Consider the following 57,671-nt stretch of genomic DNA (forward strand, 5'->3'; position numbering starts at 1 on the left):
CCGCTCTAGGTAGTCTCGACGACCACGATATGGACCGGAAGAGACTCGCCTATTAATCCTTCTCGACTTGAGCCGCCATCTCAGTCTGTAAAACAACCGCCATTCATCGCTGAAGCTCACACATCGGGGTGCACGTAGATCGAGTGTTCGACGACGCCTCTATAGACCTCGCGAGACGATACCGGCCCAGCGCCCACCCATCCTAGAATTTTCCCATCGGCATCCACGGCGACTCGACACAGATCCAGCCGCCTGGTTGCACCAAAGTCCTCCCAGGCGGCTGGTGGAGCAGACTCGAAGGTGGCGTGGCCGGTCTCGATTCCAGTGCGGTACACGTCCTTGACCTCGGACCAGTCAGAGCCGACCATCCCTCGAACATGAAGGTCACTCATGACATCAGGCGCGAATGAAGCTTCTCGACACGCCTGCGGATGTCGTCGCGCACGAGGCGCATGCGTTCGATGCCCTCGATTCCTCGCTCAGACGGCTCGTCGGTATCCCAGTTCTCCAATTCTGTGCCCGCAGGCACCTCCACGGTCGCTTCACGTCCCAAAGTGATGACGATATCGGCCGCTTCGAGCTCAGCGTCGTTGACAGGCTTTGGAGTGCCGTGACTGATATCGATGCCCAGCTCGTCCAACGACTGCACCGAGAGTTGGTTCAGTGATGTGCCGGGCTGTGTGCCAGCAGAGACCACATCGATCGTGTCACCGGCGAGATCGCTCATGAGCCCCGCGGCCATTTGGGACTTTCCGCCGTTTTTCACACAGACGAAGAGGACGCGTGGTGGAGTTGTCATCGTGTCTCCTGGTATGCACTGCGTCCGTGCTCCAAGCCGGTGGGGATGCCAATCGAGACCGGCTCAGCGGGCGCACCGCAGCACGAATCAGCCTCGACAGTATCGGCAACAGGTGCGTCACAGGAGGACCCGATGTCGGCTGAACATACGCCGGTTTCGGGTAGAACCAGCTCGACTCTGTCTGCGCTGGCCTGGTCGCCTGCCAGGGCTGCGACGATGGAGCGGATCTGCTCGTATCCGGTGAACATGAGGAATGTGGGCGCGCGACCGTAGGACTTCATGCCCGCGATATAGAAGTCCTTCTCCGGATGCGCCAGCAGGTTGGCTCCGTGGGGCGGGACGGTTCCACAGCTGTGATATTCGGGATCAATGAGCGGCCCCAGCTTTGTCGGTGCTTCAACGACCGGATCGAGTTCGAGGCGGATCTCGCGCAAGAAGTCGAGGTTTGGCCGGAATCCGGTGGTCGGGACGACGCGGTCGACGTTGAGTGAGACTGGCCCGTCGGGTGTGGTCCCTGAGACGGTGAGTCCATCCGTGGTGTTGAGCTCCGTAATGGTCACTGACGTGTGGACGTCAATGCGTCCGGTCTCGACGAGGTGGCGCAGACGGGTGCCCAGTGCCCCACGAGCCGGGAGCCCGTCCTGGTCGCCGCCACCGTAGACGCTGGCGGGGTCGGCTCCGCGAATTGCCCAGCTGATACGTGTGGTCGGTTCTGCTTCGTTGAGTTCGCCCAGGGCCAGCAGCGTATTTGCGGCCGAGTGCCCGGCACCGACGACGAGGACGTGGCGGCCAGCGAACTCGTCCCGGTCTCGTCCAAGGACGTCGGGCAGTGGCGAGGTGACCAGTCCGGCTTCCCTTGCCGCGGTCTCACCGATGGCGGGAAGGCCTGCTTGGCCGAGAGGGTTCGGGGTTGCCCATGTGCCGGAAGCATCGATGACGGCGCGGGCGTGATGATCTTCGATCACTCCGTCGGCGCTCTGGGTGCGGACGAGGAAAGCCGTGGCATCGCGATCTGGTGTGCGTGTCCGGTCCATACCAAGACGGCTCACCGCGATGACGCGGGTCTGTGTGCGGATTGCCTCGCGCAGCTGTGGAGTCGCGGCCAAGGGGGCGAGGTAGTCGTTGACGAGTTCAGTTCCGGTCGGCAGATAGTCACTGTCGGGTTCTTGCCAGTCAGTGCCTTCGAGGAGAGTGCGAGCGGCGTGATCAATGTTGTACTTCCATGGGGAGAACAGCCCGATATGGCCCCATTCGCTGACGGCTGCTGCCGGTGTAGCGCCGGCTTCGAAGACCAGTGGTTTCATCCCACGCGTGACCAGATGGGCGGCAGCAGCTAAGCCAACGGGGCCAGTGCCGATGACGACGACCGGAAGATCAGCGAGGGTCGAGTTCTCAGGCATAATGAATCTCCTTCTTAGCAGTGGCAAATTGATCGATGAAAACCGGGCGAGTAACCACTCTTCCGCGGAGACCGTATCCACGAAGTCTCAAACTCCCACCGTCAAACATCGATGTGTGTCGATATGTATTCAAGCACCACGTATTGACAAATGTCAATGTCTTGGCATAATGGAGATGTGATGATTGAACAGACTCTCCCGGCCGCAGTGTCGCGCTCGTGCTGCCCGTCGCTGACGATGAGACCTTTGGGCCAGGACGACGCGGTGGAATTTGCTCGGCTCCTCAAGGCTGTGGCAGATCCGACCCGACTACGGCTGGTGTCGCTGGTGGCGGCGAACGTGAGCAATGAGGCGTGCGTATGTGACCTCACCGAACCCGTCGGGTTGGGCCAGCCAACCGTGTCCCATCACTTGAAGATCCTTGTCGATGCCGGAGTACTCGACCGCGAAAAGCGCGGCGTTTGGTCGTACTATTCGATCAAGGCGAGTACTTTGGAAAAGCTGGCTGCTTTCCTCTCTCCCGCGTGACCAATCCGGTGACTGGGCGACCGCGAGGTGGTCTTGCCGCGCTGTCTGCCGCGCAGATCACCAGCTGGGGGTTACTGTACTATTCGCTTCCAGTCGCGGTAACGCCGATCTCCCAGGACACAGGGTGGAGCCCCACAGCGATCACTGCTGCTCTCTCGGCTGGTCTCATCGTCTCAGCTGTGGCAGGTATTCGAGTCGGGCGCATCCTCGATGCCAACGGCCCGCGAACAGTCATGACAGCGGGTTCAGTCATCGGTGTCGTGGCGTTGCTGCTAGTGGCGTGGTCGCCGTCGCTTCCCGTGTTTTTCACCGCGTGGATCATTGCCGGATTTGCCCAGTCCGCGGTTCTCTATCCTCCAGCATTTGCTGTCATCACCCGGTGGTATGGGACCGATCGAGTCGGACCGTTGACGACGCTGACGCTGGTTGGAGGACTAGCATCGACGGTGTTCGCGCCCTTGGTGGTCGCCCTCATCGATGGTCTCGGTTGGCGCGGCGGCTACGTGGTGATGGCCGGTATCCTGGCTGCAATCACAGTGCCATTGCATGCGCTTTTTCTTAATGGGCGCTGGTCTGATGATGCTGGATCGCAGTCTGCAGCGGTATCCAAGGCCGAGGTGAGGCAGGTGACTCGCACACCGAAGTTCATCATCTTGCAAATCGCCATGGCCATGGCCACGTTCACGTTGTTCGCGGTCACGATCAACATCATTCCGCTGTTTCTTCAACGCGGCATGGACTATTCACTCGCCGCTGTGGCCCTCGGACTCATTGGGGCCGGGCAGGTTGTCGGTCGAATCGGATACCCCCAGTTCGCACGAGCGACCTCGGCACGCACACGCACGGTCACCATCTTTGCTATTGGTGCAGTGAGCCTGTTGACGCTGGCTCTCGTGCCGGGGCCAGCGTGGTTGCTGATCGTGGTTGCGGTCCTTGCCGGTGCTGTGCGGGGCTGTCACACGCTGCTTCAGGCCACAGCGGTCTCGGACAGATGGGGGACGAAGAACTTCGGGACGATCAACGCAGTCTTCACCGCACCAATGACGTTCGTCGGTGCCTTTGCCCCTGTGGCCGGACCCGCTTTAGCAGGTCTGCTGGGCGGATATCCTGCTATGGCAATGGTGATGGCGGTATTGCTCATTGGTGCTGTCGGGCTGACGACTCGATCCTGATGCCAGGTTCCAGGGTTCTCTCGTCCACGGTGTTGCCAGCCGCGGTAGTACTCGATCCGTATTGGTATCGCGGTAGCTACTGTGCTTGAGTGCTTCGCACGTATTCGTTCACGTCCGCGACAGCAGACTTCGCTGTGCGGGCGGCACCGATGATGGTCGCGGAGGCAAACCCTGTCCAGTCGCCATACCCCAACAGGTGCAATCCAGAAGCATCGATGCTTCGAGTGCCCACTGTGACTGGATGCCCGTTCTTCCAGGTCAATTCGAGCCCATTGAGATGGTTGAGGTGTGGTTTGAAGCCGGTGCACCAGATGATGGCATCACAGCTGTACTCACTACCGTCGGCCCACGAGACCCCAGCCGAGGTCAATCGCTCGAACATCGGCGAAGCGTTCAGGTCACCACGATCGCGTGCAGCCCGCACGGGCGGGACCATGACGATATCGCCGAGGCCCGACACACCATCGTGGTCGCGACCGGCCCGCTGTGCCGCCTCGCGGGCGGTGGCAGCATCGAAGAGGACTCGTCCATCGACGTCATCAGGCATGAACCGTGGTCGGCGCTGCGTCACCCACAGTGTCTGCGCCACGGTCGAGACTTCCGCGACGATCTGCGCGGCGGAGTTCCCACCGCCGACGATGACGACCCGCTGATCGGTGAAGTCCTCGGGCGAATCGTAATCAACAGTGTGCAGCTGTCGTCCCGTGAAATCCTCACAGCCCGGATAGTGAGGGACATAGGGGCGTTGCCATGTTCCGGTGGCGCTGATGACCGCCGTGGTCTTCAAGGGGCCGGTATCAGTATCGACGAACAGTTGTCCCCCGTCTTGGTAGACATTGCTGACGTGGACCGGTCGGTGAACGGGCAGGTCATAGCGGTGTTCGTATCGAGTCAGATAGTCCAGCACATGGCCCGCTGTCGGAAACGACTCGCCCCTCTGCGCAGGCATCGGCCAGCCCGGCAACGGACTGTAACCGGCCGGTGAAAACAGACGCAACGACTGCCACCCGTGCTGCCAGGCTCCTCCGGGGTGGGTGTGGTCGTCGAGGATGACGAACTCGAGACCCGTCCTGCGAAGAAAGTATCCAGCGGCGAGACCTGCCTGCCCACCACCGATGACCACGACATCAGTCACGCGGTGCACTCACTCTTGACCGAGTAAGTCGGTCACAAGCGCCTGAATGCGGGTCTTGATCTCGTCGCGGATCGGGCGAACGGCTTCGATGCCCTGGCCTGCCGGGTCATCGAGTTCCCAGTCCTCGTAGCGCTTTCCCGGGAAGAAGGGGCATGCGTCGCCACAGCCCATGGTGATAACCACGTCTGAGTCCTGCACAGCCTCGTTCGTCAGCACCTTCGGCTGCTCGCCGGTGATATCGATGCCGTCTTCGCCCATCGCCTCGACAGCGATCGGATTGATGTGCTCTGCCGGGACCGATCCAGCCGAGCGGACTTCGATGCGGTCGCCCGCAAAATGGCGCAGATAGCCGGCAGCCATCTGCGAACGGCCAGCATTGTGGACGCACACGAACAAGACAGAGGGTTTCTGGTCAGCCATAGGGGTGGTCTCTCTTTCAATCAGTTGGTGAGGGAATCAAGAAGGGCCTGGACGCGGTCAGCAAGGTCGTCGCGGATGAGTGCCACGCCCTCGGGGGAAGCCAATGCCGGATCAGCGACTGACCAATCCTCGTACCGGAGGCCGGGCACGATGGGGCAGACATCGCCACAACCCATCGTGATCACGACATCGGCCGCACGGATCGCGTCATCGGTCAGTGGCTTCGGGAACAACTCCTCGACACTCTCCCCGTCAATATCGCGGATGAGTTCGGCGACATTCGAGTTGAGACCAGCCGCCGGAGTCGAACCAGCGGATCGGGCGATTACGCGGCCTCCTGAGAGTTGGCGTGTTAGGGCCGCGGCGAGTTGGGATCGGCCGGCGTTGGCGACACAGATGAAGAGCACCTGCGGAGGCGCGCTGGCTGTGTCCCGGGTGATGTCAGCCAAGCGTTGCTTTGCGAAGCGCTCGGTCAAGGGGACGAGGTACCGAGTGATTTTCGCCGATCGAGCCAGCGCCGTGTACGAATCGCGGACGATGCCGGTGACAATTTCTGGCGACACACCAGCTGACGTTGCCGACAGGTCTGTGATCAAACGGTTGATGTGGGCCTCCACGTCGAAGGCACTGACAGCCACTGGCGCCTCAGGCTGCGGGTTTGGTGCGATGACGGCAGGGGCGAAACCTTCCAGTAGAGCGCTCACAGCGGCCTGGCGACCGGCAGCGATGGAATACCAGACCCAGGTGCCGCGACGTTGAGACTCGAGCAACCCCACTGCCTTCAGCACTTTCAAGTGATGAGAGACAGTGGGCTGGGAAACGTCGGCAAGCTCTGCAAGATCGCAGACACATGATTCCCCACGAGGGTCGGTGCTGATCGCTGAGAGCATCCGTAACCGCAGAGGGTCAGCGAGTGCTTTGAGTGTTCCGGCAAGCGTCGTCGCGACGTCGACAGCAATGGCGTGGGACGGATCTGGGGCACACGTTTCATCGTCAGTGGGGATCATAGTGGCTTCAGTCATGACGATCTCGCCTCCACAGCGTAGGGGTCAGTGCGGAACCATGCCTTCGCGGCCCAGAGCGAGACATAGACGAGGCCGACCAGGACAGGCACCTCGATGAGAGGGCCAACGACCCCAGCCAGTGCCTGCCCGCTGGTGGCACCGAAGGTACCGATGGCGACGGCAATCGCGAGTTCGAAGTTATTGCCAGCCGCGGTGAAAGCCAATGTTGTGGAGCGGGCGTAGCCAAGACCGAGGCTCTTGCCGAGCAGGAGCCCGGCAAACCACATCAGCGAGAAGTAGACCAGCAATGGCAACGCGATTCGAACGACGTCCAACGGTTGACTGGTGATCTGCTCGCCCTGGAGTGCAAAGAGTAAAACGATCGTGAACAGCAGACCGTAGAGCGCCCACGGGCCCACACGGGGAATGAACTTCTCCTCGTACCACTGACGGCCGCGACGTTTCTCGCCGATCCACCGGGAGGCGAATCCGGCGATTAGCGGGACGCCGAGGAAGACGAGCACGTTGAGAGCGATCTGGCCCATGGACACTTCCAGGCCCTGAGTATCAAGACCCAACCAAGTGGGCAGGACAGTGAGGTAGAACCAGCCGAGGACTGAGAACATGACGACCTGGAAGACTGAGTTGATCGCGACCAGCACGGCGGTTGCTTCTCGGTCACCGCAGGCGAGGTCGTTCCAGATCACGACCATGGCAATACAGCGGGCCAGACCAACGATGATCAACCCCGTGCGATATTCGGGTAAGTCTGGCAGGAACACCCAGGCCAGAGCGAACATCACTGCGGGCCCGGCAAGCCAATTGAGCACCAAAGATGAGATCAGCAGCTTCTTATCGCCGGTGACGGCGGCGACCTTGTCATAACGGACTTTGGCGAGGACGGGGTACATCATGACCAGCAAGCCGAGGGCGATGGGTACTGAGATGCCGCCGATTTCCAAATGCGAAAGCAGCTCAGAGACCCCCGGAATCAACCGACCAAGAAGGAGACCTGCGATCATGGCCAAACCGATCCAGGCCGGCAGCCACTTATCCAGCGTCGACAGGCGCGCAGGGGCCGCCTGCTGTGTGGTGGTGTCTCTCGTCATACCAGCAGCTCCTCGATCTTGGTCACGATATCTGGGCGCGGGTGCGCGCCGATGAGAACGTCTTGTCGTTGGCCGTCACGGTAGAAGCCGAGCGTGGGAATAGATGTCACTCCGGCTGCTGTGACCGCTTCGGGATTGGTATCGGCATCGATCTTGACGACCTTGACTCGTCCTTCGTATTCGTCGGAGAGCTGGTCGAGTATCGGTGCGATCTGTTTGCACGGTCCACACCAAGTCGCCCAGATGTCGACGACCACGGGTATATCGGAATCGATGACCTCGGTGGTGAATGTGGCGTCTGTGACTGTCGTCGTACTCATGCGGGGACCTCCATCAGTATTTCGGTGTGAGATGCGGTGGGTGTTGTGGGCGCGGTGGAGAGGAAGTGTTGGGCATCTATGGCTGCCGAGCACCCTGTGCCAGCCGCAGTGATCGCTTGCCGGTACCGGCTATCGACGAGATCACCGGCGGCAAACACTCCGTCTTGGTTCGTGGCTGTCGACGGGTGGGTGACCTGGACGTATCCATCGGGGTTGAGGGCGACCTGTCCGGTCAGGAGCTCTGAGCGCGGATCATGGCCAATCGCTACAAATACCCCCGACACCGGCAGGGTCCGCTCGGCCCCGGATACGGTATCGCGCAGTCGCAGCCCCTCGACGTGGGATTGACCGATAATCTCGGAGACCTCGCTGTTCCAAGCGACCTCGATCTTCTCGTCGGCCAGGACTCGGTCGGCCATGACCTTCGAAGCGCGAAACTCTTCGCGCCGATGCACGATTGTCACTTTGGAGGCGAAACGAGTCAGAAACAACGCCTCTGCCATGGCAGAGTCACCACCGCCGATGACAGCGATCTCTTGCTCTCGGAAGAAGAAGCCGTCGCAAGTTGCGCACCAGGACAGGCCGTGGCCGGTCAATCGATCCTCTTCGGGCAGACTGAGCTTGCGGTAGGCCGATCCTGTAGCAAGGATGACCGCGCGGGCGTGGAATGTTTCACCCAGGCCGGTTTCAACGGGCTTGACCTCCCCAGTCAGATCGAGACGGATGGCGTCATCAAAGATGATGCGTGCACCGAACCGTTCGGCCTGCGCACGCATTGCCTCCATCAGTTCTGGGCCCTGGACTCCATCGATGAAGCCAGGGAAGTTCTCTACTTCGGTCGTGGTCATCAGTGATCCGCCAGCGGTGACGGAACCAGCGAGAACCACCGGCGACAAACCGGCCCGGGCTGCGTAAACAGCAGCGGTGTAGCCGGCAGGGCCAGACCCGACAATCACTAACTCTTGAATCGACATGCTTCTATATTGACCTATATCAATATAGAGCGCAACCGCTAGGTCGTCCACTAACTCTCATACCCTTTGCCAATGCATGGCACCGGGCAGCGCTCACTCCCCGCGATCACCTGGCTCATCTTCAGCGCCAATGCTTACCGAGGGAGCGCCTCATGTGCGGGGACTGCTTCAGAAAATGCCGCGTGACAGGTTGAGCAACAGATCTCCCGCCCGTCCGGCAGCAGCCTCGAGGGGGCGCCGGTACCATTTCGATGAATTCGCACTTCTTCGCAGATCGTTGCGTGTTCTAGACACAGGCCGACACCGCAATGGACACACACCGCGACTGCCCTCGCCATGATTTGCTCGCTGGCCGCATGCTCCCAGCAATTCATAGTCATCCTCCCTGATTTGAGAACTATCGATATAGAGCCTAATTAGCGTATCGATAACCGTCAATGTAGAGCGCTGATGCGATTGAGCCACCCGGCTCGCTAGTGCCGCGGAGGCAGCCGCTCGCACAATTGCATTCTCGTCGGTGGCACTGTGGGAAGTTTGAGATCTCAGCCCAATCGGCTCGGGTTTGAGACCCCGCATCCGGCAAGGTTACTGCCAGAATGTGAGCGGAACGCGGTAGCTGCCTGAAGCTGGCCCTAGGGAAGTGCATGCAGTCGACATCTGAAAAGCGTGCAGCCGCCTTTTGAATCTGACAACGGGACGGGCGGATCGCGCCGCCCGTCCCTGTGCCGAAATGTGTGTCCCGATTGATCTGTGCCGAATTCCCGTCTGCGGTCCCATTTTCGGGACATGAGGCGTAGAGTGGTCACGACCAGCCGCCGTCGACGGTTGTGAGTCGCAGCGGTAAGTGGCGTGGTTCTCGCGTCGGTAATTGTCGGCTACGTCGTTTGCGCTTTAGTGGCGAACCAGTTACATCCGTGTGAGCGGGTGACGGGGCCCTCAGAGTCCGAATGCTCCGCCGCTGATCAGGATGAAGATACCGAGGCCGATGAGGACAATGGGGAACAGGATGTGTTCCCAGCGTTCAAGGACTTCGGCGATCGGTGGGCGGGTGGCGACGAACTTGGCCAGCATTACCAGCACCGCGACCAGCGCGAGGAACACGATGCAGTAGGCCACCACCCCGGCCGGGCCCACGTTGAGGAAGACCGGGACGTAGACGCCGATGTTGTCTCCGCCGTTGGCGAACGTGACCCCGGCCACAGTCCAGACTGCGACGTTCTTGCCTTCGATCTCGGCGTCATCGTCATCGCCTCCGCACCAGGCCTGCCAGGCAGCCCACAGCCCCAGCCCCAGGGGGATGAGGCCGAAGTACGGGATGACCGCTGGAGGCAGGAATACTCCGGCCCCCAAGGAGACGAGCACGGCCGCACCCAGGATGCCCACGAACCCCAGGTACTGGCCGGCAAGAATTCGTGCGGTGGTTCCGCGCTGCCCGGCGCCGCGGGCGAAGAACAGGGAGAGCACGATGATGTCGTCAATATTCGTGGCGATGAACAGGCCGATCGCCTGTAGGGCCGAGGTCAGGATCACGTGCCCACCTTTGCTATACCGCATCCGGGAACCGAGCAGGCGGGATCAATGCACGGGGCGTTCTCGTCCACCGCGAGAGTGACGTCGACCAGTGCGGTGAGCGCCCGCGCCAGGTGCGGATCGGCGATCTTATAGCGCGTCTTGCGCCCCTCGGGCTCGGCGACCACGATGCCGCAGTCGCGCAAGCATGCCAAATGGTTGGATACGTTCGAGCGGGTCAGCTCCAGATCGCTGGCTAATTCTGCCGGGTAGGCCGGTCGATCTAGCAGCGTCAGGATAAGTCGTGACCTGGTTGGGTCGGCCATCGCCCGGCCCAACCGGTTCATCACGTCTAAGCGAGAAGTAATAGTCAGCACTTAGTGAACTATACAGTGGTGGCTGAACCACCGTCAATCCTTGCCCACTTTCCGGTCGTCCCAGTTCCTTGGTAGTGGGACACCGAAGACGAGCAACCTCATCGATCGGGCCAGAACCTGATTTTCCATCCCATAAGTAAGGCCCAGAACAACGTCCCATACATTCCGTACAGACACGAAGATTGGTACGCTGGGCGCATGGAATTGGGGTACGCGCGGGTTTCGACGGTCAAACAAGACTTGGATCGACAGATCGATGCTCTGACCCAGACCGGAATCGCGGCCGAACGGATCTATGTGGACAAAAAGTCCGGGTCCACGGTCGACCGCCCCGGGCTGCGTGCAGTCATGGAATATGCCCGCGACGGTGACGTCATCGTCGTCCACACTCTCGATCGGCTTGGGCGAACGGTGCGCGATACTCTGAACCTGATTCATGACCTCTCCGAACGCAACATCGGTGTGCGCAACCTCGCCGACCCGATCAGAGTGGACTCGTCGAACCCGGATGATCCGATGGCGCAGCTATCGGTCGTGCTACTGGCGTTGTTCGGACAGATGGAACGCACATACACCCTGGAGCGTGCCGCCCACGCTCGAGCGGTAGCGACCGCGAAGGGCCGACGCATCGGACGGCCATCAGTGGTGGATCCGGACAAACTGGCCTACGCCGAGCACCTGCGCACGACCGGACACACTATCGCCGAGATCGTGGCCAAAACCGGGATTACCCGTACCAGCCTGTATCGGCACCTGCCACCGCGTCCTCCCGAAGCGGTGACAGTCGCGCCGGAGACTGCCGCCGATCCCGGTCCCGAGACCTAATCCTGGACCGGTGATCGTCATGGCGCAGAGGACCCCAGAGGAGAGGCTGGCTCTGCTGCGCCAGCACGATGACGGTGTCCCTTGGACACGGATCGCGGCCGAATCAGGAGTACCGGTGCGAACGTTGTCACGCTGGGCCGCGAAGTATGGTGCTTTCCCGACGTCCAATGGCCTGCAGCGCCTCCGGCGAGCTGACAACGGCACGAGGCGAATACTGCCCGAGATTGTGGAGATGATCGAAGCTCTGGCGCTTCGTTGCCCCGAGCCCTCAGTCGCGTTTGTTCATCGCCGAGTCAGCGGCATAGCTGCCGATCGGGGACTGCCCGCGCCAAGCTACTCCAGCGTCCGGGGGATCATTGGTGCCATCGACCCGGGCCTGCGCACACTCGCCCAGCACGGCGATGCCGCCTACCGGGACCAGTTCGAATTGGTTTTCCGCCGCACCACATTGAACCCGAACGAACAGTGGCAAGCCGACCACACGCTCTTAGACGTTGCAGTACTCGACCAAGCTGGCGTGCCGGTTCGGCCGTGGTTGACGGTGCTGCTGGATGACTACTCCCGCGCAGTCGCCGGCTACACCCTCTTCCTGGGTGCCCCATCAGCCGAACAGACAGCGCTGGCACTACACCAAGCGGTCAATCAGAAGACGAATCCTGCCTGGCCGGTCTGCGGCCTGCCAGATGTGCTCTATTCCGATCACGGCTCGGACTTCACCTCCGTCCGCCTCGAACGGGTTTGCCTGGACACGCAGATACAGCTCATCCACTCACGCATCGGCGTTCCGCAGGGGCGAGGGAAGATCGAGCGGTTCTATGGCTCCATCACCACCGAGCTCTTGCCGCACCTACCCGGGTATATCCCGCACGGAACGAACGGAGAACCTCTCACGGACCCGGCGCTCAGTCTTGAGCAACTCGACGCGATCCTGGAAAGATTCATTGTCACCGAATACAACCAGCGCCCACACTCCGAAACCCACCAAGCCCCCGTCCACCGCTGGGCAGCTTCCGGCTTCATACCGCGAGCCCCAGTACGGCCGGAGGATTTGGACCTACTTCTGCTGACTGCGGCGACTACAAGGAAGGTCCAACGCGACGGGATTCAGTTCTCCTCCACCCGGTATGTGTCCCCGGTGCTGGCCGCCTACGTCGGTGAACAGGTAACTATCCGGTTCGACCCGCGCGATGTCGGCGAGATCCGCGTCTATTTCAATGATGATTACCTCTGCCGCGCGATCGCTCCCGAGCTCGCCGCCGAGTCCGTCTCGCTACGAGAGCTGCAGGTTGCCCGGTCACAACGTCGCCGTGACCTCAAGCGACAGCTGCGCCACCGCCGCAGCCTCGCCGACGCGCTGCCGATTGACAACCGTTATGTCCCGCCTGAACCAACCGAAGCGGAACCGGTCGGCGTCGACGAAGTCCCACCACGACACGGATTGCGTCTCTATGCCACCGACTGACCCGAAACACAGTCTCCTCAGCAAGGACGATGATGGAAGCCGATTTCTTTTCGGCGATTTCGGGGAGATCAATTCCAGCGCCCCGCCACGGCCCGATTTGCCACCGTTCCAGACGACTCATGAGCATCGCCGCTTCGCAGAGTTCGCTGACGCGGTGCGCACTCATCGCTATATTGGCCTGTGCTGGGGGCCACCGGGGGTCGGCAAGACACTCTCCGCCCGGCACTATTCCGGAGTCGATGACTGGGAACAATGGGAATCCTTTTTCTCCGACACCCTCGGCCCTGTGCCGGAACGTGTTCTCGAGGCCCGCACTGTGTTTTTCACTCCCACGGTCGTGGCCACCCCGAAACAAATAGACCAGGGCCTGCCCCGAGCATGTCAACGCATCTCCTACGCCGTCGATTTCGCCGAGCACGGCATCGTCGACCCCTACGTCCATACCGAGTCCCGTTCCAGCGGACGCACCGAGCTGCTCATCATTGACGAAGCCGACCGTCTTAAGGCCACCGGCTTTGAGCAAGTCCGTGACTACTTCGACCATCACCATATGGGCGTCATCCTCATTGGTATGCCGGGCATCGAGAAACGCCTCGCCCGCTACCCGCAGCTCTACAGCCGTATCGGCTTCGCTCACGAGTACCGCCAGTTGAGCGCGGACGAACTCACCGCAGTCCTGGCCAGACGACTTCCAGCTGAGGGCGAGGCAACCGATGGTGGCGTCGCCCACGCAACCGCGATCGCGACTATCGTCCGGATCACCGCAGGCAACTTCCGCCTCGTCGACCGTTTACTCACCCAGATCGAGCGCGTGCAGACCGTGAACGACCTCAACGAGTTGACGCCCGAGGTTGTCGAGGCAGCTCGGCAGGCTCTCCTCATCGGTCACTAAACGCTGTGAAAACCATGCCATTTACCGCTGCGACTCACAGCGATGAGCAGAGCGGCGCCGATGACCGGAATGACGCCGTGGTTGAACCAGTTGGGAGTCTCGCTGCCCTGCTTCTTCACGAGGAAGTATCCGACCACCGAAGCCTGAAGGAAGATGAACGCCGTCAGCGCCCCGACGTTGACGATCGAGGTCAGCTGGTCGAGACCGTCGGCACGGGTCGCCGCCCACCCGGCCACGATGACATTGCCGCCGGCGGCCACGAGGATTCCCTTCCACGGCACACCGGTCTTCGGGGCCACCTCGGCGAGGAATTTCGGCACCTGACGGGACCGTCCCATGTCCATGAGGATGCGGGAGCCGGCGGCCTGACCGATCATCGCGGAGAACGCCGCGCCCACGGCCTTGGCCAAGGCGAGCAGCCAGTGCAGCCACGGGCCGAGAGTCGAATCGACGGCGTCGTAGTAGGCGGCACCCTCAAGTGAGGGGTCGGCCTGCAGGTCCGCCGGAGTCAGCGGTGAGAGCAGACTGCCCACCCAGGTCTGCGCGACGAAGAAGACACCTGCGAGCACGAGACAGATGAGCGTGGCACGGCCGACGATCCGCGGCCCGCCCTTGGCCTCCTCGGAGAATGTCGCGAGCGAGTCGAAGCCGAGATACGACAGGACGGCCACGGACACGGCAGCGAGCACCGCGGTCACGGAGAACGCATCCACTCCGGTCAGCGGGGTCAGCCATCCCCGCGTCGGGCCGTGCTGGACGAGGTAGGCGATGCCGAGGACGAGGACCAGAGCAAGGACGGCCACCTCGGCGAGGACGACCCCGGTGATCACGCGGGAGGCGACCTTGACCCCGGCGAGATTGAGCCCGGTGGTGAGGATGACGGCGACCGCCACGAACACCCAGACGGGCAGTGCGGGGAAGATCGAGTTCAGGGCGATCCCGGTGAACAGATAGGCGACCGACGGGATGAAGAGATAGTCGAGGAGGATCATCCAGCCGGCGACGAAGCCGGCCGGTTTTCCGATTCCCGCCGAGGCGTAGGCGAACACCGTGCCTGCGCGGGGGACCTCCCGTGACATGCGCATATAGCTGACTGCGGTGAAGGCCATGACGATCGTCGCGACGATGTAGACGAGTGCCACGGCCCCGCCCGAGCGGGCATCGAGGGTGCCGAACACGCCGACTGCGGCCGCGGGACCGATGAAGACGAGTCCGAAGAAGACGAGCTCGCTCAGACCGATCGTGCGTTTGAGCGTCCCACCTCGCGCCGAGGCGGCCGTGCCCTCGGGTGCGGAAGTCTGAGATTCGCTGTCGGACCGGTTGGACCGATCGTCGGAGGTCATATCGTCCATCGTGGTGCCCGTCTTTCGAAGTATGTGCTTCAACTCTACGCGCAGGTCATGGCGTGGTTTCGAGTCCCCGATAGGATCGGGGGAGAGGAAGGAGGCCCGGATGACGCGTCACCCGCAGATGATCCAGCCCGGAGGGGTCCCGCCGCAAGGCGTGCCTGCGAAGAAACCGTCGGTGGTGTGGGGAATCCTCCTCATCATCGCCGGAGTTCTCGGCCTCGGGGTGGGGTTGTGCATCCTCGTCATCCCGATGTTCCTGTTCCTCCTCGGCGGCGGTGGCAACGTCGACGCCTTCGACGATGTCGCCTCCGGCTTCTTCATCACCGGTTTCGTTGTGGCCGTGGTTTCCGTTCTGGTGCTCATCGCCGGGATCGTCCTCACCACCGTCGTCGCGCGGAAGCGGCGTCGAATGCGACCGCAGGTCCGGATGGTCAGGCCTCCTGGTGGGCCGCCGTTTCAGCAGACGCCCGGAGGACCTCCAACGCCGAGGCGATGATCGGCTGAGCGCCCGAACCGCGGCGGATGCCCGAGAGGATCTTCCGTGACGGCACCGGATCACCGCGCAGCGGCACGCGCACCACATCGAAGCCGTCCGGCAGGCGCGCCAGGCGAGGAATGAGGGCGACCCCGAGTCCCGCCGAGACCAACGCCGCACCCGTCTCCCACTCCCGAGACTGATGGGCCTGTTCCGGTTGGAAGCCGGCAGCCGCACACGCGGTGCGCACCAGACGGTGATACGGCGAGCCCGCCCGGTCGAGGATCCAGGACTCCTCGGCGGCCTCGCTCAACGCCACAGCTGACTTCGCTGCCAGGCGGTGTCCGACGGGAACCAGCAGATCGAGGCGATCGCTGAACAGGGCCGACTGCTCGAAGCGGGGATCGCTGCGCGGCGGCAGCGGGTCGGTGGCCACGACCACGGCGACGTCGGCATGGTCGGAGATGAGTAGGTCGAAGCACTCCTCGGGGTCGGCTTCGATGATCGTGACCTCGGCACCCGGGAATCGCTCCATCACCGTCAGAGCTGTCGGTGGAAGCAGGGCGGCCGCGGCAGTGGAGAAGCCGCACAGTCGCAGCCGTCTGGTGCGCGTATCTCGGCTGGTGCCGAGGCCGTCGAGCTCGCCTCGGATCTCCTCCCACCTGGTGAAGAGCTCCTGAGAGCGTTCGAGGAGAAGCTGACCGGCGCGAGTGAGGACGAGTCCGCGACCGCGCGGTTCGACGATGCGCACGCCGAGATCCTTCGACAGGCCTCTGAGCTGGTGCGATACGGCTGAAGGGGTGTATCCGAGGCGGTGTGCCGCCTCGGTGAGAGTGCCGACTTCGGCAAGGACCCGAAGGACGTGGAGACGCGGATCGATCATGCAATAGTATTGCACGTTTCGGATGAAGAAGATTCGCTTTTCTTCAGCAAACCTCTGGCGGACACTGGGGGCAGGAGCACGAACTCCACGGTCGCGGTCGGCGAAGGGGCCGACAGCAGGCGCGGCCGAGACACGACGAGGTGGTGGGCGAATTGACTCTGGCGCCAGAGCAGAAGCGGACCGATTCCAGCACGAGCGGTCTCGCTGGGTCGGGTGCGGCTGCCGGATCGGGCGGGCACGACAGGACCGATATCGACCGACTCATCGACGAACGTGTGCCCGGCTATTCGCTGGCGGCGCCGTTCTACATCAGCCCGGAGTTCTTCTCCCGCGATATCGAGGCGATCTTCACCTCGACCTGGATCTTCGTCGCCTCTGCTGCCGAAGTGCCCGAGCCCGGTGACTATCTCACGGTCGACATCGGCGCCTACTCCGTCATCGTCATCCGCGATGACGACGGAGAGATCCGGGCGCACCACAATGTGTGCCGTCACCGGGGGACTCGCTTGCTCAATGACCTGTCCGGCTCGGTGGGCAACATCGTGTGCGGCTACCACCAGTGGACCTACACCCCTGCCGGAGAGCTCATCTCTGCAGGCGTTCAAGCTCCCGGCTTCGACCGGAGCTGCTTCTCCCTGCGTTCGGTGAACCTCCGCGTCATCGGCGGGCTCATCTTCATCTGTCTCAGCCCGACTCCGCCCGATGATATCGATGAGGTGGCCGGGGTCATCGAGCCCTACCTGACCGGGCATGACATCGCCGGGACGAAGGTGGCTGCGCAGAGTGACCTCATCGAGGACTCGAACTGGAAGCTCGTCATGGAGAACAACCGTGAGTGCTACCACTGCGAAGCCGGCCACCCGGAGCTGACGTGCACGTTCTTCCCCACCTACGGCTACGAACCCGACGAGATTCCCAAACGCCTGCAGCCGGCGTACCAGCGGTACCTCGACGCCGAGGATCAGCTTCATGTCGACTGCGACCGCAACGGCCTGCCATATGCCCTCGTCGAGGAGCTGAGCGGTCGGCCCACCGGATTCCGGATCGAACGGGCAGCTCTCGACGGGAAGGGCGAGTCGTACACGATGGACGGATCGGCCGCCTCGGCGAAATTATTGGGCAACCTCGACACCTTCGTTCTGGGCCGGGCCTCGCTGCACGTGCAGCCGAATATGTGGTTCCACGCGATGGGTGACCACGTGGTGACGTTCAGCCTGCTGCCGTTGGCCGAGGACAAGACGCTGGTGCGCACGACCTGGCTCGTCCACGCCGATGCGGAAGAAGGCGTCGACTACGACCTCGACAACCTCACGACGGTGTGGCTCAAGACGAACGAACAGGACGCGACCTTCTGCGAACGCGGGCACCTGGGAATCTCGTCGCCGGCGTACGTGCCGGGCCCCTACGCACCCACAGAATCCCAGGTCGATGACTTCGTCAACTGGTACATCGAACGTCTCAAGGCCCACCGAGAACAGCGGACCGTGCAATTGGAAGGAGCTGAACGACGATGAGGTACCGCCATTCGACGATTGCATCCAGGCTCGTCGACGCTGCAGCCGCCGCGGCGGGCGCGGGCTCTGCGAAGCCGCTGAGCAAGGCGACCTTCCGTGTGCCCGCGAAGACCGGGCGGATGTGGGCCGACTGGCCCGCACGACTGGCCCCGGTCGCCCCTGCAGCGTCCACCCCCGTGCCCGTTCACCCGGCCGCGACCGCATCGGTCGAACCGCCTGCTCAGACCGGCCCCCTGGCCGTGGCGGCGGAAACGCCGCTCGACCCGGAATTGCTCACCGGTCCCGTCGAGGTCACCGGAATCACTCAGGTGACTCACGATGTCAAGACCTTCGAGCTGCGGGCGGGATGGATGACCGCCGTCGATTTCGCGCCAGGCCAGTACGTGGCGATGCGCATCCCCGAGCTCGGACTCGAGCGCTGCTATTCGATCTCCTCGGCGCCCTTCGGCACGAACATCTTCACCATCACGGTCAAGCGCGTAGCCGGGGGAGCGGTATCGGCCCATCTTCATGACGATGTGCGGGTCGGCGATCAGCTGCACGTGGACGGGCCGTACGGGCTGTTCAGCACGAGCTTCCATCAGGCCGAACGTCACCTCTTCCTCTCCGCCGGCTCCGGAATCACTCCGATCATGTCGATGGTGCGCAGCCTGCTGGCCAGACAGGGAGGGTTCGGCACGGACATCGTCTTCGTCCACAGCGCCTCGTCGCCGATCGACATCATCTTCCGTGCCGAGCTCGAACAGCTCGCCGAGGTCGCCGGAGTCAGCGTCACCATCTTGTGCTCTAGGGATTCCGAGGCCGAGGCCTGGGCCGGTCGGCGGGGTCGGATCGATGCGTCCACCCTCGCCGAGGTGGTCCCTGACGCGGCCGACCGCGAAACCTTCGTGTGCGGGCCGGGTCCGTATATGGAAGCGGTACGACCCCTGCTCGCCGAAGCGGGGGTGGAATCGGCGCGAATGCATGAGGAGTCGTTCGTCTTCGCCACGTCACCTGCCGACCGTTTGGCCAAGGCAGGTGCGAGAGCCAAAGCTGCCGGAGCCGCCGTCGTCGGCGGCACTGGAGTGAGCCACGTCGTCGAGTTCGCTGTCTCCGGGCGCGTGGTCGACTGCGGTGAGTCCACGACCGTCCTCGATTCTGCTCTGGACGCCGGGCTGTCGGTGCCCTCATCCTGCTCGGAAGGCGCGTGCGGAACCTGCAAGTCCGTGCTCATCAGCGGCGAAGTCGAGATGAAGCATGCGGGAGGCATCCGGCCGAAGGAGATCGCTGCGGGTAAGTTCCTGCCCTGCTGCTCGACTCCGCTGACCGACATCGTCGTCGACAGGTGAGCTGCCTGCTCAGTGCTTGAGCTTCGTCTCCTTCAGCCCGTAGGTGCCAAGCACATAGGGTTCGAAGCCGACGACATCCCGGCTCATTCCGTACAGTGCTCGCTGGTAGGCGATCGGTACGATCGGGGCCTCGTCGGCGACCTGCTGCTGGATCTGGGCGTAGAGCTCGTTCTGCTTCTCCGTATCCTCTTCGGCCACGGCCTCCTCCGCCCATTTCTCCACGTCGGGGTTGGCATAGCCCGAACGAACCCCGGAGTCGTCGGTGACGGCGAGGAAGTTGATCATCTGCGACGTGTCGGAGACATCGGACGTCGCATAGCTGACCTGAACTTGGAAGTTGCCGTTCGTGCGGTTCGTCGTCAGAGTCGCATCGTCGAGCTTTTGGACGTGAACGGTCAGGCCGATGTCCTGCCACGCCTGCTGGGCGATCTGCGCCAGCAGCTCACGATCGGCGACTCCCGAGGGAATCTGAATGGTGATGTCGATCCCGTCTGGATGATCAGACTCCTTGACCAGCTGTTCGGCCTTCTCCACGTCGAACTGGCTGCTGTCGACCTTGTCCGCATGACCGGCGAGGCCCGGTGAGACGAACGAGGTCGCGGGCTCGGCATAACCGGCGTAGACCACCTCGACGATGGACTTGCGGTCGACCGCATAAGACATGGCGCGGCGCAGCTTGGGATCGTCGAGTCCCTTCTCCTTGTTGTTGATGTTGAAGTAGAGGATCTTCGTCGAGGTGAACGCCTGGGCATTGATGTCCTGTGAGCGCGAGAGCTGACTCATGCTCAGCGGTGCCGGTTCCTGGTTGATATCGGCCTGGCCGCCCTGCAGCTGCAGGCGACGAGTGTTGTCATCGGCGACGACGTTGAAGGTCACGGAATCCAGTGAGGGGACGCCGTCCTCCCAGTAGTCCGGATTCTTCACCAGTTCCAGGCTCTGTCCCTTATTCCAATTGCCGACCTTGAACGGCCCAGTGCCGTCTGCGTGCGCTGCCATGTACTCGGCGTCGTGTCCGCCGAAGTCGTCGGGGTAGATCGATGCGGCGAACAGCGCCATATAGCTGGGCAGGGGACCCCACGGCTGCTTCAGGTCGATGCGCACCGTGTGGTCATCGACTTTCTTCACGTCTTTGATCGGGTCGAATTCGGCTGCCCAGAGATTGTTCTCATCCTCCTGATCCCGCGCATAGTTCAGGGAGAAGACGACATCGTCGGCGTCGAAGGTCTTGCCGCTGTGGAATTTCACTCCCTCGCGCAGGTGGAAGGTCCAGGACATCTTGTCCTTCGATTTCTCCCAATCGGTTGCCAGCCCCGGTTCGACCCCGGACCCGTCGGATTTGTTGAGCGTGAGAGTCTCGTAGACCTGCTGGAGCGTCCAGATGTCTTCATTCTGGGTCGTCGTGGGTGGCAGCAGAGTTGTGGCATCGGCGGCGCGAGCGAAGACGAGGTCGCCTCCGGGCCGGGCAGTCTTCTTTCCAGATGAACTGCACCCTGCGAGGACCAGGAGGCAGGCGCAGAGCGCGGCAGTTACTGCTGCGAATCTCTTGGCCATCACCCTTCCTCTCTTCGGATCCGATCGAGGTAGGCGCTGTCGAAGGTGGGTATCGCCTTCAGCAGTGTCTTCGTGTAGTCGTCGCGCGGTGACGTGAAGATCTCCTCGGTGGTGTTCTCTTCGACGAGACGTCCGTTGTGGATGACGTAGATCCGCTCGCACAGCTTCTTGACGACCGCCAGGTCATGGGAGATGAAGAGGATCGACAGGTCGAGTTCCTCGCGCAGTCGGGCGAAGAGTGCGACGATCTCAGCTTGAACACTGACGTCGAGGGCGGAGACGGCCTCATCGGCGACGATGATCCTGGGCTCGACGGCAAGCGCTCGGGCGATCGCCACCCTCTGCCTCTGGCCTCCCGACATGGCGGTCGGGGTGCGGTCGAGGAACTCCTCGGGCAGCCGCACCATCTCCATGAGCTCCGCACACCTGGCCCGCAGAGCGGCACCGGAGGCGAGACGATGATGGCGGATCACCTCGGCGAGGGTGGCCCGCACTGTATAACGGGGGTCGAGGGAGGCGAAGGGGTCCTGGAAGACCATCTGCACGATCCGCCACTGAGCGCTCGTGCGCTTCTGTGCGAACTCCCGACCGTCGACGCTCACCGTGCCGTCGTAGTCACGCTGGAGTCCGCAGATGACTCGGGACAGCGTCGACTTCCCCGAACCCGATTCGCCGACGAGCCCGACGATCTCGCCCGGGAGGACCTGCAGGTCGGCGGAATCGACCGCGGTGAAGGCGCGGTCACCACGTCCGAAGGTGACGGTGACGTTCTCGGCGCGCAGACCGCGAGCCGGTGCCGGCTGAGTCTCGGTCATCGTGTCTCCTCGGCAAGGCCCACATCGTCAACGCCCTCATCGATTCGCGGAGTCGCTGTCAGCAGTCGACGCGTGTACTCCTCCTGAGGATCGTCGAAGACTTCCTGCAGCACACCGTGTTCGACGATCTGCCCGTCCTTCATCACACTGATCGACGAGCACAGCTGAGCGACGACCGCGAGGTCATGGGTGACATAGAGCAGACCGAGGCCCTCGTCCTGATGCATGGTGCGGAAGAGATCGAGCACCTGCGCCTGGATCGTCACGTCGAGCGCCGTCGTCGGTTCGTCACAGAGCAGCACCCGCGGCTCCTGCGCCAACGCCGCCGCGATCATCACACGCTGACGCATTCCACCCGAGAGTTGGAACGGGTAGTGCCTGGCTCGGCGGTCGGGATCGGTGATTCCGACACTGTCCATGAGCTCGACGGCGAGGTCGTGAGCCTGCTTCTTCGACAGTCCTCTGCGCTCGGCGATGGCATCGGTGATCTGCCGGCCGACCTTCATCACCGGGTTGAGTGCGATGGCCGGTTCTTGGAACACCATCGAGATGCCGGTGCCGCGGATGCGCTGGTCGAATCGTCCGCCCGGCCCGGAGGTGAGGATATTGCGACCGTCGAATCGGATCTCCCCGCCGACGACGGAGGCGCCGGGCGGGAGCATTCCGAGGATGCTGCGCAGCGTCATCGACTTGCCCGATCCCGATTCGCCGACGAGACCCATCGGCTCACCGGCCTCGAGGCTGATCGACACGTCGTCGAGGATCCGACGCCGTCCGGCTTCTCCGTCGATGTCGACGGTGAGGGAGTCCACTTCGAGGATGGGCATGGTCACCTCTTCGGCTTCAGTGTGTTCGTCAGTCCGTCGCCGATGAGCGCCAGCGCGAATGACACGATGACGACGGCGAATCCCGGCCACAGGATGAGTCCGTAGTTGCCGGTGCCCATGTACTGCTGGCCGTCGTTCATCATCTGACCCCAGTCGGCGGTCGGTGGGACGATGCCCATGCCGAAGTAGCTGAGGGTGACGACGACGCCGATGTTGAGCACGATGTCGCTCATCGCATAGATGACGCCCTGACTGACGGTGTTCGGAATGATGTGGCGGGTGAGGATCCGGGGAGTGCTCAGTCCGGAGGCGCGGCAGGCGGAGATGAATTCCTGCTCTCTGAGCACGAGCACCTCGCCGCGGACGATGCGGGCGTAGGCCACCCAGGAGACGGCGCTGATGGCGACGAAGATGCTGCCCATTCCGTTGCCCATGACGAAGACGAGCACGATGACCAGGACGTAGAACGGGAAGGCCGAGACGATATCGGCCAGGCGCATGATGACGATGTCGACCCAGCGGCCGAAGTATCCGGCCAGCGAACCGAGGATCGTGCCGAGGATGAAGGGCACGATGACGGCGACGACGGCGACGATGAGATCGACGCGACCGCCGTGAAGGAAGCGGGAGAGGACGTCTCGCCCGAGCTGATCGGTGCCCAGTGGGTGCGCGATCGACGACGGGGCGAAGGTGTTGAGCAGGTCCTGCCGATTGGGGTCGTCGGTGACGAAGAGCGGTCCGATGGCGAGCAGCAGCACCATCGCACCGAGGATGACCGCGCCGATCCACAGCTGAAGATTGTGCCGTCGCAGGAACGCCGGCAGGGGAAGCGTGAATCGTGCGGTCGGCGTCGCCCGGGACGCGGTGCCGCCGCGAGTCCGCGGCGGCTTTCCGCCGGGGCCGGTGGCGCCGGTCGCCGTGGGGGAGGTCGTCGGTTCGCTCATCATGCCCCCAGCCGCACGCGTGGATCGACGATGCTGTAGACGACGTCGGTGAGCAGATAGACGAGGACGACGAGGACACCGAAGATCACTGTCAGCGCCTGCACGACGTCGTAGTCGCGGGCGAGGACGGCTTCCATGAGGAGTGAGCCGACGCCGGGGATCGCGAAGACGTTCTCAACGACGAGCGCACCGCCGACGAGGTGGCCGACCTGGATGCCGAGGATCGAAACACCTGTGATTCCAGCGTTGCGGAAGGCATAGTCGATGACCGTCCGCTTCCGGCTCAGACCCTTCGACAGGGCGAAGTTCGTGTACTCGGCCGACATCGAATCGTTCAGTGCCGCGGTGAGGCTGCGGATGAGCACGGGGCAGGTCGTCAGCGCGACAGCGAGTCCGGGCAGGACGAGGGAGTAGAGGTGCTCACCGAAGTTGCTGCCGTAGCCGCCGACCGGGAAGATGCCCAGGTTCACCCCGAGGAGGAGGATGAGCAGTGTGCCGACGAAGAACGCCGGCATGCCTTGGACGGTGGCGGCGAAGACCCTCGACACGATCGCCGAGGCGGCTGATCTCTTTGCGGCCACTCACAGTGACAGCGGGACGGAGATGACGACGGCGAACACCAGAGACACGAGCATGAGCAGCAAGGTGGCCGGCATCCGCAGCTTCAGCAGTTCGAGGACGGAGGTCTGGAAGATGAACGACTGCCCGAAGTCACCGACGAGGAGGCCTGCAAGGAACTGAAGATACTGGATGATCATCGGTTCGTCGAGACCCCAGGCCTGACGAAGCTGAGCGACGTTCTCCGGAGTGGCTTTATCGCCGAGATACGCGGCGGCGGGATCGCCGGGTGCCAGCTTCATGAGGATGAAGGACAGCGTGGCGACACCGAGCACGATCGGAATCATCAGCAGCACACGCCGGAGGATGTACTTGCCCACACCCACCCCTTAGCAATGTGACCTGGATTACACTTGCGATTCTATTCGCAACAGCTATTGTCGTCGCGATGCGGGAGTCGGCGTGTCGACTGCGTTGATCCCTCTCATCGTCGAAGGAGGGGACTCACCGCAGCACGAACCCGGGCACGAGATCATCGAGCGGGTCGACCTCGAACGTCGTGGTGGCCACCCGGTGGGCGCTGCCGGTGACGACCGGGATGACGCCGTCGGCGGTCTCTTCGAGCACTCGAGCCGGGAATCGAGTGCCGACGATCGACTCATGGGCGAGCGTCTGCCCCGGGCAAAGCTCACCGGCGGCATGGAGAGCTGCGACTCGAGCCGCCGTGCCAGACCCGCACGGCGATCGGTCGACCTGACCGTCGGCGAAGACCGTGACATTGCGCTGATGCAGTTCGCCGCCGGGCAGAGTGCCGAGCCGGTCGACGAAGATCGTGCCGTACACCCCGGAAAGGCGGTCATCCTCGGGGTGGACGGTGTCCGGATGATCAGCGAGACCCGCCTTGACCTCGCGGCCCAAGGCTATGAGCGCGGTGAGATTCTCAGGCACGACTTCGCAGCTCACTTCACCGAGGCGGTTCTTCTTGTCGAACTGGGTAGCGTCGTCCTGGGAGGAACCGGCGGCAGCACCCAACTGAGCGACGTCGACGAGAGCATAGATCGCCCCGCCCCACGCGAGGTCGACCGTCACCGGACCCAGGCTCGTATCCACTGTGAGTCCCGAGGCGATGAGCCGGCTGGGCACGTTGACGAAGTCCACCGAGGTGGCCCGCCCCTCGGCGTCCGTGTGCACCTGCGCGCGCACTCGGCCTGAGGGCACGTCGATCGTGACCTCCGTGGTCCCGGACGGATCGACGGCGACGATCCCGGCTGACACCGCCCATGCGCCGAGCGCCATCGTTCCGTGACCGCAGGCCGTGGAGAAGCCGTCCTTGTGCCAGAACAGCACCCCGAAGTCAGCCCCATCGTCATCGGGTTCGGTGATGAAACCGCCGTACATGTCCGCATGACCGCGCGGTTCGAAGCACAGCAGCCTGCGCAGATCATCGACTTCCGAGCCCGGCACGGCCAGCTCCCGACGCTGCGCCACGCTCGCGCCGGGGGTCTCGACCGGGGGTTCGGCGACGATCCGGAACGGTTCGCCGGCGGTATGGAAGTCCACACTCGTGCAGATCGTGCTCACAGCCCCATTCCCACTCTCAGCCCTTCAAGAACCGCCGCATGCACATTGCGGGAGGCGACGGCGTCACCGATCCGATACAGCGTGAACGGGTGCCCCGTCGCGGCGGAGGTGGTGGCGGACGTGGTCGTCGGTTCCGCGACTGCCGTCGCACCAGGGTGAGTGGTCGTCACACCGGCGGAATCCGGCTGCGGGCGTCCGTGGACCCACGCTTCGAGATCTGTCGCCCCGTGGTTCGTCGACCGCGACTTGAGCTCGAAATAGACCTCGTCATTGGGCGTCGTCCCGAAATCGACGACCACGGCATCGGTGACGACCTCTGCCTCCCGATCCGAATAGTCGTTGCGCAGCATCGCCACGATCTCCTTCCCCTCGATCCGCGGCTTCTTCGCGAAACGCTCGCCGAGGCGGACCTCGACTCCGAATTCGGAGAACACCTGAAGATAGGCGGGGGAGTTCATCGACCCCACGTCGATGCCGATCGTGCGTTCGGGACTGACGTAGGTGACCTGCTGGCCGGCTCGGGCCAGGCGTTCGACGGCGTCGAGCGCCGGGTAGAACCCGTGGTCGTCGAAGACGAGCACCCGCTGCTTCGACTTCAGCCGGTCATCCATAACGTCCCAGACGTCGAAGCTCGGGCCCTGCTCGCGGAAGGGATACCCGGCGTCGGGGACGCCTCCGGTGGCGACGATGACGACGTCGGGGTCGAGTGCGAGGATCTCGTCCGCCTCGGCGAAGGTGTTCAGTCGCAGGTCGACGCCGTGCTTCCTGCACTGCTGGACGCGCCAGTCGATGATGCCGATGAGCTCGCGGCGGCGCTGCGAGCGGGCGGCGATGCGGACCTGCCCGCCGGGGGCGTCCTCGGCCTCGAGCAGGGTCACCCGGTGACCGCGCACGGCCGCGACACGGGCGGCTTCGAGCCCTGCCGGTCCGGCGCCGATGATGACGACGTGCTTGGGTCCGGTCGTGATGTCGTGGGGAACCTCCTGCGGCAGATCGGCCTCCCGGCCGGTAGCGGGATTGTGGATGCAGGTGGCCGAGCCGGAGGTGTAGATGGAGTCGAGGCACATATTGGCTCCGACGCAGGGGCGGATATCGTCCTCACGTCCTTCGGCCACCTTGCGCGCCAGGTGAGGGTCGGCCAGCTGCGCCCGGGTCATCCCGACGAGGTCGAGGCAGCCATCGGCGATCACGAACCGGGCGGTCGCGGCGTCGGAGATGCGCGCGGCGTGGAGGACGGGGATGTCGATGGCCTCGCGGATGCGACGGCAGGTCTCGAGCCAGGGGGCCGAGGGGGTGCCCATGCCGGGGATCGCCTCGGCGAGCTGACGGTCCGAGTTGATCATCCCGACGTTGAGGTTGAGGAAATCGATGCCGTGATCGGTGTAGGTTCGGAGGATCTCGGTGGCCCTCGCTTCGTCCATGCCGTCTTCGCGGCGCTCGTCGACGGCCATGCGGATGCCGAGGACGAAGTCGTCGGGAACGGCCGCGCGTACGGCGTCGATGATGCGCATCGGGAACGTGATGAGATTCTCCAGTTCGCCGGAGAATTCGTCGTCGCGGTCGTTGAGCCACGGGGCGAGGAAGGAATCGAGCAGGTGACCGGCGTGCATGACCTCGAGTCCGTCGAATCCGGCGGCGGCGACGCGTTCGGCGGCGGACGCGAAATCCGCGACGACGCGATCCATATCGAAGTCCTCGAGCGCCTTGGTGAACGACCGGTGCGCAGCCTCCCGGGTCCGAGAGGCCGAGACCAGCGGCAGCCAGTCGCCGGCGAAGTTCGAGGATCGGTGGCCCAAATGAGTCGCCTGGATCATGATCGCCGCGCCCTCGTCGTGGCAGTCGTCAGCGATCGCGGACAGCCACGGAACCACCTCGTCGGTGGAGAGGTCGATATTGCCGAACGCGGCGGGGGAGTCCTTCGACACGATGGCCGAACCGCCGATCATCGTCAGCCCGACACCGCCGCGGGCCTTCTCCCGGTGATAGAGGCGGTAGCGGTCCTTCGGCATGCCGAGCTCGGTGTACGCGGGCTCGTGCGAGGTCGAGACGATGCGGTTGCGCAGCGTGAGTCTGCCGAGTTCGAAGGGCTGGAGCAGTGGATCGGCGGACGCGTCGGTCGCAGACGTGGTCGGTGCGGGTGTGCTGGTTGCGGGTTCGGCGGTCATGGGTTCCTCCTTCATTGCAGGAACGTCACTGTGGATACGACTCCGCGGGGAAGTCCGGTTGGGTAATCGGTTACCGACTACTTAGTTCAATGGTGCGATCTCGCGGTTATGCTGTCAATAGTCGGCGACCACGATTCGAAGGGGAGTGTGCGATGGAGCGAGTGAGACCGCAGGCCGAATCGCTGCGCGAGCAGGCATTGGGCATCATCCGCGATGCCATCACCTCAGGTGAGCTCGCCGAGGATCGCATCTATTCGGCCGCGGGCCTGGCCAAGCAGCTCGGCATCTCACTCAGCCCGGTGCGCGAGGCGATGATGGCGCTCGTGACCGAGGGGACCGTCGAAGCCGTGCCCAATCGCGGCTTCCGTCTGGTCACCATCACCGAGGCGGACCTCGAGGAGATCATCGCCATCCGCGTTCTCCTCGCTGTCCCCGCTGCCCGCAGTCTGGCAGAGGCCGGCAGCGATGACATCGTCGGTCATGTCCTGAATGCTGACGGCGTACAGGCGGTGACGGACGGGTCGGTGACGGACGGGTCGGTGACGGACGGGTCGGTGACCGAGACCGGCGAGGCAACGACCAAATCCGAGGCGATCGTCCGACTGCGCGAACTCGCCGAGGCGACCGTGGACGCGGCCGAGGCCGGCGACTTCGCCGAGTTCTATACGCAGGACCGCAGGTTCCATGAGGCTCTGCTCGAGCACGGCCTCGGCGGGCGCGCCGCGGCGATCAGCCTGCGCCTGCGCGATCAGTCGCGCCTCTACCGACGCCAGGATCAGATCGGGGCTATCGCGGTCGAGTCCGCTCGCGAGCTGCCGAGGATCGTCGACCTCATCGAGTCCGGGGACGCCGCCGAGGCGGCCGACCTCGTCACGGCGAACCTCTACTTCTTCAAACGCGTCCCGGCCAAAGCCGACGGCTGAAGCCCGCTGCGGCGAATCGGTACACCTTTTTCTCAACTGCACCCGGAGGAACGTGAGCAGTTCAGAGATGACAGTGCCAAAAGACCCTTGGCTGCCTGCCCACGCCCACGAACCGCACCGAGAAACGACGAAACGGCGCTGGGGCGCACCGAAACGGGACGGCCCAGCGTCGTTGCACTCGATCAGGCATCGCAGCCGATCAGGTTCTCACCTCGATCAGGCGGGTGCCTTGTCGGGGTCGATGTCGACGATCGGCATGGACTCGATGTCCATGTCCGGGTTGTCGGCCTGGGTGCGAGCCAGTTCCTCGGCCTCCTCGTGGGTGTTCACCGTCGGGAACGAGCCCGGCAGCGGCCGGTGCGCCGATTCCTTCATGAGCAGCACGGCGACGAGTGCGACCACCGAGAAGAACATGATGTAGAACGCGGGCATGTACGAGTTGCCGGTGACATCGATGAGCGCCTGGGCGAACAGCGGCGTGGTGCCGCCGAACAGAGAGACCCCGAGGTTGAACGTCAGGCCCATCGCACCGTAGCGCGAGGCGGTCGGGAACAGCGCCGGCAGCGTCGAGGCCAGGCAGGCGATGTAGAAGCCGGCGGGCAGGGCGATCATGAACAGAGCCACGATCACTGCCCACATCTCGCCGATCTGCATGACGGCGAACGCGGGAACAATGAGGACGATCGTCATGATGGCTGCTGCCAGGAAGACGAACTTGCGGCCCATCTTGTCGGAGAGCTTGCCGATGAGCGGCAGGCACAGCGACATGATGACGAGAACCGGGATCGTGGCCACGGCCGCCTGGACGTTTGAGACCTTGACGGTCTCCTCCAGGTAGGTGGGCATGAAGCTCGTCAGCGCGTAGCCGACCGTCTGCGAGCCTGCGACGACGGCGATGCCGATGAGGATCTCTTTCCAGAAGTGGCGGATGACGCCGATGAGGCCGTGGCGGGCGTACTTGTCGTCTTTGACCTTGACGTCGCGGCCGGCTTCCTCGCTCGATTCGAAGCTCGGGGTCTCCGGGATCTTCAGACGGAACCAGATGGCGACGGCGCCGAGCGGGATGGCGATGAGGAACGGGATCCTCCAGCCGCCGTCGAGCATGGCGTTCTCGCCGTTGATGGACGTAGTGATCACGGTCGTGAGAGCCACGGTTCCGGCACCGGCGGCGAAGCCCAGGTACGAGCCGACATCGAGCCACGAGGCCCAGTAGCCGCGGGACTTGTCCGGAGCGAACTCCGAGACATACGTGGTGGCACCGGCGTACTCGCCGCCGGTGGAGAAGCCCTGGATCATCTTGAGCAGGTAGAGGGGGACGATCACCCACAGGCCGACCTGGGCCGCGGTGGGCAGGACGCCGATGAGGGCGGTGGCGGTGGCCATCGTGGCCATCGTGAAGAACAGGACCTTCTGGCGGCCGATCTTGTCACCCAGCGGTCCGAGCACCATGCCGCCGAGCGGGCGGACGAGGAAGGACACGGCAAAGCCGAGGAGGGTCACGAGCAGACCCATCTGTCGGTCCATGCCTTCGGTGAAGACGGAGGTCATCGTCACGGCCAGGTACCCGTAGACGCCGAAGTCGAACCATTCCATGAAGTTGCCGACCGTGGTGCCGCCGATGGCGGTGCGGATCGATTTGGTTTCGACGACGATGCAGTCATCGGCCTCGAACCGCTTCTGCTTCTTTATTGCACGCCGTTCTTTGCGGGTCGGCTTCTTGTCTTTCTGCGCGGGTCTGTCGTGGCCTTCTGACATCAGTGGTTCCTCGTTTCAGCTGCTGCTGGGCAAGTTGCAGGGCCGAGTCGCCGGAATGGTGCGAACTCTGCGCGGCAGTTGCTGTCGGATTTCGACAATGCCGAATATCCTTGCTTGGTACTCAGGGAGTGTCAATAAAAAGTGTGACACAGTTCACGCCGAACGCGCCCGAGGGCAGTTGCCTTCGTTGAAAATCATCCAGTGGTCCAGAAAATACGCAAGAAAGAAGTTGCCTAATTCGCAGTGTCACTTGTCCAATGGCGTTGTCAGCTGAGACCGGCGGACATGGAGCGGACGGTGACTGCGGAGATCAGTTCCTGACGACCCGATAGGTCTCGAGGCCGGGATCGACGGCGCCGCGGACGTGGCCGGACGGGCTCGCTGCCACGGCCTGGAGGAAGTCGACGGTGTCGGCGGTGACCTCCTCGCCGGGCAGGACATTGGGGATCCCGGGCGGGTACGCTGCCAGCGAGCTCACGCTCACTCGTCCGACCGCCTCGGCGGCGGTGACGAGTTCGGAATCGGCGAAATACGCCTCACGCGGGGTCATGGCCAACCGGCCGGCCGTCGGCAGCGGCGGGAGGGCGGCTGCAGGGCGCGTCGCCGTGTCGGAGTCCGCGGTCTCGAGGCGCATGGTCTCCAAGGCGTCGATGAGGCGGCCGATGTCCGGGGACTTTCCGATGCCGATGAGGGCGACGAGGGTGGTCGCTGTCGACATCTCGGGGAAGATGTCGAACTCCTCGGCGAGGCGTTTGCGCACCGTGTGGCCGTCGAGTCCGGTGGCTGTGATGTCGATGGGCAGGCGGAACGGGTCGATGTCGACGACGTCGGCATGACCGAGAAACTCGCCGGACAGCAGGTGGTAGCGGTCGGTGGCTTCGATCTGCGCACGGATGTGGCGGATGTTCTCCAGCGAATCCGTGATCGCCTCGGTCGAGGTCATGAGTGCGCGGCGCGCAAGGTCGATCGAAGCCATGAGATGGGCGTTCTCGCTCGTCGAAGCGGTCATCATAAAGGCCCGGGCCAGCGCCGGTTCGAGGCGATCGGCGAATTCGGTGTCGCCGAGGTGGAGGAGCGCGGACTGGGTGAGCGAGCCTGCGAGTTTGTGCGTGCTCATGATGACGATGTCGGCGCCCTGGGTGACGGGGGAGGCCGGCAGGTCAGGGTGGAAGCCGAAGTGGGCACCCCAGGCGGCGTCGACGATCAGTGCCGCGCCTGCTTCGTGGGCCGCCTCGGCGAGGGCTTCGACGTCGGCCACAGCACCGAAGTAGCTCGGGGTCACGAGGTAGACGGCGGTCACCGGCTCGGGGTGATTGCGGATGGCCAGGCGCAGGGCGTCGGGGGTGACGCCGTGGGCGATGCCGTTGACTTCGTCGACGTTGGGGTAGACGAAGCCGGGGTTGAGCCCGGCCAGCACGATGCCGTCGATGAAGCTCGAATGCGCGCTGCGCTGGGCGACGACTCCGGACCCGAGGGTGCCGATTGCCAGGGCGGCCATGCGGTTGCCCTGCGAGGAGCCGTTGGTGAGGAACCAGGTGCGGCGGGCGCCCCAGGCCTCGGCCGCTAATTGCAGGGCTTCGTCCTTCGGGGTGTCGACGCCGAGGTCGATTCCGTCGAAGAGCGGGGGGATGTCCAGGGAGAGGGTGTGCTCGCCGAAGAATTCGGCTTGACCTGCGGAGATGCCCTCGGTCGTGCCTCCGTGTCCGGGGGTGGACAGGAACAGCGAATTGCGGTCGGCGGCGTGCGCCAGAGCTTCGGCATAGGGCGCGCGTGACTGCGTGAGGGCAGGATGCATCGGCGACCCCGAGGAGGAGTGCGGGGCCGGGGGCATGGGGGAGTCCTGGTGCACGGTCATGCGTCCAGATTAAGGAGGCGAGCAGGTACGTGAGAATAGCAACTTTCCTCTGTTGCTCTATAGTCAGTATAGAACTCAATGGGGGAGATCAATGGAACCTCTGGACACCCGCGGCCTCACCGCTCTGCGCGCCGTGGCCGACACCGGATCCGTCGCCGCGGCCGCTGCCGCGCTGCAGTGGAGCCAGCCGACGGTCAATCATCATCTGCGCAATCTCGAGCGGGTCCTCGGCGCTACTCTGCTCGATCGCACACCGCGCGGATCACAGCCGACGACCGTGGGCAGCCTCGTAGTGACCCGAGCCGTGGAGATCCTCGGACTGTGCCAGCGCCTCGGCGCCGAGGTGGCTCTCTGGCGGGAATCTCAGGCCGTGCCGGTGCGCATCGGGGCCGTGCCCACCGTCGGTGCTCGCGTCATCCCGCGCCTCCACGATCAGCTGCAGGCTCGCCCGAGGTGGCAGACCCGTGACGAGGCGGTCGCCGGTGACCGGACCGACGTACTCACCGCGGCCCTGGATGTGACGATGGACGAGCACGCGAAGCTCGTCTCCCGGCTCGAGTCCGGTGACCTCGACCTCGCGCTGCTCGTGTCGACCGATCTCGACCGCACGTGGATCCCGGCGACGCTGACCGCCGCCCACTTGTATTCGGAGAGGCTGTTCCTGTGCGTGCCGCGCTCGATCGGGCCGATCGGCGTGGACGACCATGGCCGACCGGACCTCACGGCGTTGGTGTCCCAGACCTGGGCATTCAGCATCGACCCCGGTGACGCCATCGACGAGGTGGTCCGCTCCTTCTGTCTGTCCGCGGGCTTCGAGCCGCGGGTGGGGATGCGGATGGACGACTATGCGGCCATCAACCGGATGATCTCGGCCGGTTTGGCGGTGGCGATGATTCCCGAATCATCGCTGTCGACCGACCCGGACATCACCGTCATCCCGATGCCGCTCAGCGACTGCCGTCGTGACGTTCTGCTCGTCTCCCGGTCCTCGCGACCGCAGGGGCTTGCCCGTCACGATCCGATCGTCGATGCGCACAATTCCGCCATCGCCGAGGTGGTCGCCGACGTCCGTACCGTCACCCGGCAGTGGCGGTGAGCCGGCCTTTCACAGCGCGAGGATCGCGGGCACGGTGAGCACAGCGACGTAGTAGCCCATGAACTGGACGCCGGCGTGCATGCCGATCATTCGGTTGAACAGTCCCCCGACGAGTCCGACGGTGATCGTCACTCCGAGCGCGAGCAGTCCGCCTTCATAGAGGCAGATGACGCAGATTAGCGCGGCGAAGCCGGCGATGATCGCTTCGTGGGAGACCGACTTCATCACCCAGGTCGCCGCTCGGTGAGCGTTCGTCATCACGAAGGGGTAGGCGATGGCGACGGCGATGATCGCCGCGATGACGGCGAAGAGAGCGAACTGACCAGTCGTGAGCAGGTCGTGGAGATTGTTCGTCGTTCCCGCTTCGGCATCGAGGGTGTAGACGGGGGGAGCGTTGAACAGCGGCCCTGCAGGACCGGCCGCCATCGGTGACAGGGGCAAGCCGATCGCGATGAGCGGGATGAGAGTCTCGGCGATATAGGTCGACTCTGTGGTTCCGTTGCGGACAGTGATGACGGTGGTGAGTCGTTCATACCCGTTCTTGACCCGGCTTCCGACGATCTCGCCCATGAGCACCGCCATGGCCACGGGGGAGAAGACAAAGGTCGCGCTGGTGATCGCCGCAGAACCGCTGGTATACGCCAGTTGCTTTCCGGTCAGCACCTTGAAGGGGTTCGGTATCCTCGATCCCCCTGCGGGCCGGACGTCGGGAGCAAGATTGAACTCCCGCTTGCCCGACTGCTGCATCGAGCGGCGTCCGGCGGGGGAGAGCGCAGCGAACAGGTCGAAGATGAGCGGCCCGGTGGCGATGCCGAGGAAGAACGAAGTGGTGAAGGTCGCTTCCTTCTGCTCCATGATGAAGGCCTGCAGGCCGACGATGAGCAGGACGAACGGGACGAGCCCCGCAACCGCAGCGAGTCTGCCCTTCGAGGTGTAGGCGACGAGGACGGCCGCGGCGATGAAGATCCAGGGAGCGGCAGCGCCGATCGCCTCGGCGAAAGGAGTGAGTACGAGGGCGAACACGATCGACAGCGGAATGGCAATGGCAACTGAGACGACTCCACCGGAGATCGCCTTCTGCAGTGCGACATGCGGGATTCCGAGCGACCTCAGCAGCTGCGCCTCACGCAGCATCGGCACCGCTGTGGTGTCACCGGGGATTCCGAGGAGAGTCGTCGGTACGGCGTGGGAGATGTGTTTGGCAATGATCGCGGCGAGGAAGAACGCGAGCACCCCGGCGGGAGGCACCCCGATGAGGATGACAAGCAGCGCCAGCGGTGCCACGATCGCCGTCTCGTCCGTGCCCGAGATCAGTCCGATTCCGGTGAAGAGCACCCCGGAGAGAAGCGCCATCCCGACGGCCCACAGGACTGGTTCGATGAGTTCCGCGGTCACTGGTGCCCACCGTTCTCTTGGGCGCGTGCCTCATGGTTGTCGACGAGGGCGTCGAAGAGACCGAGGGCTCGGACTTCTGCCTGAACCGCCGGGCCGAGGTCGCGGGGGTCGCCGAGATCCCCGTATTCCTCGACGACCTCGTCGATGATCTCCTGCCGGTTGCGCGTGTCGGCCGCCGAGGTGGTGATCACTCTCTTGGGTTTGAACAGAAACCCGGAGATCACGGCCCCGACGATGCAGCCGACGATGCCGACGAGAAGAGCATAGGAGTGACCCAGCGCTTCATCGCCTCCGGCGGCGAAGAGATGATCGGCGATGAGGTAGGCCGGGACTGCTGTCCCGACGGCTATGGCGATACCGCCGATGAGATGTCTGGGGTCGACGGTGTCATTCCACACCTCGAGCAATTGCGGCATCATTGCCTGCCTTCTGTCGGCCGACGGCTGTCGGGAACGTGAACGATGGAACTACCGGCCGAGGACGGCCGATGATGTTGCGGATGGAAGCGGAATGCCGAGCTGTTCGCCCAGCCACTGGCTGACCGTCGCCACGGCGTCGATGTCGACGCCGGTGGAGATGCCCAGACCCTGGAGCATCCAGAGGAGATCTTCGGTGGCCAGGTTTCCCGTGGCGGTGCGGGCGAAGGGGCAGCCACCGATCCCTCCTGCCGATGCGTCGAACTGACTGACACCTGCTTGAAGCGCGGAGTAGACATTCGCAAGCGCCTGGCCATAGGTGTTGTGGGTGTGCAGGGCGATCCGATCGATCGGAATCCCGGCGCCGACCAGGCTATCAAGAACAGCGGTCACATGACCGGGAGTCGCGGTTCCGATGGTATCGCCGAGCGAGATCGTCAGGCAGCCGGCATCGACGAGGCGACGCGCAGCCGTGGCGACGCGCTCAGGATCGACCGCGCCTTCCCAGGGGTCCCCGAAGACCATCGACAGATAGCCCCGCACCCGCATCCCCGCCGCTGTTGCTGCGCGTGCCACCTCGATGCAGCGGTCTGTGGTGTGATTGAGGGAACCGCCGAGGTTGGCCTGGGCGAACGATTCGGTGACGCTGATGAAGACCGAGGCGTCTTTCGTTCCCGCTGCAACGGCATCATCGAGACCCCTTCGATTCGGGACGAGGACGGGGAACGCGATTTCGGAGTTCAGGTCGAGGCCTGCGAGCACCGATCGTGTGTCGGCCATCTGGGGAACGGCCCGCGGAGAGACGAAGCTTCCGGCTTCGATGGTCTTCAGGCCGGCATCGGAGAGCCGCCGGATCAGTTCGAGCCGGGTTGAGACAGGAAGCGTGCGTGCTTGCGACTGCAGACCATCTCGAGCGCTGACCTCGCAGACACTGACCTCAGTCGGCAGATTCGATGGCGCGAACCGCTGTGGAAGCTGTGCCGTCATTGCGCCACACCGGAGCGGAGTTCGTCGAGGATTGACTGGACCCTGTCGAACCGAAATGCCTTCTCTTCGACCAGGCGGTCCACGATGATCGCGGTCTCCTCGGCGTTCGCTCCGGCAGAGGCCGCGAGGTTCTTCGCATGCAGTGACATGTGTCCGCGCTGCACACCCTCGGTGGCGAGAACTCGCAGCGCCGCGAGGTTCTGCGCCAAGCCGGCCGCGACGATCATCTCGGCGAGATCCTGTGCGCTCGCCACTTCGGCGATCTGCAGTGCTGTGCGCGCGGCGGGATGGACCTTGGTGGCGCCCCCGACGAGGCCGACCGGCATGGGCATCTCGAGGGTGCCGACGAGGTCGCCGTCGGCATTCCTCTCGAACGCCGAGAGGGAAGAATAGCGGCCGTCGACGAGCGCATGGGAGTGCGCTCCGGCCTCGACCGCACGCGTATCGTTCCCGGTGGCTAGGACAACCGCGGAGATGCCGTTCATGATGCCCTTGTTGTGAGTGGCCGCTCGATAGGGATCGGCTGCGGCGAGTTCGTAGGCATGGAGGATGTTGTCGATGACCTGGTCTCCGCCGAGCAGCTCCCTGTCGAAGACGGCCCGAGCCCGAGACAGTCGACGGTCCGCCTTGTTGGTGAGGATGCGCAGCAGTGCGTCTCCTCCGGCGATCGCCGCCACGGTTCCGGAGACCGCCTCAGCCATCGTGTTGACCGCATTCGCCCCCATTGCGTCTCGGACATCGACGAGCAGGTGGACGAGAACATACGTCGTCGTCCTCGCCTCGACGAGGCGGACCTCGAGGCCCTTGACTCCGCCACCGACCTCGACGAGCTTGGGGTCCTGCGCATTGGCCAGGTCGATGATCTCTGCTTGGCGTTCGAGGACACGTGCGCGCGTGGCCTGCGGGTCCGCCACGTTGATGAGCTGGATCTGTGCCTGCATGACGGGCTCGGTCGAGCTTGTGAAGAAACCGCCGTGCGGACGTGCCATTCGTGCTGCGTTGCTGGCGGCGGCGATGACCGAGGCCTCTTCGGTCGCCATGGGTACGAGCACGTCGGTGCCGTTGATCGTGAAGTTGGTGGCTGCGCCGAGAGGAAGCGAGAACACGCCGAAGATGTTCTCGCTGAGGTTGGCGGCGTCTTCGGGACCGAAGGCATCCGCATCGAGCTGGCTGAACAGTTGGGCGTCGAGCCCAGTCGAGGCTGCGACGGCTTTCCTGCGATCACCGACCGACATGTTTCGGAAGTCGGCAATTCGGCTGTTCACTGCCATCGTCTATCTCCAGTCAGGTCGTCATTGGCCGACATAGGCTGTCGGTCGGAGTTTCTCCGCAGAGATCAGTTAAACAATGCACGCGTGAATCTGCCATGTCCTTTTCGGATGTGAATATCGCGCAGCTTTGGCTATTCCAGACATAGAGGCTTAGAAGGATGACTTCAACTTGTCGAGGCGGAGCGCGACCTGGAGGCGGAACGCCCGCTCCGGTGTCCTCCACTCCTGACCGAGCACGAGATCGGCTCTCTCCAGTCGTTGCTTGACGGTGTTGACATGCACTGACATCTGAGTCGCGGTTCGGCGGATGCTCATGCCGGACTCGAAATACTCCCGCAGAGTCGAGATCAGCTCGGCTGAATGGGTTCGGTCCCATCGGCGCAGCGGCTCGAGCATCCGTTGCATGAATATCTCCGTCTGCTCCGGCGCGGTGCCGAACATTGCGGTGTAAGGCGCGAAATCCTCCGGGGGAAAGATTCCTTCGCTGATGCCGAGGGAATTGAGGATGCGGATGCACGACCACATTTCGTCCTCGGCAGTGCGCAGCTGCTTCCTGTCGTAATCGGTGTCGGAGATGATCACCAGCGAACTTTCGAGGGCGCCCGACTCTTCGAACAGGGTGTCCAGGGTGGGCCTGTCGCGGATCACGGCGCTGGGCAGGAGCACCGTGATCCCGGGGGATCGCTGCGTCATGAGAATGCGCGGCTCGACCCGGACCAGGCGAGCGGCGATGCGGTCATCGTTTTCGATGTCGCCCTGAATCGTCATGAGTCTCCAGGGTCCGGAGAGGCTGAAGCTGCCGGTTCGGGAACGGGCTTCGAGCTCACTGAGATCACGAGTGCCGGCAATGATGTCGACTGCGAGTTCTCCACGGACTCGGTTCTCGGCATCAGCCCGGGCTTGTTCGTTCATTCGGATGAGCGCGAGCGTCTGCGCCGCCTGGGCGACGATGTTCGCGTCGCCGTCCGCCGGTTCGTCGTTGAAACGCACGAACAGTGCGCTGTGCTGTCGGCGGTGGGACGCCACCGAGGCGACGTACATGTGCTGTGCACCAGCGACCTGCGCGCTTCGGCCTGTCGACCGACTGTGACTCAGTGCCGTTCGGACGTCCGCATCGTCCACCGTGATGCCGTCGAAGAACGCCTCATCGGCGGGGAAGCTCGAAGAGCCGAGACGTCCGCTGTCGACGACGATCGCGTCGGCCTCGAGCAATTCGGAGATGGCGTCGAGAACTGCGGGGACTCCTTGTCCCTGCAGGACGAGTTGCGTCAGCTGCTCCTCGACTTCGACGAGCCGTTGGAGGGTGCTGGCCTGCGCGGCTGCCGTCTCCTCGGCCTCCGCGGAGGCTTGGGCCGCCTCTGCGAGGTCTCCCATCAGCTGCGCCGTCTTCAGCACCACGGAAGCGTGGTCCGCGAGAGCCGACAGCAGGGTGATCTCGTCGGTGGTGAAGTCATGTGGGTAGCGGTTGGCCGCGAAGAGGGCGCCGAGGACTTCGCCGTCGACGACCATCGGCACTCCGAGGAGTGATTCCATGCGCTCGGCCTTCACCGCGGAGTCGACGCGTCTTTCGTGAGGCAGTCGGGTCAGATCGTAGTTTGACGTCCACTGTGCGGCGCGATCACGCACGACCTGTCCTGCCAGTCCGACGCCGGGAGGCACTCGCAGTTCTTTGAGATTCGCCGAGATCGCTCCGCGACTTGCCTGAACACGCAGGTCGTCGGTCTCTGGATAGTACTGGGAGAGGTAGGCGATATCGCATCCGATGAGTGTTCGGGCACGGTCGACGAGCTTCTGCAACAGCTTCTCGGTGTCTCGCACACGGATGAGCTCCGAGGCGCTCTCCAGAAGGGCCGAACGCTCGCGATCTTTCTGCTTCCACCGGGTCATGGTCGCCGACAGATCGGAAAAGGAGTCGATGAGGTCGGGGTGGTCCTCGAGGCCGTCGGATAGGGCCGACCGGTTGAGATCTATCCCGCGGGAGAGGTCTCTGACGATGTCGGCCACGGCGGTGGCGGACACGGTCCCCGACTCATCATCGATCCCTGTCATGAGACCAGTGTCGCAGGGGCTCGGTGCCTCCGCCGCACCCGGCATCGGGCGGGTGCTTCGCCTGAGCGGTCGTGGCCGTCAGCCGGCTGCAGGTGCTCCCGCATGCTCGGTTTCGCGCACCACGGGCAGCTCGCACGTCGTCGGAGCGACCTGCCGGTAGCCGGAGAGGAACGTGTCGAGGCGTTCGATCGCCTCGGTGAGCACCTCGACGGAGGGCAGGGTGACGAGTCGGAAGTGGTCGGGCTTGGGCCAGTTGAAGGCCGTGCCGTGGGAGACGAGGATCTTCTGTTCGCGCAGCAGGTCGAGGGCGAACTGCTCGTCATCGGTGATGCCGAACTTCTCGACATCGAGCTTCGCGAACATGTACAGCGCACCGTCGGCCCGGTGAGCCGAGACGCCGTCGATCGAATTGAGCCCCTCGTAGGCGACCTGCATCTGCGCGCCGAGGCGGCCGGTCGGCAGAACGAGGTCGTCGATCGACTGCTTCCCGCCCAGGGCCGCTTGGATCGCGTGCTGGGCCGGGACGTTCGAGCACATGCGCATATTCGCGAGCAGCTTGATGCCCTCGAGGTAGCTGTGCGCCTCGTCGAGCGGTCCGGTGATCGCCAGCCAGCCGGATCGGTAGCCGGCGACCCGGTAGGCCTTCGAGAGTCCGGAGAAGGTCAGGCACAGAACGTCGTCGCCGGTGAGGGTGGCCATGTTGACCAGTTCGACGCCGTTGTAGGTGATCTTCTCGTAGATCTCGTCGGAGAAGACGATGAGGCCGTGGCGGCGTGCGATTTCCGCGATCTTCTGCAGCGTCTCCTTCGAGTACACCGCACCGGTCGGGTTGTTCGGGTTGATGACGACGATTCCGCGGGTGCGTTCGGTGATCCGGGACTCGAGGTCGTCCAGGTCCGGCTGCCAGGCGGCTTCTTCCGCGCAGCGGTAGTGGACGGGGGTGCCGCCGGACAGTGCCACCGAGGCGGTCCACAGCGGGTAGTCGGGCCCGGGTACGAGGATCTCGTCGTTGGGATTGCACAGGGCCTGCAGGCTCAACGTGATGAGTTCGCTGACCCCGTTGCCGAGGAAGACCTCGTCGGTGCCGAGATTGTGGATGCCGCGGGTCTCGTAGTACTGGACGACGGCGCGGCGGGCGGAGAGGATTCCCCGGGAGTCGGAATAGCCCTGCGTCACGGGCAGGTTCGCGGCGATGTCCTGGACGATCGCTTCGGGGGCTTCGAATCCGAAGGGGGCAGGGTTGCCGATGTTGAGCTTGAGGATCGTGTGCCCGGCGGCTTCCATCGCCTGGGCCTCTTCGAGGACGGGTCCTCGAATGTCATAGAGGACATTGGCCAACTTCGACGACTGCCTGAACATGTGAACCGAAAAACCTTTCATACGACTGCTGCTACATCCACGCTAGGACCCCCGCCGAGGTGGTTCTGACCAAACAGAGGCCCGTTTCCCAGACCTTTGCTCGGTTCGGAGGACCGTTGTGCAGACCTTTTGCAGCTGGGCCTCACGATACTCTGGGGAGCATGGCGGATGTGAAGCCGGGGCCCCGCCGGAGGGGGCGCCCACCTAAGGAAAGCGGCAGTGACGCTCGCCGGCCTCTTCGCGGAAGTCGTCAAGCTTCCCGTGCGGCCGGACCGCATCATCCGCTCGGCTTTGGACGTCCCGGACGATGGCGGGTGCGCTCATGTTTCGCCATGTCCTCGAACTCGAACCGCTGGCATCGATGCCGGTCGACGATCTTACTGCGCGCTTGGCGCCGGCGGTGCAGGACCATCTCGGTGGAGTCGGCGACTCGATGTGAGCCCGAACGTCGGCCGCACAGGCACCGCTCATCGGTGACTGGACGACAGTCATGAAATCTCGCCGTGAGAACCCTTGACCAGAGCCCCCTCGAATGTCATATTCAGCACTTGATGAATAAGTCGGTGGCAGCACGAGGGCGGTCGATCCGGAGGGGTCGACGGACCGTCGGCCGATCAGTTGGCCAGGACGCTCTCGGGCGGTCAGGCCAATCGGGTGCCCTTAGCGGCGGCGGTGCTCGGATCTCCGGACCTGCGCATCTTCGACGAATCGACCGAGGGACTCGACTCCGTGCTGCGCAATGATCTGTGGAGCGTCTTCCGGGGGCGGGCGCTCGCCGAGGAGGGGACGACCCTGCTCGTCTCGAGCCACGTCATGGATGAGGCCACGCGCTGTCACCGGCTGCTGCTGATGCGGGAGGGCGCGATCATCGCGGACACGACACCACACGATCTGCTCTCCCGGAACGCGAACGGCAACGGTAGACCAAACCGTCGCCGGAGGCCGTGAGAAGTGGCGGCGGTACCGACACGAACTGAGATATCAGTTCGTTCGGAACCTCAGGGGTTCGGTGCGGTCACTGAGTTCGTGGGGTCGGCGTCCTTCGCCGCGGACGAAGGCGAGATAGCACAGCCACAGCGCTGCGACCCAGAGCAGACCGACCCACAGGGCCGGCCGCGAATCGGGGACGATGCCGACCATGACGACGACGAAGATGATGAACGCCACCGTGATCCATGAACCCACCGGCCACAGCGGGACGGGGAATTCGCTGGGAGGACGAGCCTCCTCGGCGATCACACGTTTCATCCGCAGATGAGCGGCGAGGACGATCAGCCACACCAGCAGCGTCGCGAAGGTGGCCAAGGCACCGAGGAGGAACAGGGCCTGGTCGGGGTAGAGGTAGTTGAGGACGACGCCTGCCAGCAGCGCGACGATCATCGTGATCACGGTCATCACCGGCACGCCGTTGCGGGAGGTGCGGGCGAAGGACCGTGGGGCCTGACCCTGTTCGGCGAGACCGTGGAGCATCCGTCCGGCACCGAAGATATCGGCGTTCATGGCCGACAGGGCCGCTGTGACGAGGACGACCTGGAGGACGGCGGCGGCCGCGGTGAAGCCGACGGAGTCGAAGATCGCGACGAAGGGGCTGATCTCGGAGGTGATCTGATTCCACGGCAGGATGCACATGATGACGCCGAGGGTGAGGACGTAGAAGAGGAGGATGCGCAACGGCACCGAGTTGATGGCGGCCGGGATCACTTTCTTCGGGTTCTGGGCCTCACCAGCGGTGACGCCGATGATTTCGACGCCGCCGAAGGCGAACATGACGATGGTGAACGACGACAGCAGACCCCAGATTCCGTTGGGGAAGAAGCCGCCGTTGTCGAACAGCGACTGCGGTCCCATCTGGTCATGGTCGGCGATACCGAAGCCGAAGACGATGATGGCCACACCTGCGACGATGAGGGCGACTATCGCGGCGATTTTAATGAGCGCAAACCAGAATTCGAGCTCACCGAAGACTTTGACTCCCAGCATGTTGATCGCGGCGATGAAGAACACGACGGCGAGCACCCAGATCCACCGGGGCACATCCGGGAACCAGAAGCCCATGTAGACGCCGATCGCGGTGGCGTCGAAGACGGCGACAAGGACCATTTCGAAGGCGAAGGTCCAACCGACGAGAAACCCGGCGAAGGGGTGGATATAGCTGGAGGCGAACTGTCCGAAGGACCCGGAGACGGGGTGGCGGACGACGAGTTCGCCAAGTGCTCGCATGACCATGAACACAGCTGCGCCGCCGATGATGTAGGCGAGCAGGACCGCAGGTCCGGCGGCTTGGATTGATTCCGATGACCCCATGAAGAGGCCAGTGCCGATAGCCGAGCCGAGGGCCATGAATCGGATATGGCGGGCGGTCAGGCCGCGCCGCAGGCCTGCGTTCTCCCCGTTGTCGTCAGCGCGTTCGTCGGCGCGATCGTTCGCGGGGAGCGCCTCGTTGCCGTTCCTGTCGGCTGGAGCCATCGGTGTCCTCGGTCCTCTTCTCTCGACTGCACGAGGCCACACTTCGAACTCGTACTCTGTCTCGGCCCCCAACGCACGTCTCAGAATCTCATACCGGTCGGATGGCATTCTCTGCGGGTTGGGGCAATGAGTCAGAGATCACTCAGGCTGTCTGGCGGTCGCTTGCGAGCATCCCGAAGATGAGGGTGTCGGTCCATTCGCCCTTCGACCACCAGTCCTTGCGCAGGTGGGCTTCCTGACGCATGGCGATCCTCTGAGCCAGCTTCGCCGAGGCGGTGTTCCGGGCATCCATCTGCGCGAACACCCGATGGAGACCGTAATGGTCGAAGGCGACGTTGAGCACGGCGATGGCCGCCTCCGTGGCGAAGCCGTGGCCACCGGCTGCCGGATCGAGGATCCACCCGATCTCCGCCTTCTCTTCACTGCCGTCTTCGAGCCAGAGCGCGATGTCACCGATGACCCGTGATCCCTCAAGCGAATCGAGTCCGTCGGCAGTCTCGATGACCAGCGCCAGGGCACGGGACTCGGTCTCGAGGCCTGTCCGCGGAATGCGTTTGGCGATCTGGGTCTCGGCCACCTCGGCGGTCCAGGGATCCTGGAGGAGGAACCGGGAGACGTCCTCGCGGGAGAGAATCCGCAGCTGTGCCTCGGCGTCGGATTCGACATAGGGGCGCAGACGCAAACGGTCGGTGGTCAGAGGCAGATCCACGGGGTCCATGGACTCACTCTGCCACGGGAACCTGTGCGCAGCACGAACGACGCCGGACGCTTCCCTGGAAGCATCCGGCATCGTTCGCGCTCACACGCAGTGACTCAGATGGCGCGGTGGAGCTGAGGTGGAGCAGTGAGGCGGTGGAGCCTCACCCACGGCTCAGGCGGGGAGGAACCCGCGGCGCTTGGCCATGCGGACCAGGGCCGATCCGCCGATGATCGCGGCCACGCCGAAGAATATCGCGGCACCGATCTCGACGCCGGTGCGCGGCAGGGTCCCGCCGCCACCGCCGGCCAGCCCCGGACCTTCGTTTCCGCCGCCGGAGGAGGCATTTCCTTCGCCTCCCTCGGAACCGCCGTTCGCGCCGGAACCGCCGTTCGCGCCGGAACCGCCGCCCGCGGCATCGGAGGAGCCGTCGGAGTCGTCGGATCCGTTCGAGTCCTGGGCACCTGCGGAACCGTCATTGCCGCCGGCATCGGAGGAGCCGTTGGAGCCGTTCGCATCGTCCGAGCCGTTTGTGTCATCGGTTCCGGCTGCATCGTCGTTGCCGTTCGCGTCGTCGCCCGGGTCACCGGGAACCTCTGCGTCGGGATCGAGTCCCAGGCCGTCGGCGATCGTGTGGTGCATGTCCGTCTGGTCGGTCAGTCCGACGACGTTGGCCGCACCCGGGCCGTAGGCGGCGATGCGGATCTGTGTGCCGGTGTGACCCTGCGACTCCTCTTCGTCTGCGGTCGCGTAGTTCATGGTCATGTCGGTGCCGTCGGCGGTGGTCAGCGTTCGAGTGAGTCCCGGAGTGTCCATGCCGGTGGATACGATCTGGCTCGTGTGAGCGTGATCGGCGGTGGTGATGACGAGGGTCTCGCCGTCCTTCTTGGCGAAGTCGAGGGCTGTCTTGACCGCCTCGTCGAGGTCGACGGTCTCACCGATCTGACCGCACGGGTTGGCTGCGTGATCCTGCTTGTCGATGCTTGCTCCCTCGACCTGGAGGAAGAAGCCTTTGTCGTTGTCGAGCAGGTCGACGGCCTTATTCGTCAGCTGATCGAGCTTCGGAACCTCTGAGGTGCGCTCCGGGTTGTTCGTGCACTTCACTGCGGGTTCGGTGGCGCCTCCGTGAGTGGCCTTCGGTCCCTCCCAGCGAACGGGGAAATTGCCCTCCGTGAAGAGACCGAGCACCGGCGAATCCTGGTTCGCCTCGGTGACGGATTCGAGTGAGCCGGAATCGTCGACGAGCTGGTAGCCGCGGTCCTCCGCCTGCTCACGCAGCGTCTTGTCCTTCCAGTCACCGGCTTTGGCCTTCTGCTCGAAGGAGGTCGAACCGCCGCCGAGCGTGACATCGGCGCGAGCGTTGAGGATCTGCTCGCTGATCGACCCGAGGCCGCCGTTCTCCAGCGCCTCACCGGAGCAGTCCTTGCTCGTCTCCTCGGGCCCGTAGCAGCCGCGGAGGCTGATGTGGGAGAGCTGCGCGGCAGGAGTAGCGTCCTGGATCTCCGCAGTGGAGACGTCGCCGGTCTTCATGCCCTTCGCGCGAGCCATTTCGATGAGGGTCTTGTGCGGGTTGCCCTTGCGGTCGACGCCCAGCGCACCGTTGTAGGTCTTCGTGCCCGAGGACCAGCCGGTCGCGCTCGCCGCGGAGTCGGTGACGTAGTCCGGCTTGCCGGTGTCCTTGTCCACCGCGTACGTCGTGTACTGCCCGGTCAGAGGCAGCTCATCGAGACCGTCGAAGCGTCCGTGGGCGCCCTTCGCGTAGTTGCGGGCGGCGGTGATCTCCGAATCGCCCATGCCGTCGCCGATGAGGAGGATGACGTTCTTCGCGCTCGAATCCTCGACGGCATCGCGGATGACGTCAGTGTTGTCTCCGTCGAGTTGACGGGCGCCGCCGGGTTCATCGATTCCCGCAGCCTGGGCGGGGCCGGCGTATCCGAAGAGTGCGAGGCTGAGTGCGCCGGTCGCCGCAGCGAGACGCAGTGTTCTCTTGGCCATGTGCTGTCCTTTCGTAGAGAGGCACAGGCGCTCACTGGGGGCGTGAATCCGCCGTGGTCAGAGAGATGGCGGCGGCAGTTCACGAACGGGCGTGTGAGCGACGAGTGCGAGCAATCGCCACCCAACTTACTCAGCATTTTCACAAGTTGAGTGGAGGGAATGTGAAGCCTGAGTTAACTCGATGAATTCTCGTCGTTACGTGTCGCGCCCACCGCAGGAACCAGTGACAAATGGCACCCCTGCCTCGGTGAGAAATGGCATCTGTGCAGGTGACTGCGGATTTCTAGTCTGTGAACATGACTTCATCGACAGCGCTCAACACAGTCCCTCACCCGCAGACTCATACCCCTCACCCGCAGACGGCGACCGACATACAGCCTGCGGTCAATCTCACCCATCTGACCAAGAGCTTCGGCGACCTGCGGGCCGTCGACGGCCTCGATCTCTCCATCCGTCCCGGCAAAGTCAGCTCCGTCCTGCAGACCGGCGGTCTGCCCGATGACCTCACCGTCCGTGAAACCGTCGACTACACGTCCGCGATCTTCGCTTCCTCCCTCGACACCGACGTTGTCCTCGAACGCGCCGGGATCGCCGATATCGCAGGCTCGGTGGTCAAGAAGTGCTCGGGCGGACAGAAGCAGCGACTGCGGTTCGCCATGGCACTGCTGCCGGACCCGGCCCTCACAGGAGCACGAACGCCGCGCTCTACATCTCGGTGTCCCTGGCCACATACGGGGCGATGATCGCCACGGCCACCGGCGGCGCTCAGGTCGCGATCGAACGGGCGCTGGGCTGGAGCCGACAGCTGGCACTGACTCCCTTGCACCCGGCGGCCTACATCCTCATCGAGGTGATCGTGTCCATGGCCCTCGGCGCGGTGTCCGTCATCGTCGTCTTCGTCCTTGCGTCGCTCACCGGCGTCCACGCACCGCTGGGCACCCTCATCGCCTCGGGGCTGCTCGTCATCCTCACCTCAGGAGTGTTCGCGGCCTTCGGCGTCATGCTCGGCTACCTGCTGCCGGCGGAGAACGCGATTCAGGTCGCCAGCATGGTCCTCGGCATCCTCTCCCTCATCGGCGGACTCTTCGTCCCGCTGGCGATCTGGCCGGACACCCTGCAGACGATCGCCCCCTTCACCCCGGCCTACGGAACGATGCACGGGGCGTCACCGCTGCCTGCGAGGGAGACCGATGTGCTGCGCGCGGCCGCCGACGGGGCGAGCGTCGACGAGGTGGGCGCCCAGCTCTATCTGTCAGCCGGCACCGTGCGGAACCGCCTGTCGTCGGCGATCGGGAAGACGAACGCCCGCAACCGTGCCGATGCCGCACGGATCGCGTCCGAGAACGGCTGGCTGTAAGCCTTTGCAGGTCGCAGCGCTCAGACGGTCACTTCTTGAGCGCCTGACCCCACGTCAGCTTCGGTCCCGACTTGAGGATCGAGCGCTCGAAGATCCTCGTGGCCAGCAGCAGCGCGAGCAGGGTGGTGACGATGAGGATGAGCAGAGATACCAGCGGCTCCCACCAGGCGATGGTGCCGAGGAAGACTCGCATCGGCACTGCCACCGCCGCGGGGAACGGAATGTAGGGCAGCACCGCCATCACCGTTTCGTTCGACGAGAAGATGATGACTCCCATATAGGGCAGAAAGATGAGCATCATGATCGGCGTGCTCGTCGACGGCAGATCCTCGGTGCGCGAGACCATCGATGCCGCGGCCGCGTAGAGGGCGGCGACCATGACGAAGCCGATGACGAAGAGCGGAATGAACCAGGCGATCGGTTCGGCGACCTTGCCCAGTACCAGGTCGTTTCCGCTGGCGGCGGCCCCGGCGAGGACCGCGATCGCGGTGAGTCCGATCTGTGCGAAGGCGAGGATCGTGCACGCGATGACCTTGCCGAACATGAGCACCCGCGCCGAGGTGGACGCGAGCAGGATCTCGACGATCCGCGACTGCTTCTCCTCCACCACGGACGAGGCGATCGTGTTCCCGAATGTCATCGCGGCCATGAAGAACACCAGCCCGAGCCCGAGTCCGATGAAGTAGGTGAGAGCCGGGTCCGGGGCGTCGGGGTCGAGGAGTTCGACCTCAGGAGGGACAGCACCGCCACCCCGGTCGGCGAATCCTCCGATTCGACGACGGCGGATTCGACCTCCTCGGAGGTGATCAGGGCTTTTGCCTCGTTCGATGACGAGTCCGATCGCGGTGGTGAATTCGGCTCGGCTGCTGCCGGCGCGGGCTGCTTGAGTGCCGTCGGCGGCGGTGGTCGTTTCGGTGGTGCTCATGCCTGCGTGACCTCCTGGAAGAGACGGTTGAGGGCAACGTCGTGCGGAGCGAAGGACGCCACCGAGGAGACGGTGAGCGCTTTGCGCAGGACCGCCTCGGCGGCATCGGCATTCGGGGCCGTGAACCGGACCCAATTGCCGTCGAGCTCGACGACGGAGATATCGGGCAGACCACGCACCCAGCCGAGGTCGGCATCGGTCTGCAGCGTCCACTCGGGCAGACTGCGCTGCCGGCGCAGTTCCGCGGTGGTGCCTGCTGCGACGAGGCGGCCGTCGTTGATGATGACGAGATCGTCGACGAGGCGTTCGACGAGGTCGAGCTGGTGGCTGGAGCACTGGGGCGCCGGAGGAGGCGAAGGCGGTGAGGACGCCGAGGGTGCGTTCGACGGCTGCAGGATCGAGGCCGGAGAACGGTTCGTCGAGGACGAGGGCTTGCGGGTCGTGGATTAGCGCCGCAGCGATCTGGACCTTCTGCTGATTGCCGAGGCTGACCGATTCGAGAGTATCGGTGGGTTCGCCCTTGAGGTCGAGCTGCTCGAGAAGGTCGAGGCCGCGCTTCATCGCCGCTTGGCGGGTGAGGCTGTGGAAGCGGGCGAGGTAGACGAGCTGATCGATGATCGGCATCTTCGGGTAGAGACCTCGCTCCTCGGGCATGTAGCCGATCGCACTGCGGTGATGTGCGGTGATCGGATCACCGTCGACGAGGATGCGGCCGGAGTCCGTGGCGAGAACGCCGAGGAGGATCCGCATAGTCGTGGTCTTGCCCGAGCCGTTCGAGCCGACGAAACCGGTCATCCGGCTGTCGCCGATGTCGAAGCTGAGGTCGTGCAGCACCTGCTTGTCGCCGAAGCTGCGGTTGATGTTCTCCAAGGTGATCATGCTTCAACGCTATGTGGAGACCGGCGTGAGCGGATCAGCCGAACGGGTGAATTCGTGCTTCTACCTGCGGGGGATGGGCGTCAGGCAGATGCTTCGGTAATTGAAATTCGAACTACTGAGTAGTCGAAACCGAAACTACTCAGATGGACGTGGACTACCCGACTATTGCTGAAGCCCGGGGCCTGAGCAATGTCAATGACTGCTCAACTACATAAGTTAAAAGAGTTCGACCAGCTCCTCTCTCCCCATCCCCTGACCTGATCGCACTCTGACGTGCGCAGCCAGGGACTCGAAGCGAGCTGAAACACCATGCTCGACTTCGAAATGAGGAATGTATGACCCGGTTAGGTCTGCGCGTGCGCGCCTGGTGGGCTGCACTCACAGCTGTGCTCATGGTCGCCGCCGGTGGTGCCGTGATGTTGCCGGCTGCACCGGCCCAGGCTGCACCTGTTTCGATCAGCTGTGAGCCTGATGTGGTCTACTCCGTTTCGGGAAAGGGACAGCTGCGGAAGGCCGCAGGGGGTGTATCAAGCGACGTCGGCAACCCCGCGAGTGGCGTCGGCAAGTTCAATGGTTTGGGGATCGGTAAGACGGGGTCGGCCGTCTACGCTTACAACCGCTCAAGTAATGGCTCGGGTGGTGAGACAGTCGAGATCTATCGGTTTGATACGTCAACTGGTCAGTGGTCTTCGACGCAAAAGAAGAAGTCGAGCGACGTTGCGTTCATCGGCGGGGCGGTGAACCTCAAAAGCGGGTTGTTCTACTTCGGGGGTTATACCGCAGACGGAAAGAAGTTTCGACTGTTCGTGTACGACCCGGATTCAGGCAACATTGCTTCGAAAGGGTGGATCAACACAAGCGCGAGTGCAAGCAATGCATCAAACGGCGATATCGCCTTCGACTCGTCGGGAAACCTCTTTGTCGTCCGGGGTGTTGGGCAAAAGACCACCATCTTCTCCGTGACTTCCACGAGCTTGGAGGCGGGCAGTGGCGAGAGTAATGAAATCATTGCAGGAGACTCCAAGGAGCGCACTACCACAAGCAATGTGAACGGCGTTGCCTTCGACGAAAACGGCGCAGGATACCTGGGTGCCGAGTCCACTGTTTCCGCTTGGGACACTCCAGATTGGTCCAACGAGAGTCAGTTCTTCGCAGGGACTCACAGAGAAGGGCTCCTTGGCTGGAGAGTGGTCTGGGACTGGGTCGGTGACACCGGCAGCACAGATCTCGCGTCGTGTTCCTCTCCTGCAACTATCACTTTGCAGAAGAATATTCAGGACGGGCGAGCGAAAGCCGGAGACCAGTTCACGCTGAACCTTGAGCAAAATGGATCACCGCTGGCAACTGGTACAACTACGGGTACTGGCACTGGCCCGCAGCAGGTCGGTACTGTAGGCCCGCTCCCTGCCAAGCGCGGTGTCACAATCGACTTCTCAGAGACGGCGGGTACGTCCGATACAAATCTTGACGACTACTACAGCGAATATTCCTGCGCTGTTGAAGGGAGCCAGAAAGTCTTGGCTTCGGGCAAAGCCACGTCAGGATCTGTGAAGATTCCGGCTGTGGGTCAGGGTGATGCCGTGATCTGCACAATCAAGAATGCTCCGCTGACTGCCAACGTCTCGATCCACAAGGACGTCGTTGACGAGAACGGTGAGAACAAGAAGCCGGGTAAGGACTGGACAGTCGGTGCGAAAGCCACCGCCACCACCGACTCGGTGACCTCGACGCCCACGGCCGCCACGCAGAAGACCGACGCGAACGGCAATGCGAAGTGGGGACTGAAGTTCTCGAAGACCACCGGCCGGGCCACGGTTGCGATCTCCGAAACCCAACAGGACGGCTTCGAGTTCAAGAGCGGCTCCTGCGAAATCACCCATCTCGACGGGTCGAAGGACACGAAGAAGCTCACCAGCGACAAGAGCACCGATCTCACCGGAATCAAGCCGGGCGACAACGTCGACTGCGCCTACGTCAACAAGGTCAGCGACACCGCGCTGACCCTGGTGAAGAAGGTCGACAACAAGGCCGCCGCCGGCACCGCCAAGGACACCGACTGGACACTCAAGGCAGCTGGTGACACCGCTTCAGGAAACAAGACGATCGAAGGCAAGACCGGATCGACCGAAGTCACGAAGGCTAAGGTCAAGGCCGGCAAGTACTCACTGTCCGAGGCGGGTACTCCGAAGGGCTACGAGGCCTCCGACTGGGTGTGCAAGCCGACCTCCGGCTCCGGAGTCGTCACCTCTGACAAGAGCTCCGTGACCCTGAAGTCCGGCGACGACGTCACCTGCACCATCACGAACACCGCGAAAACCGGTGCCGTGACCTGGGGCAAGACCGACGAATCCGGAACAGCTCTCAAGGGATCGGTATGGACCCTGACCGGACCGGACGGATCCGCAGTCGACGTCGAGGACTGCGTGGCCGCCTCGGCGAGTGACTGCTCCGGAGCTGACAAGGATCCGGCAGCGGGCAAGTTCTCGGTTGCCGACCTCAAGTGGGGCGACTACACGCTGACGGAGAAGAAGGCCCCGGCCGGATACATCCTCGACGACACACCCCACACGTTCACGGTCTCCGGATCCGATCTCGACAAGAAGCTCGGGTCGTACACCAACGAGCAGAAGCCCCGAGTGGCGCTGCCGCTCACGGGTGGAACCGGAAGCCAGATCTACCTCATCGGCGGAGCAGCTCTGCTCGTCGCCGCCGGTGCCATCGCACTTCTCAAGGGCCTGCGCCGCAGGAACCGGAAGCACTGAAAGGGAAACAATGAAAGTTAAGAAACTGGGTCTCCTGCGGCGTCTGACCGCCGTGGCCGCGATCGCCTCGCTGAGCGTGCTCGGCATGGCCGGCACGGCGCAGGCCGACAGCAATGTGGGCAACATCGACACCGGTCGCACCGGGTCGATCATCGTCCACAAGTACGACGGCGCCTACGGCACCGACGGCGGTGACGGTTCGGTGAAGACCGACACCTCGAACCTCGGCACTCCGCTCGACGGCGCGGAATTCACGGTCAAACAGGTCACGGCCAAGGGCGGCCGAGCCATCGACCTGAAGACCCCCGAGGGCTGGGACCTCATCGACGGTCTCAAGGCTTCCGAGGTCACCACCGGCGGATTCTCGCTGGGCAATGGGGTCTCGAAGACCACCGCCAATGGCGGACTCGCAACCTTCGGCGGACTGCCAGCGGGCCTCTACCTCGTCACCGAGTCCAAGGCTCCGGCGAACGCCACTTCGACGACGGACCCGTTCCTCGTCACGTTGCCGCTGTCCCAGTCGAACGGCAAGTGGCTCTACGACGTCAACGTCTACCCGAAGAGCTCGGTGAACAAGACGCAGCCGACCAAAGAAGTCTCGAACCCTTCGGCATCCGTGCGCGGCGAGACCGTCGACTGGACGATCACCGCCCCGGTTCCGGCCGCGAACAACGGGTACAAGAAGTTCGTCGTCACTGATCAGCTGGACTCGCGACTGAGCTACGTTTCGGTCAAGGTCGCAGGCTTCACCGAAGGCACTGACTACAGCATCGTCAAGAATGGTCAGTCCGTGTCGATCGACTTCACCTCGACCGGTCTGGGCAAGCTCAAGTCTGTGAACACTGTCGTCGCCACCATCACCACGAAGGTCACCGAGCAGGGCGATGGAATCATCAAGAACAAGGCGATCGTCAACGTCAACGACACCACCAAGGACACCAACGATCCCAGCACCAACTGGGGCTCGCTGAAGGTCATCAAGCACGTTTCCGGCGATCAGTCCCACACCCTCGGCGGAGCCGAGTTCGACATCTTCTCCGATGCCGCAGGCAAGAACAAGGTCGCCTCGGTCAAGACCGCTGCCGACGGCACCATCTCCACCACCCTGTGGGTCGGAAACAACGACGACACCACTCAGAAGTACTGGATCAAGGAGACCAAGGCTCCGACCGGCTACATACTCGACGGCTCGCTCAATGAAGTGACCGTCACCGCAGGCGAAGTCGCGAATGCCTTCCAGTACAAGTTCCCCAACACCCAGCAGGGACACCCCGAGCTTCCGCTGACGGGTGCTGACGGCAAGCTCCTGGCCATGATCGCCGGCATCGGCCTTATGCTCATCGCCGGCGGCGCAGGAATCATCGCAGCCAACCGCCGCAAGAACCAGGCGTGACCGAGTCGCCTGCCGGCAGGCAGTCCGCCGAAGCTGCCGTGCCGGGAACGTCCACGCGGCGTCCGTCCACCGACGGGCGCCGCTGGCGCGTGCCCACCCTCTCCCTCGTCATTGCGTTCATCGCTCTGACAGGCTTGGGCATCTGGACCTACCCGAGCGCGGCTGCGTGGTTCTCCCAGCTCGACCAGGCGAAGATCATCGACAACTCCGCCACCGTGACCGAAGGCGGCAAAGCCGAGAACGCCCGCCAGATCGCCCTCGCGCACAAGTACAACGTGGCGCTGGAGTCCGGCGCCCAGCTCGAGTCGAATCACCGACTCCCGTCGGGCAGCGGCACCTCGGCGAAGCGGGCGCCGGCTTATGACGACGTGCTCGTCGATGGCGGACCCGGAGTCATGACCCGCCTGCGGATCCCTTCGATCGACGTCGACCTGCCCGTCTACCACGGCACCGACGACGCGACCTTGCTCAAAGGGCTCGGCCACCTCGAAGGCACCAGCCTGCCCGTGGGCGGCAAGGGCACGCATTCGGTCATCACCGGCCATCGTGGACTCGCCGATGCGACGATGTTCACGAACCTCGACAAGGTGGGCAAGGGTGACCGGTTCACGTTGACGACGTTCGGCCAGGTGCTCAGCTACCAGGTCATCAAGACCCAGGTCGTCGACCCGGATGAGACCGAATCTCTCGGAACGATCTCTGACCGGGACCTCGTCACCCTCGTGACGTGCACTCCGCTGGGCATCAACTCGCAGCGCATCCTCGTCACCGCCGAGCGGGTCTATCCGACGCCGGCGGCCGATCAGGAATCAGGACTCGCCGAATCCGATCTGCCCGGGTTCCCGTGGTGGATCGTCATCATGGCCGCAGGCCTCGTAGCCGCCGGAATCTACGTCTGGTGGTCGGGGCGTCCCGTGCGCCCGAAGGGCGAGAAGCCGAAACCTGATACCCCCGCCGAGGTGGCCGAGCAGTCCCGTACGAAGACAGCTAGGACCGCGCGCGGCCCTCGGCACTGATTCGGCCGGTGTCGCGCAGCTTGAGCATGAGTTTTGGAATGTCCCGACGTCGTTCGGCCCCGAGCTTGGCCCGAGCCTGCAGCACATGCGATTCGACGGTGCGCACGGACAGGACGAGGCGCTGACTGATCTGCACATTCGTCAGCCCTTCGGCGACGAGACGGCACACCTCGAGTTCACGTTCGGTCAAAGTCACTGCCGGAGCCGCCGCAGGCTCGGACACGGACGTGTCCTCGCGCGGCTGCAAATCCTCCGGAGGCGTCACCGCTCTCTGCCGCAGAGCATCCAGAGCCTCTCCGGCCACCCGTGCTCGGGCGCTCAGCCTGTGTGAGAGGAACAGGGCCCTGGCCTGGGCGAAGGCATGGCGGGCGGCACCGCGGTAGCCGACGCTCTGCAGTTCCCGACCTGCCGTCAGGAGCGCCTCGGCGTCTTCGTCGGCTGAGGCGTCGATGTGCCTGCGTGCGGCCCGGGGACCCGGCAGGCTCAGGTCGTCGGCTTCGTCCGGAAGGGTCTCACGCGCCTCGGCGGCGGTGATGGTGCCGTCGAGGACACGCGCGTGGGCGAAGACGGTGTGCATCCACGCCGGCAGCGGCTCGGGATTCGTCGCGCCCGGTCCCAGCAGGAACGCGGCCAGACCATCGTGGAAGCGATAGCCCTGTGAAGGAGAGGGATCTCCGGTCGATGACGGGTGAAAGTAGGGCGCAGTGCTGCGCTGCCATCGACCGAGGGTATCGCGCAGGCCCCAGCCGACCGCCAACAGCGCTGGGGTGACAGTGGCGGCGACGGCCTCATAGTCACGGGCAGCCAGTTCGGTCTCCCCATCGAGCAGACGTTGGATGCCGATGCACCAGGAAGCAGTCGCCTTCAGCTGCCAGCCGTTGTGTACGGAGGCTCCGCTGGCCACAGCCAGCAGTTTACGGGTGATGAGTTCCGAGCGTTGGGGTTCGATCCCGGCCAGGAGGCAGTTCACGGTCGCTCCGACCATGTAGAACCAGGCCATGGTGAAGGTGAACCCCTCCAGGGAGCGGGGCTGGACGGTTGAGAGTTCGACGTAGAGTTCGTACCCGGTCTTTGCGGAGACGATCAGTGCCTCGGCGTTGTCGGTCTTGAGGTGATACTGGCACAGGGCTGCATACGCGGCGAACCGCAGGGCCGGTGAGGCCAGGCGGTTGTCGACCACTGCCCGCACATCCTCGACGCGGGTCATGCCGCCACCGGTGAATGAGGACACGAGGTTCGCGATTCCCGGAATGACCGGGTCGACATCGTCCCGGAGGAAGTCCGTCCACCACTGAGGCAGCTCGGTTTCGCCCGCCAGCGCAGCGGCCGCGGTGAACAGCAGCTCGAGAACGATCGGGTCGCGCTCACGGCCCAGAAGCCCGTGCGCGATTCCGGTCCTGATGAGGTCGATCACGCCCGCACGGTCGCCGCCCAGCAGCCGAGCCGTGAGCGTCTGCAGCTCCCATTCGAGCAGCATCGACGGATCGTCCTGGACCGAATCCTCGACCATGTGGAGCATGATCGTCGCCTCCATCGGATCGCCGAGGCGGTTGAGCGAGCGTGCCGCCCTGAGCAGAAGCGAGGCATGTGACCGATCGATGTCGCTGCCGTCGTTGATGAGGTCCCGCGCCAGACCGATCTCCGCGGCCTCACCGACGGGGTAGCCAGCCTTCCACAGAATCACCAGACGGCGATCGAACTTCTCCTCATCTGCGGGATCCGCCTCGCCGAGGAGCTGATTGGCCAGGGCGTCGACGTGCAGCGGAGAGACCGCCACGGACGGCTGACCGCTGACGTCGAATTCACGAGCCAGACGCAGATCGATGAGCCGGGCGATGACCGTGTCACCGAAGAGCTGCTTAGCTGTGCGGATCGGCATCGGGCTGAGATCACCGAGGCGGCGAGCAGCGACGAGCGTGGAAGGATTCAGCTGCGGAAACCGGGCGGATAACCGCGACAGTACCCGATTGCCGAAGAAGGGGGTGTCGAAGCTGGCATGCGGATAGTGACGCGGAACCCGGTGCGGATCCTCTTCGGCCCAGGCGACGAGGTCGGCAGCGACCAGCGGTCTGCCCGCAGACAGGGCGGCCAGGGTACGCAGCTGCAAGTCGTCGAGCGGAATCGTCGCGGCCAGGCCTGTCACCAGGGCAAGCGATTCGCTGCCGGTCAGTCGTGCCAAGTCGATCCGGTCGATTTCCCCGGAATTCCACCCGTCGGCGATCTGCTTGAGGACGCCGTTGTCGCCGCAGTGGACGGACCGCAGGATGTCCCCGTCGACGAGGTAGGCGATCGGCACTCGAGAGGTGTGCAGGGCCTGATCGATGACGGGCCCTGCGGTGGCCGTGAGCAGGTGAGCACCGCTCAGGATCCGCGGTCCGCCGGTGAGCCGGCGGGCATCGACGAACTCCGCGACCTCCTCGGCGGTGGTGTGGGCATTGGCCCGTAGGAGAGCCTGATCGGGGTGACCGAGCGCAGCGGCCAGTGACCGGGCGAAGTCCAGGGCTCCGTCACCGGAGAGGCAGACCACGATGACGGAGCGGCCGGATCGGAGGAGGTCGAGGATCTGGGTCGACTCTCTGCTGCGTGTCGGAGCCAGGTGCACGAGCCTGTCGTAGGCGGGATCGACGGGAGTGAAGCCGTCCACACTATGCATAGAAATGCAGCCTTTCCGGTCTGCGAGTCGGCGCAGTCCAGTCGGCTGCGGTGCCGTTCGCCGGGGGCGACCGTGAAGAAGAGGTTCGGGTATCGGTGGGGGGAGAAGTGGGGTGCTTGTCAGAGATTTGAACACGATCATGTTACTCCCGTTGTGGCACCGTTAGTGTCCGTCGTCCGAAACGGTCATCCGGAACCCTCGCCGAGGCGGCTCTCCTCCTCACTGAGGCAACCGTTCGCGCCGCGATCATCCGGTCCGGTCCTGCTGTCCGATCGACACGACGCCGTTCTCATACGCCCAGATCACCGCATGGATGCGGTCGCGGATGCCCAACTTCGACAGCAGGTTCGACACATGGGTCTTCACGGTCGCCTCACCGACGAAGAGGTCCCCGGCGATCTCGGAATTGCTCGCCCCGGTCGCCACCAGCCGGAGCACTTCGAGCTCCCGTTCGGTGAGCTGCTCGAGCTCGGGTGCCGCGGGAGTGGTCGGTGCCGGAGTCGACA

General features: G+C 63.9%; 50 protein-coding genes and 3 pseudogenes (1 of these 53 running past the window's edge). 17 read left to right on the plus strand and 36 right to left on the minus strand.

Translation table 11 applies throughout. The features are described from left to right. Positions 1-388 precede the first annotated feature (388 nt). Together HK353_RS14185 and HK353_RS14190 are read right to left on the minus strand one after the other, a co-directional pair. The gene (locus tag HK353_RS14185; protein ID WP_101621217.1) at positions 389-799 is read right to left on the minus strand and encodes an arsenate-mycothiol transferase ArsC; all 411 of its coding nucleotides are present in this window, start codon (positions 797-799) and stop codon (positions 389-391) included. Continuing rightward, entirely contained in the window at positions 796-2,199 is a 1,404-nt protein-coding gene (locus tag HK353_RS14190) for an NAD(P)-binding domain-containing protein (RefSeq protein WP_166826411.1), read from the minus strand. The genes HK353_RS14185 and HK353_RS14190 overlap by 4 nt, the downstream gene beginning before the upstream one ends. Positions 2,200-2,379: 180 nt before the next feature. Between HK353_RS14190 and HK353_RS14195 the strand changes: the two genes are divergently transcribed. Both HK353_RS14195 and HK353_RS14200 read left to right on the plus strand, forming a co-directional pair. Next, entirely contained in the window at positions 2,380-2,727 is a 348-nt protein-coding gene (locus HK353_RS14195; protein ID WP_166826416.1) for an ArsR/SmtB family transcription factor, read from the plus strand. Positions 2,728-2,735: 8 nt separating this feature from the next. Beyond that, positions 2,736-3,899 (plus strand): MFS transporter, encoded by a 1,164-nt coding sequence (locus HK353_RS14200; RefSeq protein WP_173157258.1) that lies wholly within the window; start codon positions 2,736-2,738, stop codon positions 3,897-3,899. 76 nt (positions 3,900-3,975) lie between these two features. On the opposite strand, the gene HK353_RS14205 is transcribed toward HK353_RS14200, so the two are convergent. The 9 genes from HK353_RS14205 to cmtR all read right to left on the minus strand — a co-directional run bounded on the left by HK353_RS14205 (position 3,976) and on the right by cmtR (position 10,747). Then, positions 3,976-5,034: an ArsO family NAD(P)H-dependent flavin-containing monooxygenase gene (locus HK353_RS14205; RefSeq protein ID WP_342589943.1), complete on the minus strand. Its 1,059-nt coding sequence runs from the start codon at positions 5,032-5,034 to the stop codon at positions 3,976-3,978. A gap of 9 nt (positions 5,035-5,043) precedes the next feature. Beyond that, positions 5,044-5,454 (minus strand): arsenate reductase ArsC, encoded by a 411-nt coding sequence (locus HK353_RS14210; protein ID WP_173157161.1) that lies wholly within the window; start codon positions 5,452-5,454, stop codon positions 5,044-5,046. 20 nt (positions 5,455-5,474) lie between these two features. Further along, the gene (locus HK353_RS14215) at positions 5,475-6,476 is read right to left on the minus strand and encodes a metalloregulator ArsR/SmtB family transcription factor (protein ID WP_173157163.1); all 1,002 of its coding nucleotides are present in this window, start codon (positions 6,474-6,476) and stop codon (positions 5,475-5,477) included. Continuing rightward, positions 6,473-7,567 carry an ACR3 family arsenite efflux transporter gene (gene arsB / locus HK353_RS14220; RefSeq protein ID WP_173157166.1) on the minus strand — a complete coding sequence of 365 codons (1,095 nt, stop codon included), beginning with the start codon at positions 7,565-7,567 and terminating at the stop codon, positions 6,473-6,475. Before arsB ends, HK353_RS14215 begins: the two co-directional genes overlap by 4 nt. Then, a complete protein-coding gene (gene trxA / locus HK353_RS14225) occupies positions 7,564-7,887 on the minus strand; it encodes a thioredoxin (RefSeq protein WP_173157168.1) in 324 nt (107 codons plus the stop codon). Before trxA ends, arsB begins: the two co-directional genes overlap by 4 nt. Further along, complete coding sequence (gene trxB / locus HK353_RS14230) at positions 7,884-8,861, minus strand: thioredoxin-disulfide reductase (RefSeq protein ID WP_173157170.1); 978 nt, start codon at positions 8,859-8,861, stop codon at positions 7,884-7,886. Before trxB ends, trxA begins: the two co-directional genes overlap by 4 nt. A gap of 134 nt (positions 8,862-8,995) precedes the next feature. Beyond that, positions 8,996-9,241, minus strand: coding sequence for a DUF2180 family protein (locus HK353_RS17620; RefSeq protein WP_407645359.1), 246 nt, complete (start codon positions 9,239-9,241; stop codon positions 8,996-8,998). A gap of 556 nt (positions 9,242-9,797) precedes the next feature. Further along, positions 9,798-10,391, minus strand: coding sequence for a cadmium resistance transporter (locus tag HK353_RS14240; protein WP_062862469.1), 594 nt, complete (start codon positions 10,389-10,391; stop codon positions 9,798-9,800). Continuing rightward, entirely contained in the window at positions 10,388-10,747 is a 360-nt protein-coding gene (gene cmtR / locus HK353_RS14245) for a Cd(II)/Pb(II)-sensing metalloregulatory transcriptional regulator CmtR (RefSeq protein WP_062862470.1), read from the minus strand. Before cmtR ends, HK353_RS14240 begins: the two co-directional genes overlap by 4 nt. A gap of 198 nt (positions 10,748-10,945) precedes the next feature. Here cmtR and HK353_RS14250 point away from each other — a divergent pair, with 198 nt between their 5' ends. Genes HK353_RS14250 through HK353_RS14260 form a run of 3 tightly spaced genes read left to right on the plus strand, consistent with a single transcriptional unit; the run spans position 10,946 to position 13,926 of the window. Then, the gene (locus tag HK353_RS14250) at positions 10,946-11,572 is read left to right on the plus strand and encodes a recombinase family protein (RefSeq protein WP_009883804.1); all 627 of its coding nucleotides are present in this window, start codon (positions 10,946-10,948) and stop codon (positions 11,570-11,572) included. Between the two features lie 19 nt (positions 11,573-11,591). Next, a complete protein-coding gene (locus HK353_RS14255) occupies positions 11,592-13,034 on the plus strand; it encodes a Mu transposase C-terminal domain-containing protein (protein ID WP_217278494.1) in 1,443 nt (480 codons plus the stop codon). Next, positions 13,021-13,926 carry an AAA family ATPase gene (locus HK353_RS14260; protein ID WP_173157174.1) on the plus strand — a complete coding sequence of 302 codons (906 nt, stop codon included), beginning with the start codon at positions 13,021-13,023 and terminating at the stop codon, positions 13,924-13,926. Before HK353_RS14255 ends, HK353_RS14260 begins: the two co-directional genes overlap by 14 nt. Here the strand turns inward: HK353_RS14260 and HK353_RS14265 are convergent. After that, complete coding sequence (locus HK353_RS14265; RefSeq protein WP_173157176.1) at positions 13,923-15,269, minus strand: APC family permease; 1,347 nt, start codon at positions 15,267-15,269, stop codon at positions 13,923-13,925. The two genes, HK353_RS14260 and HK353_RS14265, sit on opposite strands and share 4 nt — an antisense overlap. Positions 15,270-15,378: 109 nt before the next feature. Between HK353_RS14265 and HK353_RS14270 the strand changes: the two genes are divergently transcribed. Continuing rightward, a complete protein-coding gene (locus tag HK353_RS14270; RefSeq protein ID WP_173157178.1) occupies positions 15,379-15,771 on the plus strand; it encodes a hypothetical protein in 393 nt (130 codons plus the stop codon). Here HK353_RS14270 and HK353_RS14275 read toward each other — a convergent pair. Beyond that, positions 15,707-16,633 carry a LysR family transcriptional regulator gene (locus HK353_RS14275; protein ID WP_173157180.1) on the minus strand — a complete coding sequence of 309 codons (927 nt, stop codon included), beginning with the start codon at positions 16,631-16,633 and terminating at the stop codon, positions 15,707-15,709. The genes HK353_RS14270 and HK353_RS14275 overlap by 65 nt on opposite strands. A 152-nt stretch (positions 16,634-16,785) precedes the next feature. On the opposite strand from HK353_RS14275, the gene HK353_RS14280 reads away from it, so the two are divergent. Together HK353_RS14280 and HK353_RS14285 are read left to right on the plus strand one after the other, a co-directional pair. After that, complete coding sequence (locus HK353_RS14280) at positions 16,786-18,147, plus strand: aromatic ring-hydroxylating oxygenase subunit alpha (protein ID WP_245396035.1); 1,362 nt, start codon at positions 16,786-16,788, stop codon at positions 18,145-18,147. Further along, positions 18,144-19,475 carry an FAD-binding oxidoreductase gene (locus tag HK353_RS14285; RefSeq protein ID WP_245396036.1) on the plus strand — a complete coding sequence of 444 codons (1,332 nt, stop codon included), beginning with the start codon at positions 18,144-18,146 and terminating at the stop codon, positions 19,473-19,475. Before HK353_RS14280 ends, HK353_RS14285 begins: the two co-directional genes overlap by 4 nt. A gap of 9 nt (positions 19,476-19,484) precedes the next feature. On the opposite strand, the gene HK353_RS14290 is transcribed toward HK353_RS14285, so the two are convergent. From HK353_RS14290 to HK353_RS14325, 8 genes are all read right to left on the minus strand, one after another. Next, positions 19,485-21,026: an ABC transporter substrate-binding protein gene (locus HK353_RS14290; protein WP_173157182.1), complete on the minus strand. Its 1,542-nt coding sequence runs from the start codon at positions 21,024-21,026 to the stop codon at positions 19,485-19,487. Next, the gene (locus tag HK353_RS14295) at positions 21,026-21,841 is read right to left on the minus strand and encodes an ABC transporter ATP-binding protein (RefSeq protein WP_173157185.1); all 816 of its coding nucleotides are present in this window, start codon (positions 21,839-21,841) and stop codon (positions 21,026-21,028) included. The genes HK353_RS14290 and HK353_RS14295 overlap by 1 nt, the downstream gene beginning before the upstream one ends. After that, entirely contained in the window at positions 21,838-22,668 is an 831-nt protein-coding gene (locus tag HK353_RS14300; protein ID WP_173157187.1) for an ABC transporter ATP-binding protein, read from the minus strand. Before HK353_RS14300 ends, HK353_RS14295 begins: the two co-directional genes overlap by 4 nt. 2 nt (positions 22,669-22,670) lie before the next feature. Beyond that, complete coding sequence (locus tag HK353_RS14305; RefSeq protein WP_173157189.1) at positions 22,671-23,612, minus strand: ABC transporter permease; 942 nt, start codon at positions 23,610-23,612, stop codon at positions 22,671-22,673. Next, positions 23,612-24,193: an ABC transporter permease subunit gene (locus HK353_RS14310; RefSeq protein ID WP_173157191.1), complete on the minus strand. Its 582-nt coding sequence runs from the start codon at positions 24,191-24,193 to the stop codon at positions 23,612-23,614. Before HK353_RS14310 ends, HK353_RS14305 begins: the two co-directional genes overlap by 1 nt. Then, positions 24,194-24,550 (minus strand): ABC transporter permease family protein, encoded by a 357-nt coding sequence (locus HK353_RS14315; protein WP_173157193.1) that lies wholly within the window; start codon positions 24,548-24,550, stop codon positions 24,194-24,196. A 124-nt stretch (positions 24,551-24,674) separates the two neighbouring features. Then, a complete protein-coding gene (locus tag HK353_RS14320; protein WP_342589945.1) occupies positions 24,675-25,751 on the minus strand; it encodes a proline racemase family protein in 1,077 nt (358 codons plus the stop codon). Beyond that, positions 25,748-27,916 carry an oxidoreductase gene (locus tag HK353_RS14325; RefSeq protein WP_173157195.1) on the minus strand — a complete coding sequence of 723 codons (2,169 nt, stop codon included), beginning with the start codon at positions 27,914-27,916 and terminating at the stop codon, positions 25,748-25,750. Before HK353_RS14325 ends, HK353_RS14320 begins: the two co-directional genes overlap by 4 nt. A 152-nt stretch (positions 27,917-28,068) precedes the next feature. Between HK353_RS14325 and HK353_RS14330 the strand changes: the two genes are divergently transcribed. After that, positions 28,069-28,839: a GntR family transcriptional regulator gene (locus HK353_RS14330; protein WP_245396037.1), complete on the plus strand. Its 771-nt coding sequence runs from the start codon at positions 28,069-28,071 to the stop codon at positions 28,837-28,839. Between the two features lie 216 nt (positions 28,840-29,055). Here the strand turns inward: HK353_RS14330 and HK353_RS14335 are convergent, their stop codons facing one another. Next, on the minus strand, positions 29,056-30,594 hold the full coding sequence (locus HK353_RS14335; RefSeq protein ID WP_173157199.1) for an MFS transporter: 1,539 nt from the start codon (positions 30,592-30,594) through the stop codon (positions 29,056-29,058). 310 nt (positions 30,595-30,904) lie between these two features. After that, complete coding sequence (locus tag HK353_RS14340; RefSeq protein WP_342589946.1) at positions 30,905-32,449, minus strand: aminotransferase class I/II-fold pyridoxal phosphate-dependent enzyme; 1,545 nt, start codon at positions 32,447-32,449, stop codon at positions 30,905-30,907. A gap of 91 nt (positions 32,450-32,540) precedes the next feature. Here HK353_RS14340 and HK353_RS14345 point away from each other — a divergent pair, with 91 nt between their 5' ends. Further along, positions 32,541-33,545 (plus strand): LysR family transcriptional regulator, encoded by a 1,005-nt coding sequence (locus HK353_RS14345; RefSeq protein ID WP_173157201.1) that lies wholly within the window; start codon positions 32,541-32,543, stop codon positions 33,543-33,545. Positions 33,546-33,554: 9 nt separating this feature from the next. Here the strand turns inward: HK353_RS14345 and HK353_RS14350 are convergent, their stop codons facing one another. From HK353_RS14350 to HK353_RS14375, 6 genes are all read right to left on the minus strand, one after another. Continuing rightward, entirely contained in the window at positions 33,555-34,940 is a 1,386-nt protein-coding gene (locus HK353_RS14350; protein ID WP_173157203.1) for a tripartite tricarboxylate transporter permease, read from the minus strand. After that, complete coding sequence (locus HK353_RS14355) at positions 34,937-35,359, minus strand: hypothetical protein (protein WP_173157205.1); 423 nt, start codon at positions 35,357-35,359, stop codon at positions 34,937-34,939. The genes HK353_RS14350 and HK353_RS14355 overlap by 4 nt, the downstream gene beginning before the upstream one ends. A 48-nt stretch (positions 35,360-35,407) precedes the next feature. Then, on the minus strand, positions 35,408-36,343 hold the full coding sequence (locus tag HK353_RS14360) for a hydroxymethylglutaryl-CoA lyase (RefSeq protein WP_173157207.1): 936 nt from the start codon (positions 36,341-36,343) through the stop codon (positions 35,408-35,410). After that, on the minus strand, positions 36,340-37,614 hold the full coding sequence (locus HK353_RS14365; protein WP_173157209.1) for a hydroxymethylglutaryl-CoA reductase, degradative: 1,275 nt from the start codon (positions 37,612-37,614) through the stop codon (positions 36,340-36,342). The genes HK353_RS14360 and HK353_RS14365 overlap by 4 nt, the downstream gene beginning before the upstream one ends. A gap of 150 nt (positions 37,615-37,764) precedes the next feature. Continuing rightward, a complete protein-coding gene (locus HK353_RS14370; protein WP_173157211.1) occupies positions 37,765-39,663 on the minus strand; it encodes a helix-turn-helix domain-containing protein in 1,899 nt (632 codons plus the stop codon). A gap of 78 nt (positions 39,664-39,741) precedes the next feature. After that, entirely contained in the window at positions 39,742-41,022 is a 1,281-nt protein-coding gene (locus tag HK353_RS14375) for a pyridoxal phosphate-dependent aminotransferase (RefSeq protein WP_173157213.1), read from the minus strand. A 307-nt stretch (positions 41,023-41,329) separates the two neighbouring features. Between HK353_RS14375 and HK353_RS17625 the strand changes: the two genes are divergently transcribed. Continuing rightward, entirely contained in the window at positions 41,330-41,461 is a 132-nt protein-coding gene (locus HK353_RS17625) for a TetR/AcrR family transcriptional regulator (protein WP_173157215.1), read from the plus strand. Between the two features lie 170 nt (positions 41,462-41,631). After that, positions 41,632-41,970: pseudogene (locus HK353_RS14385) on the plus strand (ATP-binding cassette domain-containing protein); the annotation flags it as partial. Positions 41,971-42,003: 33 nt separating this feature from the next. Here HK353_RS14385 and HK353_RS14390 read toward each other — a convergent pair. The 3 genes from HK353_RS14390 to phoA all read right to left on the minus strand — a co-directional run bounded on the left by HK353_RS14390 (position 42,004) and on the right by phoA (position 46,180). Beyond that, positions 42,004-43,488: an amino acid permease gene (locus tag HK353_RS14390; RefSeq protein ID WP_173157219.1), complete on the minus strand. Its 1,485-nt coding sequence runs from the start codon at positions 43,486-43,488 to the stop codon at positions 42,004-42,006. Between the two features lie 142 nt (positions 43,489-43,630). Next, positions 43,631-44,206 carry a GNAT family N-acetyltransferase gene (locus HK353_RS14395; RefSeq protein ID WP_173157221.1) on the minus strand — a complete coding sequence of 192 codons (576 nt, stop codon included), beginning with the start codon at positions 44,204-44,206 and terminating at the stop codon, positions 43,631-43,633. A 153-nt stretch (positions 44,207-44,359) separates the two neighbouring features. Then, complete coding sequence (phoA, locus tag HK353_RS14400) at positions 44,360-46,180, minus strand: alkaline phosphatase (protein ID WP_173157223.1); 1,821 nt, start codon at positions 46,178-46,180, stop codon at positions 44,360-44,362. 296 nt (positions 46,181-46,476) lie between these two features. Here phoA and HK353_RS14405 point away from each other — a divergent pair, with 296 nt between their 5' ends. Continuing rightward, the gene (locus HK353_RS14405) at positions 46,477-46,923 is read left to right on the plus strand and encodes an ATP-binding cassette domain-containing protein (protein WP_245396038.1); all 447 of its coding nucleotides are present in this window, start codon (positions 46,477-46,479) and stop codon (positions 46,921-46,923) included. Beyond that, positions 46,896-47,537 (plus strand): ABC transporter permease, encoded by a 642-nt coding sequence (locus HK353_RS14410; RefSeq protein WP_342589947.1) that lies wholly within the window; start codon positions 46,896-46,898, stop codon positions 47,535-47,537. The genes HK353_RS14405 and HK353_RS14410 overlap by 28 nt, the downstream gene beginning before the upstream one ends. 28 nt (positions 47,538-47,565) lie before the next feature. Here the strand turns inward: HK353_RS14410 and HK353_RS14415 are convergent, their stop codons facing one another. Next, a complete protein-coding gene (locus HK353_RS14415) occupies positions 47,566-48,462 on the minus strand; it encodes an ABC transporter permease (RefSeq protein WP_342589948.1) in 897 nt (298 codons plus the stop codon). Continuing rightward, a pseudogene (locus HK353_RS14420) lies at positions 48,459-49,341 on the minus strand (ABC transporter ATP-binding protein). Before HK353_RS14420 ends, HK353_RS14415 begins: the two are co-directional and overlap by 4 nt. Before the next feature lie 416 nt (positions 49,342-49,757). Between HK353_RS14420 and HK353_RS17175 the strand changes: the two are divergent. The 3 genes from HK353_RS17175 to HK353_RS14435 are packed head-to-tail and all read left to right on the plus strand — an operon-like array spanning position 49,758 to position 54,512. Then, a complete protein-coding gene (locus HK353_RS17175) occupies positions 49,758-52,103 on the plus strand; it encodes a SpaA isopeptide-forming pilin-related protein (protein WP_245396047.1) in 2,346 nt (781 codons plus the stop codon). A gap of 10 nt (positions 52,104-52,113) precedes the next feature. After that, positions 52,114-53,496, plus strand: a complete 1,383-nt coding sequence (locus HK353_RS14430; protein ID WP_173157227.1) for a SpaH/EbpB family LPXTG-anchored major pilin — start codon at positions 52,114-52,116, stop codon at positions 53,494-53,496. After that, on the plus strand, positions 53,493-54,512 hold the full coding sequence (locus HK353_RS14435) for a class C sortase (RefSeq protein WP_173157228.1): 1,020 nt from the start codon (positions 53,493-53,495) through the stop codon (positions 54,510-54,512). The genes HK353_RS14430 and HK353_RS14435 overlap by 4 nt, the downstream gene beginning before the upstream one ends. On the opposite strand, the gene HK353_RS14440 is transcribed toward HK353_RS14435, so the two are convergent. Beyond that, a complete protein-coding gene (locus tag HK353_RS14440; RefSeq protein ID WP_173157230.1) occupies positions 54,484-57,165 on the minus strand; it encodes a helix-turn-helix transcriptional regulator in 2,682 nt (893 codons plus the stop codon). The two genes, HK353_RS14435 and HK353_RS14440, sit on opposite strands and share 29 nt — an antisense overlap. 246 nt (positions 57,166-57,411) lie before the next feature. Further along, positions 57,412-57,671: pseudogene (locus HK353_RS14445) on the minus strand (response regulator transcription factor); it runs 306 nt beyond the window's last position.

Origin of the sequence: Brevibacterium permense (genome assembly GCF_013280495.1) — a bacterium.
In the GTDB taxonomy this organism is placed as follows: domain Bacteria; phylum Actinomycetota; class Actinomycetes; order Actinomycetales; family Brevibacteriaceae; genus Brevibacterium; species Brevibacterium permense.

What these genes read in the sequence shown, in the direction of transcription:
- HK353_RS14285 (WP_245396036.1), top strand. Translation starts at nt 18,144, where the DNA reads ATGAGGTACCGCCATTCGACGATTGCATCCAGGCTCGTCGACGCTGCA.
- HK353_RS14190 (WP_166826411.1), bottom strand. Translation starts at nt 2,199, where the DNA reads ATGCCTGAGAACTCGACCCTCGCTGATCTTCCGGTCGTCGTCATCGGC.
- HK353_RS14260 (WP_173157174.1), top strand. Translation starts at nt 13,021, where the DNA reads ATGCCACCGACTGACCCGAAACACAGTCTCCTCAGCAAGGACGATGAT.
- HK353_RS14300 (WP_173157187.1), bottom strand. Translation starts at nt 22,668, where the DNA reads ATGCCCATCCTCGAAGTGGACTCCCTCACCGTCGACATCGACGGAGAA.
- HK353_RS14440 (WP_173157230.1), bottom strand. Translation starts at nt 57,165, where the DNA reads ATGCATAGTGTGGACGGCTTCACTCCCGTCGATCCCGCCTACGACAGG.
- HK353_RS14195 (WP_166826416.1), top strand. Translation starts at nt 2,380, where the DNA reads ATGATTGAACAGACTCTCCCGGCCGCAGTGTCGCGCTCGTGCTGCCCG.
- HK353_RS14405 (WP_245396038.1), top strand. Translation starts at nt 46,477, where the DNA reads ATGACTTCATCGACAGCGCTCAACACAGTCCCTCACCCGCAGACTCAT.
- HK353_RS14295 (WP_173157185.1), bottom strand. Translation starts at nt 21,841, where the DNA reads ATGACCGAGACTCAGCCGGCACCGGCTCGCGGTCTGCGCGCCGAGAAC.
- HK353_RS14210 (WP_173157161.1), bottom strand. Translation starts at nt 5,454, where the DNA reads ATGGCTGACCAGAAACCCTCTGTCTTGTTCGTGTGCGTCCACAATGCT.
- HK353_RS14395 (WP_173157221.1), bottom strand. Translation starts at nt 44,206, where the DNA reads ATGGACCCCGTGGATCTGCCTCTGACCACCGACCGTTTGCGTCTGCGC.
- HK353_RS14360 (WP_173157207.1), bottom strand. Translation starts at nt 36,343, where the DNA reads ATGACGGCACAGCTTCCACAGCGGTTCGCGCCATCGAATCTGCCGACT.
- phoA (WP_173157223.1), bottom strand. Translation starts at nt 46,180, where the DNA reads ATGGCCAAGAGAACACTGCGTCTCGCTGCGGCGACCGGCGCACTCAGC.
- trxA (WP_173157168.1), bottom strand. Translation starts at nt 7,887, where the DNA reads ATGAGTACGACGACAGTCACAGACGCCACATTCACCACCGAGGTCATC.
- HK353_RS14270 (WP_173157178.1), top strand. Translation starts at nt 15,379, where the DNA reads ATGACGCGTCACCCGCAGATGATCCAGCCCGGAGGGGTCCCGCCGCAA.
- HK353_RS14355 (WP_173157205.1), bottom strand. Translation starts at nt 35,359, where the DNA reads ATGATGCCGCAATTGCTCGAGGTGTGGAATGACACCGTCGACCCCAGA.
- HK353_RS14290 (WP_173157182.1), bottom strand. Translation starts at nt 21,026, where the DNA reads ATGGCCAAGAGATTCGCAGCAGTAACTGCCGCGCTCTGCGCCTGCCTC.
- HK353_RS14345 (WP_173157201.1), top strand. Translation starts at nt 32,541, where the DNA reads ATGGAACCTCTGGACACCCGCGGCCTCACCGCTCTGCGCGCCGTGGCC.
- HK353_RS14415 (WP_342589948.1), bottom strand. Translation starts at nt 48,462, where the DNA reads ATGAGCACCACCGAAACGACCACCGCCGCCGACGGCACTCAAGCAGCC.
- HK353_RS14255 (WP_217278494.1), top strand. Translation starts at nt 11,592, where the DNA reads ATGGCGCAGAGGACCCCAGAGGAGAGGCTGGCTCTGCTGCGCCAGCAC.
- HK353_RS14335 (WP_173157199.1), bottom strand. Translation starts at nt 30,594, where the DNA reads ATGTCAGAAGGCCACGACAGACCCGCGCAGAAAGACAAGAAGCCGACC.
- HK353_RS14265 (WP_173157176.1), bottom strand. Translation starts at nt 15,269, where the DNA reads ATGACCTCCGACGATCGGTCCAACCGGTCCGACAGCGAATCTCAGACT.
- HK353_RS14305 (WP_173157189.1), bottom strand. Translation starts at nt 23,612, where the DNA reads ATGAGCGAACCGACGACCTCCCCCACGGCGACCGGCGCCACCGGCCCC.
- HK353_RS17620 (WP_407645359.1), bottom strand. Translation starts at nt 9,241, where the DNA reads ATGACTATGAATTGCTGGGAGCATGCGGCCAGCGAGCAAATCATGGCG.
- HK353_RS14185 (WP_101621217.1), bottom strand. Translation starts at nt 799, where the DNA reads ATGACAACTCCACCACGCGTCCTCTTCGTCTGTGTGAAAAACGGCGGA.
- HK353_RS14275 (WP_173157180.1), bottom strand. Translation starts at nt 16,633, where the DNA reads ATGATCGATCCGCGTCTCCACGTCCTTCGGGTCCTTGCCGAAGTCGGC.
- HK353_RS14430 (WP_173157227.1), top strand. Translation starts at nt 52,114, where the DNA reads ATGAAAGTTAAGAAACTGGGTCTCCTGCGGCGTCTGACCGCCGTGGCC.
- HK353_RS14325 (WP_173157195.1), bottom strand. Translation starts at nt 27,916, where the DNA reads ATGACCGCCGAACCCGCAACCAGCACACCCGCACCGACCACGTCTGCG.
- HK353_RS14250 (WP_009883804.1), top strand. Translation starts at nt 10,946, where the DNA reads ATGGAATTGGGGTACGCGCGGGTTTCGACGGTCAAACAAGACTTGGAT.
- HK353_RS14375 (WP_173157213.1), bottom strand. Translation starts at nt 41,022, where the DNA reads ATGTTCAGGCAGTCGTCGAAGTTGGCCAATGTCCTCTATGACATTCGA.
- HK353_RS14370 (WP_173157211.1), bottom strand. Translation starts at nt 39,663, where the DNA reads ATGACAGGGATCGATGATGAGTCGGGGACCGTGTCCGCCACCGCCGTG.
- HK353_RS14365 (WP_173157209.1), bottom strand. Translation starts at nt 37,614, where the DNA reads ATGGCAGTGAACAGCCGAATTGCCGACTTCCGAAACATGTCGGTCGGT.
- HK353_RS17175 (WP_245396047.1), top strand. Translation starts at nt 49,758, where the DNA reads ATGTTGCCGGCTGCACCGGCCCAGGCTGCACCTGTTTCGATCAGCTGT.
- trxB (WP_173157170.1), bottom strand. Translation starts at nt 8,861, where the DNA reads ATGTCGATTCAAGAGTTAGTGATTGTCGGGTCTGGCCCTGCCGGCTAC.
- HK353_RS14215 (WP_173157163.1), bottom strand. Translation starts at nt 6,476, where the DNA reads ATGACTGAAGCCACTATGATCCCCACTGACGATGAAACGTGTGCCCCA.
- HK353_RS14390 (WP_173157219.1), bottom strand. Translation starts at nt 43,488, where the DNA reads ATGGCTCCAGCCGACAGGAACGGCAACGAGGCGCTCCCCGCGAACGAT.
- HK353_RS14340 (WP_342589946.1), bottom strand. Translation starts at nt 32,449, where the DNA reads ATGACCGTGCACCAGGACTCCCCCATGCCCCCGGCCCCGCACTCCTCC.
- HK353_RS17625 (WP_173157215.1), top strand. Translation starts at nt 41,330, where the DNA reads ATGGCGGGTGCGCTCATGTTTCGCCATGTCCTCGAACTCGAACCGCTG.
- HK353_RS14330 (WP_245396037.1), top strand. Translation starts at nt 28,069, where the DNA reads ATGGAGCGAGTGAGACCGCAGGCCGAATCGCTGCGCGAGCAGGCATTG.
- arsB (WP_173157166.1), bottom strand. Translation starts at nt 7,567, where the DNA reads ATGACGAGAGACACCACCACACAGCAGGCGGCCCCTGCGCGCCTGTCG.